Source organism: Aeromonas sp. 96A (assembly GCF_051919165.1).
In the GTDB taxonomy this organism is placed as follows: domain Bacteria; phylum Pseudomonadota; class Gammaproteobacteria; order Enterobacterales; family Aeromonadaceae; genus Aeromonas; species Aeromonas veronii.
The window spans coordinates 2,702,501-2,750,000 of the sequence record NZ_JBQBFE010000001.1 but is presented as its reverse complement, the minus strand read 5'-3'; the positions used below and the strand labels follow the sequence as shown (position 1 = coordinate 2,750,000).

Genomic DNA, 47,500 nt, shown 5'->3' with positions numbered 1-47,500 from the left:
GTCAGCGACTTACATTTTGTAGCGAGGTTAACCGTATAGGGGAGCCGTAGGGAAACCGAGTCTTAACTGGGCGTCTAGTTGCAAGGTGTAGACCCGAAACCGGGTGATCTAGCCATGGGCAGGTTGAAGGTTGAGTAACATCAACTGGAGGACCGAACCCACTAACGTTGCAAAGTTAGGGGATGACCTGTGGCTGGGGGTGAAAGGCCAATCAAACTCGGAGATAGCTGGTTCTCCCCGAAAGCTATTTAGGTAGCGCCTCGGACGAATACTACTGGGGGTAGAGCACTGTTTGGGCTAGGGGGTCATCCCGACTTACCAACCCCATGCAAACTCCGAATACCAGTAAGTAATATCCGGGAGACACACGGCGGGTGCTAACGTCCGTCGTGAAGAGGGAAACAACCCAGACCGCCGGCTAAGGTCCCAAAGTTCTGGTTAAGTGGGAAACGATGTGGGAAGGCTCAGACAGCTAGGATGTTGGCTTAGAAGCAGCCATCATTTAAAGAAAGCGTAATAGCTCACTAGTCGAGTCGGCCTGCGCGGAAGATGTAACGGGGCTCAAACCAGGCACCGAAGCCGCGGATTCACACTTATGTGTGAGTGGTAGGGGAGCGTTCTGTAAGTCTGCGAAGGTGTGTCGAGAGGCATGCTGGAGATATCAGAAGTGCGAATGCTGACGTAAGTAACGATAAAGGGGGTGAAAAGCCTCCTCGCCGGAAGACTAAGGGTTCCTGTCCAACGTTAATCGGGGCAGGGTGAGTCGACCCCTAAGGCGAGGCCGAAAGGCGTAGTCGATGGGAAGCAGGTTAATATTCCTGCACGACTTGTAATTGCGATGGGGGGACGGAGAAGGCTAGGTGGGCCAGGCGACGGTTGTCCTGGTGAAAGTGCGTAGGTGGTGTTTCTAGGCAAATCCGGAGACACAACACTGAGACACGAGACGAACGCACTACGGTGCGGAAGCCATTGATGCCCTGCTTCCAGGAAAAGCCTCTAAGCTTCAGATTACAAGTCATCGTACCCCAAACCGACACAGGTGGTCGGGTAGAGAATACCAAGGCGCTTGAGAGAACTCGGGTGAAGGAACTAGGCAAAATAGAACCGTAACTTCGGGAGAAGGTTCGCTCTTGACAGTGAAGTCCCTTGCGGATGGAGCAGTTGGGAGTCGCAGTGACCAGATGGCTGGGACTGTTTATCAAAAACACAGCACTCTGCAAACACGAAAGTGGACGTATAGGGTGTGACACCTGCCCGGTGCCGGAAGGTTAATTGATGGGGTTAGCGCAAGCGAAGCTCTTGATCGAAGCCCCGGTAAACGGCGGCCGTAACTATAACGGTCCTAAGGTAGCGAAATTCCTTGTCGGGTAAGTTCCGACCTGCACGAATGGTGTAACCATGGCCATGCTGTCTCCACCCGAGACTCAGTGAAATCGAATTCGCCGTGAAGATGCGGTGTACCCGCGGCTAGACGGAAAGACCCCGTGAACCTTTACTACAGCTTGGCACTGAACATTGAACCTACATGTGTAGGATAGGTGGGAGGCTTTGAAGGCGTGACGCCAGTTGCGCTGGAGCCGTCCTTGAAATACCACCCTTGTATGTTTGATGTTCTAACGCAGGGCCCTGAATCGGGCTCGCGGACAGTGCCTGGTGGGTAGTTTGACTGGGGCGGTCTCCTCCCAAAGAGTAACGGAGGAGCACGAAGGTTGGCTAATCCTGGTCGGACATCAGGAGGTTAGTGCAATGGCATAAGCCAGCTTAACTGCGAGACGGACAGGTCGAGCAGGTACGAAAGTAGGTCATAGTGATCCGGTGGTTCTGAATGGAAGGGCCATCGCTCAACGGATAAAAGGTACTCCGGGGATAACAGGCTGATACCGCCCAAGAGTTCATATCGACGGCGGTGTTTGGCACCTCGATGTCGGCTCATCACATCCTGGGGCTGAAGTCGGTCCCAAGGGTATGGCTGTTCGCCATTTAAAGTGGTACGCGAGCTGGGTTCAGAACGTCGTGAGACAGTTCGGTCCCTATCTGCCGTGGGCGTTGGATGATTGAAGGGAGTTGCTCCTAGTACGAGAGGACCGGAGTGAACGAACCTCTGGTGTTCGGGTTGTCACGCCAGTGGCACTGCCCGGTAGCTAAGTTCGGAATCGATAACCGCTGAAAGCATCTAAGCGGGAAGCGAGCCCTGAGATGAGTCATCCCTGACCCCTTGAGGGTCCTAAAGGGCCGTTGGAGACCACAACGTTGATAGGTGGGGTGTGTAAGCGCGGCGACGTGTTGAGCTAACCCATACTAATTACCCGTGAGGCTTAACCATACAACACCCAAGAAGTGTTCTGGGCCTTGTAACGAATACGAAACTACTTACATCAGCTTTCTCAGATTGAAGAATTTGCCTGGCGGCCATAGCGCCGTGGAACCACCTGATCCCATGCCGAACTCAGAAGTGAAACGCGGTAGCGCCGATGGTAGTGTGGCATTCGCCATGCGAGAGTAGGACACTGCCAGGCACCCAATTAAACAGCGATGTGAAGAATCATGTCACTGGCTGCGAGGATGACACCTCAGAAAATGCAGCAGAAGATTTAGCGAAAGCTAACCGAATGCGGAGCGGTAGTTCAGTCGGTTAGAATACCGGCCTGTCACGCCGGGGGTCGCGGGTTCGAGTCCCGTCCGCTCCGCCACTAATTTTAAGGCCTTCCCGAATGGGAAGGCCTTTTTGCTATGGGCGGTTTTGCCCATAAGACCCGCAGATTTACACACCAGAGCACGGTCTCTCGACTGGGCTTTGGTGCTTTTAGAGTGTTGAATAGACAATACTTGGCTTTTACCTGCCGGAAGAGAACTAAAAAGCCTGTTCTGCTCACCATTTTCTAGCTATATCAGAGCCTTATCAGCTTAATTTACAGCCATTCGAATGGTGCTATGGCCAACCAAATCAGGCTTTATCTGCCTGCTGGCTACAGGGCAGTTCCATATTGACCACCCCCTCTTCCATTTGCACATCGATCTTGAAGCCAAGTCGTTTGGCGAGGTTGACCATGCCTCGATTGCTGGGCATGGTCATGCCGGATAGCTGGCCAATCCCCTGTTCTTTGGCATAACGGATGATCTTCTCCATCATCAATTTGCCGAGGCCCACCCCTTTCAAGTCCGATCGCACCAGAATGGCAAACTCGGCATCGCTGAGATCCGGCGTCGAGATGGCGCGCACCACCCCGAGAATCTGATCTTTGCGTTCCCCATCCTGCCCTACGGCGACAAAGGCCATTTCACGGTCGTAATCGATCTGGGTCATGCGGGCCAGCTCTTCATGGCCCAGCTCACCCACGTCGGCGAAGAAGCGTTTGTACCTATCCTCATCGGAGACCCGCAGCACGAATTGTTTGTGGGCCGGCTCATCTTCCGGGCGAATGGGACGCAGCAGAACATGGCTCTGATCCTTGAGCCAGGCTCCCTCTTCCAGCTCGGTCGGGTAGGGGCGGATAGCCAGCCGACTGACGGGTGGAAGTGCTGGGTCGGCCAGCGTCACGCTGGCATCCAGCACCACCATCTCGGCACCGCACGCTTGCAGCGGATGAAGATCCAGCTCCTGAATTTGCGGGAAGGCGAGCAGCAGTTCGGATAGCTGGCAGAGCACCTGACCGAGGGCATCCATATCCAGCCGATCCGGAGTGGCATGTTCACGGATCTTGCGACTCTTGAGCGCACCGATGATCTGGTAACGGGCCAGTGCCTGATTGAGCGGCGGTAACGCTGCGACCATCTCCTGTGGCTCCGCGCCCGATTCACCGAGCAGGATGACGGGGCCAAAGATGGCGTCTTGCTGGATACGAACCCGCAGCTCAAGGCCACCGCTGCGCCGCGCCATGCGCTGTACCAGCAGCCCTTCAATACGGGCGCCGGGATCGTGCTGTTTCACCCTGTCCAGAATGGCATCGGCAGCTTGCGCCACCTCGGCCGAGGTACGCAGATTGAGCACCACACCGTGCACGGCAGATTTGTGCAGGATATCGGGCGAACGGAGTTTGACTGCCACCGGGTAGCCGATCTGCTCGGCAGTCAGGGTTGCCTCGATGGCATCGGTGACGATCCAGGTGGGCAGGGTCGCGAGCCCGGCTGCTTGCAAGATGGGGTGGGCGAGATGGGTATCCAGCCTCAGCTGTTTGCGCTCCTGAGCCTGGCGGATCAGCTGCTGGCAGAGCTCGATATTGAGCTGGTTGCCGTGCAGGGAGGCGGGGGTCTCCATCAGCTGCTTCTGGTTGCGGCGGTACTCCACCATATGCATGAAGGCGGCCATGGCGCTTTCCGGGGTACGGTAGGTCGGGATGCCCGCTTCGGTAAATAGCTTGCGCCCCTCCTGCGCCGAGTACTCGCCCGCCCAGTTGGTAAGAATATTGAAACGGCGTGCTCTTGGGTGCTGTTTCAGGTGAGCGATAAGGTGGCTGGCGAGCGGTGCACTGGGGGCCGTGAGCGAGGGGGCATGAATGATCAGGATGGCATCGATCCCCTCTTCCCCGAGCAGGTTGTCCAATGCCTCCTGATAGGTGGCGATGGTGGCATCGCTGCCGATATCGAGCGGTGGGCGTGCCAGTTTACCGCCCCGCTCCAGCAGCACATCCACCGCCATATTGGCCAGCCCGCGGCCATTGGAGATGATGGCGAGCCGCTCCCCCTTGAGGGTCATGGAGTGGCTGAGGGTTTCCACTGCGGCAAACAGCTCGTGGGTATCCCGCACCCGCAACATGCCGGCGCGGCGGATGGCGGCGTCATAGACATTGTCGAGGCCGTGAGCCGGATCGTGGCGTCCGCTTTTCAGCACCAGGATCGGCTTGTTGCGTGAGGCCGCTCGTGCCGCCGAGAGAAAATGGCGGGCATCGTGCAGCTTGTCCATGTAGAGCAGGATGGCGCGGGTGACGCTGTCGCGGGAGAGCTGGTCCAGCAGCTGGCCGAAGTCGATGTCACAGTGATCGCCAAGGGAGATGAAGGCAGAGAATCCCAGCTCATGCTGCTTGGCCCAGTCGAGAATGGTGGTGCTGACCGCGGCAGACTGGGAGAGAAAGGCGACCTGCCCGGGCTTGGCGGCAATCGGTGAAAAGCTGGCATTGAGCCCCTGACCGGGCAACAGCATCCCCATGCTGTTGGGGCCGAGCAGGCGGATACCGTATTGTTTGCAGAGCCGTTTCAGCTCCTGCCGCTCATCTTGTGAAAAATCGGCGGCGAGGATGATAGCGGCGCCCGCGCCCTTTTGGCCGAGCGCTTCCAGCAACGGCAAGACCCGCTCCCGCCTGGTGCAGATGATGGCGAGATCCGGGGTCAGCGGCAGGCTGGCGATGTCGGGATAGGCCAGCACGCCGGCGATGGACTTGTTGCGCGGGGTGACAGGGAGGATGGGCCCTTTGAACTGGCCTGCCAGCAGGTGGCGCACGATCACATGACCCGCCTTGAGCGGGTCGGTCGAGGCGCCGATCACGGCGATTGAGTGGGGTTTGAACAGCCGATCCAGACCGCTTGCTTTCATGGGCACTCCCGTCGAAAGGGGGAAGATACCAGTCTAATACGCCTTTGCTGCGGGTTCTGTGACCGGATCCTGATCACCGTTTGTTCAGGGCATTGGCACGCAGATAAAAGCGCAGTTCGCCCTGCACTCGGCGAATGGCTCCCAGGTGGCGTTCCTGCAGATAGATATCCTGCTCCCGATCGAGCGCCGTGCTGGGTACGCCCATGCTCTGCAGATACTCGTCAAACAGGGTTGAACCCTTGATCTCTACCAGATGCTGTTTCATGGCTCTCCTCCCTGTGCCTTGGCATTTGTTGATGAACGCCCAGTCTGCGATGACCTGTCGGGTTTGCCTATTGTCACTTTTGACACGAGATTTGACACGAGAGCGCTCACACATCTTTCAGGGAGAGCGTCGTTGAGGTGCTGGCTGGCGTTATAGTATGGCGAGGAGCATGAGGCACGGATGGTGCGCAGGATGATCAGAGTCTGGTGGTGGTGCATGGCACTGTGGACGGTTGGCGTATCGGCAACCGAGCAGCCTATCCGCGCCTGGAATCTGCTGCTGGATCACCCCAACCCCGCCGTCGTCCAGTTGCTGCGCCTCTCTCTCGATCTCACCGTGCCCGAATATGGCCCCTACCAGTTGGTTTCCAGCCCGCAGATGGAGCAGGGGCGGGCGGTGAAGGAGCTGCGCAGCGGCGAGCTGGTTCAGGTCGGTGTCTTTGCCCCGGATGGGGAGCGAGAACGGGAGTTGCTGGCAATCCACATTCCGCTGGCCAAGGGGCTGCTGGGATGGCGGGTGTGTCTGGTTCGGCAGGGGGATGAGGGGCGTTTTGCCGCGATCGGATCGTTGGCGGACTGGCATCGCGCCGGGCTCTCCATCGGTCAGCACAGATCCTGGCCAGACACCCAGTTGCTCAAGGCCAACGGCCTAAAGGTGACGGTGGGCAATCTTTATGAGGCGCTTTTCAACATGCTGCGCAAGAAGCGTTTTGACTGCTTCCTGCGCTCGGTCATCGAGATCGAGGATGAACTCAGGCAGCACCCGGATCTGGCCATCGAGCCTCGTCTGGTATTTCGCTATCCGCTAGCGCTGCTCTTCTTTGTCTCGCCCAACTATCCGGAGCTGGCGCAGCGTATCGAGCTCGGCCTGCAGCGGGCACGGCAATCGGGCGCTTTTGATCGGGTTTTTGAAGAGGGATTTGGCAGCACCATTCGGCGGCTAAAACTGGATGAGCGGGTGCGCCTCGAGCTGCACAATCCCGACCTGCCGTTGCCCAGTCGCGTCATGATGGCTGATCCGGCACTCATCTATAAACCGGTGTCAGCGCAGTGAACCCTGATTCTGCGCGGTATCCCAGAAGGCGCGGATCAATGGCTCCTCCAGCCGCTTCTTGAGTACCCCGATCCCCACATCAAATGGCTTGAAGGCGGGCTTGAGGTCGATGATCCGTACCTTGTCGCCGAGCGGGCTGTGGTCGATCACCGCTGCCGGCACCAGCCCCACGCCACAGCCGAGCGCCACCATGGCGACAATCCCCTCGTTCCCCGCCACTTCGGCATAGATGTTGGGGGCTATCCCCTTGTTGCGAAACCACTGATCGCTGCGTTTGCGGGCCAGTCCCTGCTCGGAGAGGATGACTGGCAGCTGCTCCCAATCCGGCTCCCCTTGACGGAACCACTGGTTCAGTTGCGGTGCGTTGCGCGGCGCGATAAAGACCAGCGGCACCAGCTGAAGGCTGGCGAACTCCAGCTTGGCAGGCAGGGCATCGGGACGGGCGGCGATGGCGAGATCGGCCTCATCGGCCAGGATCTTGTCCACCGCCAGCGCCGGGTCGCCAGTCTCCAGCTTGATCTCCAGCTGGGGGTAGCGGCGGCGAAAGCGCTCCAGTACCTCGGGCAGCAGAAAGTAACTGGCGGTGACCGAACAGAAGACCCGCAGCCGCCCCTGCAGCGGTTCATCGCTGCGTTTGAGTTCCTGCTTGAGCTGACGCCACTCCTGCAACAGGCCGCCGCCAAATTCGCGCAGCTTCTCGCCCGCCGGGGTGAGCCGTACCGAGCGGTTATCTCGCTCGAACAGGATGCAGCCGGTCTCCTGCTCCAGTCGCTGGATGGCGCGACTCAGGGTGGAAGGGCTGACCGCCATGGCATCGGCACTCTTGCCGAAGTGGAGGGAGTCGGCGAGGTGGAGAAACAGCTCGAGATTGCGAAGGTCCATCTTTCAGCTCCTGGCGCGGCTTGTGTGCCCGATATCCAGCGGTTGGCTGCTTGTTTCTGCCATCTCGCGGTACATTCAGCAGGCAATTATGAAGGGTGATCGTTTCAGTTATTGCAACGTACTGTTTCGAATATATCAGTTCAGGCAATAAGTGTCCCGCGCTATAGTGGTTCAGACAACGCCGCTATCCGGCATGGAATCAATCGAACGGAGCAATCACCATGGCTAACTATTTCAACACCTTGAACCTGCGTCAGCAGTTGGCCCAACTGGGCAAGTGTCGTTTCATGCAGCGCGAAGAGTTCGCGGACGGCTGCAACGTGCTGAAGGGCAAGAAGGTGGTGATTGTGGGCTGTGGTGCCCAGGGTCTGAACCAGGGGCTGAACATGCGCGACTCCGGGCTGGATATCTCCTACGCCCTGCGCAAGGCCGCCATCACCGAGAAGCGCGCCTCCTGGCAGAAGGCTACCGACAACGGCTTCGCGGTCGGTACCTATGAAGAGCTGATCCCGACCGCCGATCTGGTGCTGAACCTGACCCCGGACAAACAGCACTCCGACGTGGTGAAGACCGTGATGCCGCTGATGAAGCAGGGTGCTGCGCTGGGCTACTCCCACGGCTTCAACGTGGTTGAAGAGGGTCAGCAGATCCGTTCCGACATCACCGTCGTGATGGTTGCGCCCAAGTGCCCGGGCACCGAGGTGCGTGAAGAGTACAAGCGCGGTTTCGGCGTACCGACTCTGATCGCTGTTCACCCGGAAAATGACCCGAAAGGTGAAGGTATGGCCATCGCCAAGGCGTGGGCCTCTGCCACCGGCGGCGACCGTGCCGGGGTGCTGGAATCCTCCTTCGTGGCGGAAGTGAAATCCGACCTGATGGGCGAGCAGACCATCCTCTGCGGCATGCTGCAGGCCGGTTCTCTGCTCTGCTACGACAAGCTGGTTGCCGAGGGCACAGACCCGGCCTACGCCGGCAAGCTGATCCAGTTCGGCTGGGAGACCATCACCGAAGCCCTGAAACAGGGTGGCATCAGCCTGATGATGGACCGCTTGTCCAACCCGGCCAAGCTGCGCGCCTTCGAACTCTCCGAGCAGCTCAAGACCCTGATGCGCCCGCTGTTCGAGAAGCACATGGACGACATCATCGCCGGTGAGTTCTCCCGCGGCATGATGGCCGACTGGGCCGAAGATGACGTCAAACTGTTCACCTGGCGTGAAGAGACCGGCAAGTCTGCCTTCGAAAATGCCCCGGCGTTCGCTGGCAAGATTGCCGAGCAGGAGTACTTCGACCATGGCGTGGTGATGGTGGCCATGGTCAAGGCGGGTGTCGAGCTGGCGTTCGAGACCATGGTGGCTTCCGGTATATACGAGGAGTCTGCCTACTACGAATCCCTGCACGAGTTGCCGCTGATCGCCAACACCGTTGCTCGCAAGCGTCTGTACGAGATGAACGTGGTCATCTCCGATACCGCCGAGTACGGCAACTACCTGTTCGCCAACGCTGCTGTGCCGTTGCTGCGTGAACACTTCATGCCGACCCTGAAAGCGGGCGATCTGGGTGCCAGCAAGGCGGAAGGGCAGAACGTGGATAACCTGGCGCTGCTGGCGGCCAACGAAGCGACCCGCAACCACCCGATCGAGAAAATCGGCCAGGTACTGCGTGGCTACATGAAAGACATGAAACGCATCGCCGTTGGCGGTTAAGCCCGCATCGGGCTGGAGGATGAAGGGGCGGGGATGACGATCCCCGTCGCCGGTCGGACTGGACACCCGCTCGGCCAGCCAGAAAACTCAGCCTGACCGTCATAAAAAAGCCCCGCTCATCGAGCGGGGCTTTTGCATTCAGAAAGGCTGGATAAATCAGGCTTTCCACGCTTTCCAGGTGTTGATCAGACCGTTGGTGGAGCAGTCGTGGCTGGTGACAGCCTCGTTGTTGCCCAGCTCCGGCAGGATCTTGTTGGCCAGCTGTTTGCCCAGCTCCACGCCCCACTGGTCGAAGGAGAAAATGTTCCAGATTGCGCCCTGTACGAAGATCTTGTGCTCGTACATGGCGATCAGGGCACCCAGGGTTTTCGGGGTCAGGCTCTTGAACAGGATGGAGTTGGTCGGGCGGTTGCCTTCGAACACCTTGAACGGCACCAGATCCTTGACCTGCTCCAGGGTTTTGCCAGCCGCCAGGAACTCGGCTTCAACCTCTTCCTTGCTCTTGCCGAAGGCCAGCGCCTCGGTCTGGGCGAAGAAGTTGGCCAGCAGTTTCGGATGGTGGTCACCGATCGGGTTGTGGCTGATGGCCGGCGCCAGGAAGTCACAGGGGATCAGCTTGGTGCCCTGATGGATCAGCTGGTAGAAGGCGTGCTGGCCGTTGGTGCCCGGCTCACCCCAGATGATGGGGCCGGTCTGGTAGTCAACCGGCTTGCCGTTGCGATCCACGTACTTGCCGTTGGATTCCATGTTGCCCTGCTGGAAGTAGGCAGGGAAGCGGTGCATGTACTGGTCGTACGGCAGAATGGCTTCGGACTCGGCACCGTAGAAGTTGTTGTACCACAGGCCGATCAGCGCCAGCAGCACCGGCACGTTCTGCTCATAGGAGGCAGTGGCGAAGTGCATGTCCATCTCGAAAGCGCCTTGCAGCAGGGCTTCGAAGTGCTCGAAACCGACAGACAGGGCGATGGGCATGCCGATGGCAGACCAGGAGGAGTAGCGGCCGCCAACCCAGTCCCAGAACTCGAACATGTTGTTGGTGTCGATGCCAAACTCGGCCACGGCTTTGCCGTTGGTGGAGAGCGCGGCGAAGTGCTTGGCAACGTGGGCCTTGTCACCGGCGATGTTGATGAACCAGTCGCGGGCGGTCAGGGCGTTGGTCATGGTCTCCTGGGTGGTGAAGGTCTTGGAGGCCACCAGGAACAGTGTGGTTTCCGGATCGATCTTCTTCAGGGTCTCGGCGATGTGGGTACCATCGACGTTGGAGACGAAGTGCATCTGCAGGTGGTTTTTGTAGGGACGCAGAGCCTCGGTGATCATCACCGGGCCCAGATCAGAGCCACCGATACCGATGTTGACCACATGCTGGATCGCTTTGCCGGTGTAGCCTTTCCACTCGCCGGAGATGATCTTCTCGCAGAAGCCTTTCATCTTGGCCAGTACGGCGTTCACTTCCGGCATCACGTCCTTGCCGTCGCACTCGATGGGGCGGTCGGAGCGGTTGCGCAGGGCCACGTGCAGTACGGAGCGGCCTTCGGTCATGTTGATCTTGTCGCCATTGAACATGGCATCGATCGCGCTGCGAAGATCGGTCTCTTTGGCCAGATCAACCAGCAACTTGAGGGTTTCTTCGGTGATCAGGTTCTTCGAGTAATCAACCAGGATGTCGCCGCCGAAGGTAAGGGAAAACTTGTCAAAGCGCTTCGGGTCCTGCGCGAACAGATCCTTGAGTCTGGTCTCTTTGTTTGCTGCAAAGTGGGCTTCCAGTGCCTGCCAGGCCTGGGTTTGGGTTGGATTGATATTTTTCATAGGATTCCTGAAATGCCAAGTTGTGTTTGAACCTTGCAGGCAAGGTCCCGCCAAACCTTATTATCCGAGCATTATAGCGAGCCGATCGGGCGGCCCGTGTAACAGATTTTTACCGATTGTCTTTTACCGCAATGGGTCACTGTCGGGAGCATACAACCAGAACATTGGGATTATGTGTCACGAAAGCAAGGCGGATCTTGCGCTTGCTCATGATTGGGGCCACCCCGATAGCCTGAAATTGTTTTCATCCGGTTGGCGTGGTTATGCACCGACATGGCCATGGGCTGGGGCCAGAAACGACAATGCCAGCCCGAAGGCTGGCATTGTCTGTTGCAGCAGAACCGCGATCACGCCTGCGGTTTTTGCATGTGCATCACCATCTGCGGGAAGGGAATTTCGATCCCTTCGGCATCAAAGGTGAGTTTCACCTTCTCGTGGAAGTCGAACCAGACACCCCAGTAGTCGCCAGTCTTGACCCACGGGCGCACCACGATATTGACCGAGGAGTCGGCCAGCGCGGCGACGGCGATGGTGGCGGCCGGATCTTTCAGGATGCGCGGCTCTTCGTTCACCAGACGCTCCAGGATCTGCTTGGCCTTGCGCAGGTCGGAGCCGTAGCCGATACCGAAGGTCATGTCGACGCGGCGGGTATCCATGCGCGAGTAGTTGACGATGGTGCCGTTAAGGATGGCGGAGTTCGGTACTACCACCATCTTGTTGTCACCGGAGGTGAGGGTGGTGGTGAACAGCTGAACGGATTGCACCACGCCAGACGTGCCTGCCACTTCGATAAACTCGCCAGCCTTGATGGGGCGGAAGATGATCAGCAGAAAGCCGGCGGCGAAGTTGGAGAGCGAGCCTTGCAACGCCAGACCGATGGCCAGACCGGCGGCACCGATAATGGCGACGAAGGAGGCGGTCTGCACGCCGACACGGCCCAGCGCGGCGATCACCACGAACACCAGAATGGCGTATTTGAGGATGCTGCCGACGAAGTGGGTGACTGTGGTGTCCAGCTTGCGGGCCTGCATCACCTTGACCACGCCACCGCTGATGAGGTTGGCGGCGATATAGCCGACCAGCAGGGTCAGCAGGGCGGCGGCGATATTGACGCCGTATTCGATCAGCAGTCCCTGATTATTGACCAGCCAGGTCTGCGCTTCGGTAATGATTTCGGGTTCCATAGGATGTCCTGTCAGGTTCTAAAAGGTTTATGGTGGATAAATCTAACACCGCAGCGCGACAGTACGGGTCGCATCTGGTACTTCTTTTCTGCCATAAAAACCTGACACAAAAAAGAAGGGAGGCCAAAGCCTCCCTTCTTTTTGCTGAATGATGCGAAAAACCATCAGCTCTGCAGCAGTTGGCTGCGGATAAATTGCCACTGATCTTCGAAACCGGCGGTCGGCTTGAGCTTGAACTCGGAGCGCACGAACTGGCTGATGCGGCCTTCGGTGTAGGCCAGCAGCAGATTGGCCAGCATGGTCTCGTCGAGCTGGAAGCCTTGCCCCTCGCGCAGCCGCTTTTCGCGCAGCACCTGCTTGATCTGGGTCTCCAGCTTGTCGAACAGGATGCTGATGCGATCCCGCAGTCGATCGTGTTCACCCAGCAGGGCGTCGCCGTTGAGGATGCGGGTGATGCCGGGATTGCGCTCGGCGAACACCAGCAGCAGCTGCAGGATATGGTGACAGCGCGCCATGGTGTCCTTCTCTTCCGCCATGATCAGATTGACCCGTGACAGCAGGGAATCCTCGATAAAGTCGATCAGCCCCTCGAACATCCGCGCCTTGCTGGGAAAATGTCGATAGAGGGCTGCTTCAGAGACGCCGACCTCGGCCGCCAGACGGGCCGTGGTGATGCGCTGGCCGGGACTGGTTTCCAGCATATGGGCGAGCGCCTGCAGGATCTGATCGCGCCGACTCTGTTTCTGATTACTGCTTGCCATGGATTCCCCTAAAAAAAACAATGGCTTGATTCTGTTATTAAGCACCGCCCATCGGGCTGGTGTGGTCTGTTATTGGCGACCAGAAGAACCAAAACCGCCTTCACCCCGTTCGCTCTGATTGAACTCATCGACCAGTTGGAAGCTGGCCTGAACTACCGGCATGATCACCAGCTGGGCGATGCGCTCGCCGGGTTGCATGGTGAACTCATCTTTGCCGCGGTTCCAGACCGAGACCATCAGCTGACCCTGGTAATCGGAATCGATCAGACCGACCAGGTTGCCCAGCACGATGCCGTGCTTATGGCCGAGGCCGGAGCGGGGCAGGATGGTGGCACACAGACCCGGATCCTGGATGTGAATGGCCAGACCGGTCGGCACCAGGGTGGTATCACCCGGAGCCAGAGTCAGCGGCGCATCCAGCAGTGCGCGCAGATCCATGCCGGCAGAGCCCGGTGTGGCGTAGGCGGGCAGTGGGTACTCGGTACCGATACGGGCATCCAGAATCTTCAGTTCAATTTGTGTAGTCATGAATCGCTTTTTCAGTTGGATCTTGTATTGGCGTCCCTCTTGGCAGGCGGGGCGCCGTGAGTCTTGTTCTTTCGGGACGCTCAGTGCCGGTAGTGGCGTGCAATCAGGGCGATCAGGTGACGGGCCAGCGTCAGCTTGTCGGCCAGCGGCAGCGGGGCCTGGCCCCCTTGCCAGAACACGGTCAGGGCGTTGTCATCGGCGTTGAAGCCTTGCCCCTCGCGGGACACATCGTTGGCGGCGATCATGTCCAGCCGCTTACGCTGCAACTTGTCGAGGGCGTATTGTTCCACATCCACGGTTTCGGCGGCAAATCCGACGGTGAAGGGTTTGTCTGAAAGGGCACCAACGGCCGCGATGATGTCGGGGTTTTTCACCAGCTTCACCACCATCTGGTCGTTGTCGCCGGTTTTCTTGATCTTCTGGCTGGCCACCTGCTCAGGACGATAGTCGGCTACCGCCGCGCAGCCGATGAAGAGGTCGCACTCGCCGACCCGGCTCATCACCGCCTGATGCATCTGCTCGGCGCTCTCGACATCGATGCGGGTGACTCCAGCAGGTGTAGCCAGCGTCACCGGGCCGCTCACCAGCGTCACTTCGGCGCCCGCTTCACGGGCAGCTCGGGCGATGGCGTAGCCCATCTTGCCGGAGCTGTGGTTGCTGATGTAGCGCACCGGATCGAGCGCCTCGCGGGTTGGCCCTGCGGTGAGCAGCAGCTTGACGCCTGCCAGCAAGGGCTCGGCGGCCAGCTGCTGACAGCAGCGATCCACCAGTTCGAGGGGGTCCAGCATCCGGCCCGGGCCCACATCGCCACAAGCCTGGCTGCCGGCATCCGGCCCCCACAGCAGAATGCCGCGGCTGGCCAGGGTCTTGAGGTTGGCCTGGGTCGCGGCGTTGAGATACATCTGCTGGTTCATGGCAGGTGCCAGCGCGATGGGCGCCGGAGTGGCCAGACAGAGGGTGGTCAGCAGTTCGTCGGCCATGCCAGCAGCCATCCGCGCCATCAGGTTGGCGCTGGCGGGGGCAATCAGTACCAGATCGGCCCACTTGGCCAGCTCGATATGACCCATGCCTGCCTCGGCAGAGGGATCTAGCAGGCTGTAGGCCACCGGATGACCGGAGACCGCCTGCAGGGTCAGCGGGGTGATGAACTCCTTGGCGGAGCGGGTCATTACCACCCGCACTTCGGCGCCCTGATCTTTCAGGCGGCGTACCAGCTCGGCACTCTTGTAGGCGGCGATCCCGCCGCTGACACCCAACAGGATGCGTTTATCGGCCAATCTCATCTGCTGTTTCTCTATCCGGCTCATTCTGACTGGTCGGCTAAGATACCACAGGCAATGGATGACGACAGGGGTTGGCATCAAGGGGTGTGGTCGGGCGCGCGCAATTTTTTGCTATGTTTTTTCTCAACAGGGATGAGGGAGAGACAAATGAGCATCAAAGAGTGGCCGGAAGATGAACGCCCCAGAGAGAAGCTGCTGTGTCAGGGGCCCGCGGCGCTCTCCGATGCCGAGCTGCTCGCCATCTTTCTGCGCACTGGCGTCAATGGCCTGAGTGCAGTGGATCTTTCACGTAATCTATTGAATCAATTCGGCTCTTTGCGCAGCTTGCTGGGGGCGGATCAACGGGCATTCTGCGAGGCGCACGGCCTTGGCCCGGCCAAATATGCCCAGTTGCAGGCGGTGCTGGAGATGGCCAGACGCCATCTGGCCGAGCAGCTGCAACGGGGCGATGCGCTCACCTCTCCCCAGCTGACCCGGGACTATCTGCAGGCCCAGCTGCGGGATCGGCCGAGGGAAGTGTTTGCCCTGCTGTTGCTCGATAATCAGCACAGAGTCATTCAATTTGTTGAGCTTTTTTTCGGCACCATCGATTCGGCGAGCGTCTGGCCAAGAGAAATCGTGCAGATCGCGCTCAAACATAATGCAGCCGCGGTGATTCTGGCGCATAATCACCCGTCCGGCGTCGCCGAGCCCAGCAGGGCCGACCGCCAGATCACGGATCGGATCACGGCCGCTTTGGCCCTGATCGATATCAGAGTGCTGGATCACTTGGTGATCGGTGATGGCATCACGGTTTCTTTTGCCGAGCGCGGTTGGCTATAACTGTGCTCTGGCACCGTATTAGTTGATCTTTGATCACAGATGCTGTATAAAATGCCGCCTTCTGTTTGCCCCGCAATCGAAGGCCAGCGGGGCAGATATTTGCTCGAGCAATGAAGTAAGATTTGGAGAGACTGACATGTCTAGAGTATGCCAAGTAACCGGCAAGCGCCCGGCAGTTGGTAACAACCGTTCGCACGCTAACAACGCCACCAAGCGTCGTTTCCTGCCGAACCTGCACACTCACCGTTTCTGGGTTGAGAGTGAAAAACGCTTCGTAAGCCTGCGCGTATCCGCAAAAGGCATGCGTATCATCGACAAGCGTGGCGTTGAAGTGGTTCTGGCTGAACTGCGCGCCAGCGGTGTTAAGGTATAAGGAATTAGATCATGGCTAAAGGTATTCGCGAGAAAATTCGCCTGAACTCCAGCGCCGGTACTGGTCACTTCTATACCACTACCAAAAACAAGCGCACCATGCCCGAAAAAATGGAGATCAAAAAGTTTGATCCCGTTGTTCGTCAGCATGTGATCTACAAGGAAGGCAAAATCAAGTAATTACTTGATGCTGCATTCCCAAAAACCCGGCTTCGTGCCGGGTTTTTTTATGCGCCGAATTCAGTACACTGCCGGTTCAAAGGGAGGCTTGCCATGTTCAAATTGAGCCGCAAAGGCTGGAATAACGTGATCATTGTGGTGGTGCTGATCGTGATCACCCTGTTGCATCGTATGGAGACTGCCCAGCAGGAGAACAGCGCCAAGCGGGCTCGCCCCTTGTTGCCGAATGCGTCCGTAGTGCTCACTTGGCAGGGGCCGAGCTGGCAGATTGAGCGGATCGGTCAGGGCTGGCGCAGCGTGCCGGATCTGGGGCTCGACACGGCTCAGCTGGATGCCCGTCTGGCGCGCTGGCAGAGCTGGTTGCTGCCCCCCGGCGAGGTGGTGCGCGGTACCCCGGTGACCATCAAGGTATGGATTGCCGGCCAGAGCGATCCGGTCGAGATCGGCCTCTATCAGAACAGCGGCCAATATGGCGCCCAGCTGCCCTCCGGTCTCTGGCTCGCCCTCACTGCCGAACAGTATCGCGATCTGCTGCGTCCTGCCCCCTGAGTTCCTTTTCCTTGCGAGGTGCCAATGCCCGAATTGCCAGAAGTTGAAGTCAGTCGTCAGGGGATCTCCCCCTGGCTTACCGGTATCAAGGTGACGCGCGTGGTGGTGCGGGATGGCCGCCTGCGCTGGCCGATCCCCGGTGAGATTCAGGAGCTGGTGGACCTCACCATCCATCGGGTGCGTCGCCGTGCCAAATACCTGCTGCTGGAGACCGATTTCGGCACCGCCATCCTTCATCTGGGGATGTCCGGCAGCCTGCGGGTACTGGATATCGGCACGCCAGCCGAGAAGCACGACCACGTGGATATCGAGCTGGAGAATGGCAAGCTGCTGCGGTTCAACGATCCGCGCCGCTTCGGCGCCCTGCTCTGGACTCGCGAACCGGCCGAAGCCCACGCGCTGCTCGCCAAGCTGGGGCCAGAGCCGCTCACCGATGCCTTCAGTGCTGATTACCTGCAGGGGCGCGCCAAGGGGCGCAGCACCGCCATCAAACAGTTCCTGATGGACAATCAGGTGGTGGTCGGGGTGGGCAACATCTACGCAAACGAGGCGCTCTATGCCGCCGGCATTCACCCCAAACGGGCGGCGGGCAATATCAGCGCCGAGCGGCTGCGAACCCTGGTGGCCGAGATCAAGCGGGTGTTGGCCGAGGCAATTCGCCAGGGCGGAACCACTCTCAAGGATTTCACCAGTGCCGATGGCAAGCCGGGCTATTTCGTGCAGCAGTTGCAGGTTTATGGCCGTGGCGGTCAGCCCTGTTTCCACTGTCACACCCTGCTGACCGAGACAAGAATGGGCCAGCGCACCACGGTTTTTTGCAGTCATTGCCAGCGCTGAGCGCACTTTTTGCCCCGATCCGGGGGAAGTTGTAACAGCGTATTTCCACTCTGTTGAAGATTTGCACAGCTGTCACTAGTATCCCGACCGTTCAGGCGGTTTGAGAATATAAAAATGACAGTTAAATCAATAGACTGGGAATATTTATCCCGGCAGGAGCGCTATTGCGCAAAATCCATGGCCCGCTTCCTCTACCCCGAGGGATGTGACCGGAAAACCTTCAATCGCGGCAAGTTCGTGCTGCGCAGCCTGCTCTATCGCAAGTCGCTGAGCCGGGTCTTCAGCCTGTTCCAGTGCGACTCGCTCAAGGCGCTGCCAGCTGTCTATCCCGAGCTGCTCGACAAGCCGATGCGTCCCTATCGCTTCGCCTGTGCCAGCGCCCGTGAGCGGGCCGAGATGCTGGAAAATCACTATCGGTTGCTGCTGGAGTGCTACCCGCAGCTGATCGACCCCCTCTATCTGGGCGAGGGGATCGCGCTGGGGCACTATCCCCAGAGCGGCTGCCGCATTCTGATGCGCCACGATGGCACCTTCCGCCGCGAGGCCGAGCTGGCGCTCTCCATCGTCAACGGCGAGGGGCAGCGCCTCTACAGCTGCGCCTTTTCGCTGGCGGGCAGCGTGGATCGTTTGATTCTGATGATCGGCTCCATGCAGGGGCCGGAGCCTGCGGTCGACAATGCCCAGGATCGGGTGCGCGAGCTGACCAAAGAGGGGCACGGCCTGCGGCCCAAATCCCTGCTGGTGCAGCTGGTGCTGCAACTGGCGCAGGCCATGGGGGCGGCAGAGGTGCTGGCGGTGCGCAAGCGGGCCCACGTGTTTCAGGCCAAGCGCTACAGCAGCAAGCAGAAAGCCAATTTGCAGGCCGATTATGACGAGCTGTGGCAGGAGTTCGACGCCCGGGATGTGAATGCCAACTTCGTCGCCCTGCAAGCCCAGCCGCGCAAGCCGCTGGAGGAGATCGCCTCCAAGAAGCGGGCCATGTATCGGCGCCGCTACGAGTGGCTCGATCTGCTGGTGAAGGAGATGAATGAGCGGTTTGCCCGTCAGTAACCGGCAAGCAGGCTGACCTCTCTATAACGAGAGAGATACAACAAGGGCTACCCGTGGGTAGCCCTTGTTCGTTTCTGCCAATCAGGGGAGGGATTAGCGCTGCTGCTGTTTGGCTGCGATGGCCTGGGCCACCACGGGATCGACAAACTGACGAATGTCGCCACCGTGCAGCGCCACCTCTTTCACCAGAGTGGAGGAGATAAAGGAGTTCTCCTCCGCCGGGGTGAGGAAGACGCTTTCCAGCTCAGGCATCAGGCGGCGGTTCATGTTGGCCAGCTGGAACTCGTACTCGAAGTCGGAGACGGCGCGCAGGCCGCGGATCAGCACGTTGGCCTGATGCTCTTTGGCGAAATCGACCAGCAGACCGGAGAAGCCCACCACCTTGACGTTGGGAAGCGTGCTGGTCACTTGCTGGACAAGCTGGACACGTTCTGCCAGATCGAACAGCGGGCGCTTGCTCGGGCTGTTGGCGACCCCGACCACCACCTCGTCAAACAGCTTGGCGGCGCGGCCGATGAGATCGGCGTGGCCATTGGTAACGGGATCAAAAGTCCCGGGATAAATTACCCTGGTAGTCATCTTTGCGGTCCTGCAACCTGGAAATTTGGTCGCATTATAAGGTCGTCGCTTGAGAATAGCAGTGCATCAGGCAAGAATACGCCATCGCGCATCAAGCCTCCTTGCATTGGTGACAGGGAGCAAAGGGATTTTTTATGAAACGTATTCTGGTCGTTCGCAATGACAAGATTGGTGACTTCATGCTGGCGTGGCCTAGCTTCGCCATGCTCAAAGGCTCCATGGAGTGTCATGTGACTGCCCTGGTTCCGGCCTACACGGCGCCGCTGGCCCGGCTCTGCCCCTGGATTGACGAGGTGATCATCGATCCGGGCGTGCGAGCCGACAAGGAGCAACAGCGAGCGCTGCTGGCGCGGATCAAGGCGGCGGCGTTCGACGCGTCCATCTGCCTCTTCTCCAACTCCCGCAACGCCATGCTGGTGTGGAAGGCGCACATCCCTTACCGGCTGGCCCCGGCGACCAAGCTGGCGCAGGTGCTCTACAACCAGCGACTGGTGCAACGCCGCTCCCGTTCCCAGAAGCCGGAGTCCGAGTACAACCTGGAGCTGATCCGCCGCTTCCTGGCCGATCAACAGGTGGCCGTGGTGGAGCCCCAGACCCCCTTCCTGCGGTTCGATGACGAGACCCTGCTACAGGTGCGCGAACAACTGGCACTCAAGCTCAAGCTCGATGCCAGCCGCCCCTGGCTGATGGTGCATGCCGGTAGCGGCGGTTCGGCCAACAACCTCTCCATCGAGCAGTACGCCCGCATCATCATCAAGCTCAATCAGGCCTGCCCCGAGCTGCAGTGTGTGCTGACCGCAGGCCCTGGCGAGGAGAAGATGGCCGAACAGCTGGCGGCCGAGCTGCTCGCCCACGGCGGCAACGGCTGGATCTACCGCTCCAGCGATGGTCTGCCGATGTTCTGTCAGGTGTTGGCCAACGCCGCCCTGTTCGTTGCAGGCAGCACCGGCCCGCTCCATATCGCCGGCGCGCTCGATGTGCCGACCATCGGTTTCTTCCCGATGCGCCGCTCCGCTACTCCGCTGCGCTGGAAGCCCCTCAACAGCGAAGGGCGCCACCTTGCCTTCAGCCCGCCGGAGGATAGCGACCATCCTGAGGATATGAGCCAGCTCGATCCCAAGACCATGGTGCCGGTGATGGCCCGCTGGGCGGCGCCTTTCTGGCGCAAGTAACGTATGCAGCAATGCAAACAGGGCCCCGCGGGGCCCTGTTTCGTATGACGGTTATTCCGGCTGCTGCGGCTGCTGGCGCACCCAGAGGTCGGCGTATTTAACGAAGGTGGAGTGGGCGGAGAGGATCGCCAGCAGCAACCCTTGCTTGCCATCGAGGAAGCCCGCTTTGAGCAGGTACATCTTGAGGAAGCAGCCGACGGCGTGGATCAGTCCCTGACTGAGAGAGCCCTTCTTGCCGCGGGCGGTGCGCTGATCGGCCCAGGCGCGGGCATAACCGGCGGATTTCACCAGATAGTGCTCCAGATCCCGATAGGTGAAGTGGAGCAGGTCACCATGAATGTTGACGATCTTCATGTTGGCCCGTACTTCCACCTTTTCGTGCACCAGCGCCTCGTTGTAGCTGGTGAGCGCCTTGGGATAGAGGCGCAGCACCCGATCCGGATACCAGCCGCTGTGGCGGATAAAGCGGCCAAACACCCAGGAGAGGCGCGGGATCGAGTAGATGGTATCGCTGGCCGGATTGGCCATCACGTTGGCGATGGCGGTTTTTAGCTCGGGGGTGAGCCGCTCGTCGGCATCCAGCCACAGCACCCAGTCGGATTGCACGTGGGACTGGGCCAGCCGGCGCTGCTTGCCAAAGCCGGGCCACTTGGCGTTGACGAAGAAACGGGCCCCAAATTCGGCGGCGATGGCCGGGGTCTCGTCCTGACTGCCGGAGTCCAGAATGACGATCTCGTCCACCAGTCCGTCGAGGGAGGCGAGGCACTTGCGCAGGTTGTCGGCTTCATTCTTGACGATCAGAACGGCAGCCAGAGTCGGTTTTTTCACGAATGTGGGCTCACGGTTATTGCCCGGCTGGCGGGTCGAATGCGTATTGATGGGCCATTCTAACGGAAAAACGGGCCAAAGAGAGAGCCGCCATTGCCCGTTTCTATCAGCTGTTTGCCTGCTCGGCTGGCGTTGCATCTCTTCAGAAGACCTGTGGAAAAATGAGACGGCAGGGGGGATTGCCAAGGATCTTCTGTTATTTATCCAGTCATTCTTGGGGCATAATCTCGCCCAGTGATGATTAACCGCCGGGCCAGTCCCGAGAGAAGACGCGTGATGAAAATATTGGTGATCGGCCCCTCCTGGGTCGGCGATATGGTGATGTCCCAGAGCCTCTACAAGGCGATCAAAGCCAACCATCCGGAGAGCGAACTGCACGTGATGGCCCCCGCCTGGTGCTGCGCCCTGCTGGAGCGGATGCCGGAGGTGGACAAGGCGATCACCATGCCCCTTGGCCACGGTGACTTCAAGCTGGTGGCGCGCCGCCGCCTCGGCAAGCAGCTGGCCGCCGAAAAATACGATCAGGCCATCGTCCAGCCCAACTCCATGAAGTCGGCGCTGATCCCCTGGTTTGCCCGCATTCCGGTGCGTACCGGCTGGAAGGGCGAGAGCCGCTACGGCCTGCTCAACGACCTGCGCAGCAACAAGTCCGCCTTCCCGCTGATGGTGGAGGGCTATCTGGCGCTCGCTTATCCCAAAGCGCAGATGAAGAGTCGGGCCGATATCCCGACCATTCCGCATCCGGCGCTCCACGTCGATCTGATAAACCAGAGCAAGGCGCTGGAGCGACTGGGGCTGGATCGCGCCCGCCCGGTGCTGGTGCTCTGTCCCGGTGCTGAGTTTGGCCCGGCCAAGCGCTGGCCTGAGGGGCACTACGCCGTGGTGGCCCAACAGCATCTGGACGAGGGGTGGCAGGTGTGGATCTTCGGCTCCAACAAGGATGTACCGGTAGCCAATACCATCCGGGATCGGGTCAATCTGCTGACTCGCCCCAACTGCCACGTGCTGGCGGGCAAGACCAGCCTGCACGAGGCGATCGATCTGATGGCGCTGGCCAGCCGGGTCATCTCCAACGACTCCGGCCTGATGCACATCGCCGCCGCCCTCAACCGGCCGCTGGTGGGCGTCTATGGCTCCACCTCGCCGCTCTATACTCCGCCGCTGGCGGATCGGGTCGAGATCGTTCACACCGACATCGAGTGTCGCCCCTGCTTCAAGCGCACCTGCAAGTTCGGCCATCTCAAGTGTTTGATCGACCTGGCGCCGGAGCAGGTGGTCGATGCCTGCAAGAAGCTGGAGCAGAGTCAGTAAGATGCCCTACCGTCTGCTCTACAACCTGCTGATCCATCTGGGATTGCCGCTGGCGCTGCTGGCCCTCTACAAGCCTAAGAAAGGCAAGCCCGGCTTTGGCGAGCGCTGGGCTGAACATCTCGGCCGACTGCCCGCCACCGGACAGGAGGCGCCGCTCTGGATCCATGCGGTGAGCGTGGGGGAGACGCTGGCCATCACGCCGCTCATTCGCGCCCTCAAGGCGGAGCGGCCCGATCTGCCGATCCTGCTCACCACCACCACCCGCACCGGCGCCGATCAGGCTGCCAGGCTGGGGGATCTGGTGATCCATCGCTACGCGCCGCTCGACTACCCCTGGGCCATTGCCGCCTTTCTCGACACCTTCAAGCCGCGCGCGCTCTGGGTTATGGAGACCGAGCTGTGGCCCAACTGGCTGGCCGCCTGTGAGGCGCGCCACCTGCCGGTGACCATCATCAACGCCCGCCTCTCCGAGCGTTCCTGCCAGCGTTATGCCCGTTTCCACGGCGCCTTCGACGCCCTGAGCCGGCCACTGACCCATCTGCTCTGCCAGCATCAGGATGATGCCGACCGCTTCGCCCGCCTCGGCATCGAGCGTTCGCGGCTGGCGGTGACCGGCTCCATCAAGTTCGATATCCAGTTTGGCGACGAGGTGCAGGCCAAGGGGCGCGCCCTGCGCCAGCTGCTGGGCGCCGAGCGGCCGGTCTGGATCGCCGCCAGTACCCATCTGGGTGAGGACGAGCAGGTGCTGGCCGCCTTCGATCTGCTGCTCAAACGCCAGCCCGACGCGCTGCTCATTCTGGTGCCGCGCCACCCCGAGCGGTTCGACCGGGTGGCCGAACAGTGTGCCCCTTACGGCTGCGTGCGGCGCACTGATGGTGCTGCGGTGAGTGCCGGGGATAAGGTCTATCTCGGCGATACCATGGGCGAGCTGCCGCTGATGCTGGCGGCGGCCGATGTGGCCTTCGTCGGCGGCAGTCTGGTGAAGATCGGCGGTCACAACCTGCTGGAACCGGCAGCCCTCGGCAAGCCCTGCCTTACCGGCCCCGCCTATTTCAACTTCAGCGACATCACCCGCCAGCTGGTGGCTCAGGGGGGCGCCGCCATCGTGGCCGATGCCGCCGAGCTGGGCGAGCAGGTGAGCCAGCTGTTTGCTGATGCAAGTGCCCGCCGCGAGATGGGGGAGCAGGCCCGCGCCGTGGTGCTGCGCAATCAGGGTGCGCTGGCGCGCACTCTCTCGCACTGCCTCACTGCGCTGGAGAACGACTGAGTGTCAGCCTTTCATACAGCCCGGCCATAAAAAAACGGAGCGCGATGCGCTCCGTTTTGTTTTTGGCGGTGGCCGGAATTAGCGAACGATCAGCCCCAGCAGGATGCCGACCACACCGAAGTCGGAGTCGCTGAAGGTGGTGTTGGCGAAGCCGAGGTCGCCCAGCACCGGCAGCAGGAACACCGGCAGAATGGTGAGCAGCAGCAGGCCGTTGGCGAAGGAGCCCAAAATTGCGCCGCGACGACCACCGGTGGCGTTGCCGAAGACCCCGGCAGCGGCGCCGACGAAGAAGTGCGGTACCACGCCCGGGATGATGACGGTCAGGCCCATGGCGTAGAGCAGCGCCATCCCCACCAGACCGGCGGCAAAGCTCGACAGGAAGCCGATCAGCACGGCGTTGGGGGCGTAGGGGAAGACGATGGGGCAGTCGAGTGCCGGCTTGGCGTTCGGTACCAGCTTGTCGGAGATACCCTTGAAGGCCGGTACGATCTCGGCGATGACCATCCGCACACCCTGCAGGATCACGTAGACGCCCGCCGCGAAGGTGATGGACTGCATCAGGGAGAACATGAACCAGTGCTTGCCCTTGGCGACGCTGGAGACAAACTCTGGGCCGGCGAAGGCGGAGGTCACCAGGAAGATGATGCCCATGGTGAAGGAGATGGCCACCGGGGTATCGCGCAGGAACAGCAGGCTCTTGGGCACCTGCACATCTTCGCAGCTGTGGGCCTTGTTGCCGAACTTGGCGCCGATCAGGGCGGAGAGCACGTAGGAGCAGGTGGAGAAGTGGCCCAGCGCTACGTCATCGGAGCCGGTGATCTGCTTCATGAAGGGGTGGGCGATGGCCGGGAAGAAGACCATGGCGACGCCGACCACCAGACTGCCGACCGCGATCAGCGGCACACCGCTCATGCCACCGGCAGAGAGGATCACTGCCACCATCATCGACATGAACAGGGTGTGGTGACCGGTCAGGAAGATGAATTTCCACGGCGTCAGACGGGCGATCAGGATGTTCACCAGCATGGCGAAGAACATGATCATCGCCATCTCCTTGCCAAACGAGGTCTGGGCGATGGAGACGATGGCTTCGTTGTTGGGGACGACCCCCTTGATGCCGAAGGCGTGCTGGAAGATGACGGCAAAGTCACCCAGCGAGTTGATCACCAGGGTGGCACCGGCCCCCAGAATGACGAAACCCATGATGGTCTTGACCGTGCCCTTGATGCACTCGGTCACCGGTTTCTTCTGGGCAATCAGGCCGATAAGCGCGATCAGTCCGACCAGCACGGCGGGCTCGGACAGCACGTCAAACATCAGAAAGTTGAAAAATTCCATGGTCAGCTCCTGGCAATGGAAGATGCGGCCCGCAGGCCGCATGGAGGATCCTTAGAGGGCGCCCAGTTCGCGCAGGGCGGTGGCGAGCTTCTCTTTCATCGCGACCTTGTCGACCATGTTGTCGAGGGCCACCAGACGGCCGTTGACCCCCATGGATTGGAGCTGCTCGGCGATGTCGCGGGTGGCGACAAAGATCTCGGCGGTTTCGCTGCCGGCGGAGGCCAGATCGCGGTGATCCACCTCGGCGGTGACCGCCAGCTCTTTCAGGATGCTCTTGATGCTCATCTCCATCATCAGGCTGGTGCCCAGACCGTGACCGCATACAACCAGAATTTTCATTGTCTCTTCCTCTGTCAGGTGCGCAGTGGCGCAGATCAGTAGCGCGCCAGAATGCGCAGGATGTCGTCTTTGGTGTCGGCCGCAATGATGGCCGCCACGTCCTCTTCATTCATAAACAGCTCGGCCAGCTGGGCGATGGTCTCCACATGGGAGTTGCTGTCGCTGGCGGCCAGGGTGATCAGCAGCCGGATCGGGTCGTTGCCCTCGGAGTCGAAATTGACACCCTGCTTGATGACGGTCAGCCCCAGACCCAGTCGGTTGACACCGTCCTCGGGGCGGGCATGGGGCATCGCCAGACCGGGGCCCAGTACGTAGTAGGGGCCGAGCTCTTCATGAGAGCGAAACAGTGCCGCCACGTAGGAGGGCTCGATGGTGCCATTGGCCAGCAGGGGCGCCGTGGCCAGTTCGATGGCATGGCGCCAGTCGCGGGCTGCGGGTTCGATGCGGATGACATCCTCGGTCAGCAGTTGAGTCAGCATGGTGGTGATCCGGCTAGTTATGATGGCGCCAATCTATAGATCTTGCGGTGGTGAAACTGTGAGGGTGATCGCGAAAGTTAGCGCTATCAGATAGCGCTAACATCAAACTGTGATAGCGCTATCAATTCACCCATTAACGGGAGTCATCCTGCCCTCATTGTGGGGGAAAGAGAGTAGAATCGGCCTTGAGCAAATGGTCAGTGGCGCTCTTTTGCCTTAAAGTGAGCAGCCGCAAGTCGAGGATGGGATGGATGTCAGAAGCAAAGAAGCGCCGTAGCACGGGTCGGGTGACCCTCAACGATGTGGCCCAGCTGGCTGGTGTGGGGGCCATGACGGTTTCCCGTGCCCTGCGCACGCCGGAGATGGTCTCCGACAGGATGCGTGAGCGCATCGAAGCTGCGGTGGAAGAGCTCGGCTATATCCCCAATCGGGCCGCCGGGGCATTGGCCTCTGCGACTTCCCAGACCATCGTAGTGATCGTCCCGAGTCTGGCGGAAGCGGGCTGTGGCGAGATGATCGCTGGCCTGCAACAGACCCTGCTCGAGGAGGGTTACCAGATCATGCTGGGGGATGCCCAGCATCTGAAACAGCAGGAAGAGAGCCTGCTGACCAGCTTTTTGCAGCACAATCCGGCGGCGGTGGTGCTGTTTGGTGGCGATCCCGGCGAGACGATCCGTACCCGCCTGAAAGCCTCCCGCCTGCCGGTGGTGGAAGTGGGTGCCATGGCCCGCAGCCCCATCGACATGAATGTGGGGGTCTCCAACTTCGATGCCGGTTATCAGCTCACCCGCCACCTGATCGAGCGGGGCTACCGCAATATCGGTTTTCTCTGTGCCCGTCAGGAGCAGTGGATGCTGCAACAGCGGATGCAGGGCTGGCAGAAGGCGTTGCTCGACAACTACCTCTCCCCCGATGCCATCATCAACACCTCTGAGCGGCCCAGCTTCAGCACTGGCGCCACCATGCTGGGTGAATTTCTGCTGCGCTGGCCCGAGCTGGACGCGCTGATCTGCGTTAACGACGAACTGGCGGCCGGGGTACTGTTCGAGTGCCAGCGTCGCCATTTGAATGTGCCGGGCAAACTCGCCATCGCCGGATTTGACGATCTGGATGTGGCGCGCGCCTGTTATCCGACCCTTACTTCGGTCAGGATCCCCTATCGCAAAATGGGGCAGGAGGCTGCCGAGCTGATCCTGCGCCAACTGGCCGGGGAGCCCGTGATGGGCACCGCGCTGGCTCTCGATTTTCAACTGCAAAAGCGCCAAAGCAGCTGATCCCCGTTTCACACGTCATCAAAGAGGCAACCATGTTCAAGGCTCTGTTACTGGAAAACCAAGACGGCAAGACTGTACCGACTCTGACCCGGCTGGCCGAGAGCCAGTTGCCGGAAGGTGAAGTGCGGGTGGCGGTCGCTTACAGCTCCATCAACTACAAGGACGGGCTGGCCATTACCGGCAAGGGCAAGATAGTGCGTCAGTGGCCGCTGGTGCCCGGCATCGACTTCGCCGGCACCGTGCTTGAGTCTGCCGACAGCCGCTATCAGCCCGGCGACAAGGTGGTGCTGACCGGTTGGGGTGTGGGCGAAGGGCACTGGGGCGGCATGGCCGAACAGGCGCGGGTCAAGGGGGACTGGCTGGTGCCGTTGCCCGCCGGGCTGGATGAACGGCAGGCCATGTGCATCGGTACCGCCGGTCTCACCGCCATGCTCTGCGTGCTGGCACTGGAAGAGGCGGGCATTACTCCCGAAAGCGGCGAGGTGCTGGTCACCGGCGCGGCTGGCGGCGTGGGCTCCACCTCGGTTGCCCTGCTGGCAGCCCTTGGCTATCAGGTGGCTGCGCTGACCGGTCGTCCGGAAGAGCAGGGTGCCATGCTCACTGCGTTGGGTGCCAGCCGCATCGTGCCGCGCAGCGAGCTGCTGGTGCCTGCCAAACCGCTGGAAAAACAGCTGTGGGCCGCTGCCATCGACACCGTCGGCAGTCAGGTGCTGGCCAAACTTTTGACCCAGATGAACTATGGCGGCGCCGTGGCGGCCTGCGGGCTGGCGGGCGGTTTTGATCTGCCGACCAGTGTGATGCCCTTCATCCTGCGCAACGTGCGGTTGCAGGGGGTCGATTCGGTGATGTGCCCGTTTGAACGTCGTCAACTGACGTGGCAGCGACTGGCACGGGATCTTCCTGCCAGCTTCTTCGCTCAGGCGGTCACCGAGATTGGGCTGGAGCAGGTAGTGGAGGCCGCCGAGGCCATCACGCAAGGCCAGATCGCCGGCCGGACTCTGGTCAAACTTTGAACTCTTTCTGACTGGCGAGCCCGATAATTCCGGATAAAATTGGAGTGCGGGTGAACTATCCAAGGAGAGTGAAGATGGGTGGACACAAGCCGGATTACGACTCCTCTGATGATGACTGGGAGCCGGATTCCTGGGAAGAAGAGCTGGATCAGTGGGAAGATGAAAGCTGGCAGGATGATGACACTTTCGATGACCAGTGAACCACGGCATTGAACGAACAGGCGGGCTTTGGGCCCGCCTGATTTTTTTGCCGCGCTCACATGGCTGAGTGTTCGCCCTTGGTCAGGGGCGGGGCGCTGGGTAGAATGAACAGCCCAAATGACGCTCAAGGATGACTATGCGACTCTCCATCATATTGTTGGCTGCCCTGCTGGGTGGCTGTGTCTCCAACGATGATCCCTGCGAGAAGGTATGGAGTGAGGTGGGGGAGGCGGATGGCAAGCTGGGCTTCACCACCGAGCGGATCGAGTTCCATCAGGGGCAATGTGGCAAGAAGGTGGATCCTGAACTGTGGAAGCAGGGACATCAGAAGGGATTGGCATGGTATTGCCGCCCCGAGCACCTCTATCTGGCTGGCCGCTCAGGCGAGGAGTATCGCGGCGTTTGCCCGAATGATACCCAGGCGCGCAGATTGTTCGAACAGGGGCGTCAGGGGTGGACCGATCAATAACACCCTGACAGGGAGGGGCGTTACTCCTCTTTCAAGCGCAGCGGCTGGCAGAGGTAACCCTTGTCATTGGCACTGCGGGCGCACTTGCTGCAGACAAACTTGGGTTTGCGGACTATCTTGCGCAACGCCTTGAGATCGGTGGGGATCTCGTGACGGCGCCATTCACACAGGGTTTTGCTGCCCATAACGACTACCTCTACGACTTGACGGCCGTATTGTAATCGATTTTCATTTCGAATAAACCGGCAAAGCTCGCTTATTGGCCGATATGCCAATAAGCGATTGTTTCGGGAGGGATTACTGGTAGAGGAACTTGGTGAAGATAAGCTCGCGTACCGCTTTCTTGCCGGTCTCTTTCACCAGCAGTTCGTTGACGGTTGTCTCGCACTCCTTGCGCAGCTCTTCTCGGTTGGTCAGGGACTTCACTTGATCGGCATTTTTGCTGCCAATCAGGCGGATGATGGCATCGCGGATCAGCGGGTCATGCTGCTCCAGCAGTTTGAGGTCGGCTTCGTTTTCCGCCATCAGCTCTACCGTGACCCGGATATAACCGAGGGTTTTGCTATCACTCAGGTAGTTGGTGATGATGTCGGGATCGAGCGCGTGGTAGGAGAAACCGGGCTTGGCAGCCCCCTCTGCGCCCTCGGCGGGCGGCTCATCTTCAGCCAGAGCTTGCTGCTGCAGGGCGCCACAGCTCAGTAACAACACCAGCAGAATTTTGAAGATCTTCATATAGATGGCTCATCAGCAAGAGATAACCCATTTTTGATGTTGCCATCGGGGCCGTCAAGCACGGATGTTCTTACATTTCGCTATTGATTTACGGATAATAAACCGGATTTTAACCTGAACACGGAAATCTCTGGATGGTGAAGCTGTGAAGTCCGAGTTGACTGTTCCCCTCACGCCGTTAAGCGGGTGGCTGGCCCCCGAATGTTGCGAATTGCCCGCCAGCTTGCGCCCCTGGCTGCTGGAGCCCGGCTCCATGACCCGGCGTCTGCGTCAGCACAATCGCCACTTTTCGGTGGAGTGGCTGGGCAATCACCCGGTCGCCCTTACTGCCGATGAGCAGTGGCTGGTGGATTCGGCCTCGCCGGCCGGTACCTGCCGCGAGGTGATCCTGCATGGGGATCGTGGGCCCGCCGTGCTGGGCTGGACCCTGTTTGCCGATGACGCATTGCAAGGGAGCGGCATTGCCGAGCTTGGCGAGCAGCCGCTGGGTGAGCGGGTATTTGGCCATGAGCCTGCCCGCCGCGATCACCTGCAGCTGGCCCGTTTCGATATTGCCGCCAATCCCCGTTGCCCGGCCGCCACTGTCTGGGGGCGTCGTTCCCGTCTGTTTCTGGGGCAGTGGCCACTGCTGGTGCACGAGCTGTTTCTGCCCTCTCTCGTCTGTGACAAGGAGCTGGAGTGAATCTGTTAACCAAGGAGCGGGGACTTGCCTACATGCAGTTGGCCCGCGTCGACAAACCCATAGGCACTCTGCTGCTGCTGTGGCCAACCCTGTGGGCGCTTTGGCTGGCCGCTGGTGGCCTGCCCAATCTCTGGGTGCTGACCGTGTTTGTGGTCGGGGTCTTTCTGATGCGCTCGGCAGGATGCGTGATCAACGACTATGCGGATCGCAACTTCGACGGCCATGTCAAACGCACCGCTGGTCGCCCCTTGCCCACGGGTAGAGTCAAGCCGTGGGAGGTGCTGGCGCTCTTCTTCGTGCTGGCGCTCATTTCGTTTGGTCTGGTGCTGACCATGAATCCGCTCACCATCGGCCTGTCGTTTGTCGCCCTGCTGCTGGCGGTGAGTTACCCCTTCATGAAGCGCTTTATCTCGAATCCCCAGCTGGTGCTCGGGATGGCCTTCTCCTGGTCGATCCCGATGGCCTATGCGGCGCAGGCGGATGCCCTGCCGCTGGTGGCCTGGCTGCTCTTCTTCGCCAACCTGCTCTGGACGGTGGCTTACGACACCCAGTACGCCATGGTGGATCGAGATGATGACCTCAAGATCGGCCTCAAATCCAGCGCCATCCTGTTTGGCCGTTACGACAAGCGGATCATCGGCGCACTGCAACTCTCGACACTGCTGCTGTTGCTGGCGGTCGGGCAGCTGATGACGCTGGGGGGCTGGTATTACTGGGGATTGCTGGGGGCGGCGGTGCTGTTTGTCTATCAGCAGCGGCTTATTCGTGAGCGGCAGCGGGAAGCCTGCTTCCAGGCGTTTCTCAACAACAACTATGTGGGGGCGCTGGTGTTTGCCGGTCTGGTGCTCGATTACCTGCTGGCGTGACATGTTCCCGCGCAGACTCCGATAAAAAAGAAGGCCGCATCATGCGGCCTTCTTTGTTTGCGTTGCAGGTCAGAGCTGATTGCCTGCCTGAATGGTGCGGCGGATCTTGTTGCTCAGCAGCGGCACTATGTTGTCGGCCAGCGCCTGGAAGCGGCCGAGATCCGGCTTGCACTCGGGAGAGAGGTAACCCTCTTTGCGCAGCGTGTGGATCAGGGTGCTGAACAGCTTCTGGTCGAAGAACTCGGGGGCGTTGATGCCGTGCAGGGTGCCGAGGCGCTCTGCCATCATCAGGCCGTCCGCCTCCAGCTGCTCCGCCTCGATATGAGGCTGTGCCAGCACCCGGGTAAGCACGATGGCGTAGCGTTGCAGGGTCTCCTGAATGCTCTCAGCCAGCAGCAGCAGGCGCATCTGGTTGGCCGGATTGACCCAGTAGCCGTCATCGCGGGTCTCGATCAGTTGCTGGGTCTGCAGCGTGTCGAGCAGGCTGTCAACCAGCGCCGGTAGCTCATCCTCTTCATAACGCAGGAACAGCTCGGTCTTGAGCAGCGGATAGATGTCGATGCAACGAGCCATGATCTCGCTGCGGGAGATCCCCTCGCAGCGTTCGATTAGTGCCGCCACCAGAGAGGGCATGGCAAACAGGTGGAGGATGTTGTTGCGGTAGTAGGTCAGCAGGATCGCCTGATAGCGGTCGAGACTGATGATCTGCCCCAGTTTGTCCTCGCTCACCTCGAACTTGTTGAGCTCCATCGCCTGATCCAGCAGGGTCTTGGCATCCTCATCAGGAATGGTGCTCTGCGGGCTGTAGGGCACCGCCTTGAGCAGATCCAGATAGGTGTTGAGCTGGGCCTGCAATTCGTCGCGGGTCAGGGCGTGGCGCTCGGCGGCCAGCAGCGCCAGTGCGCTCAGGGTCAGGCCGTTGACCGCGGCAGCGCCGTTGATGCGGGTCATCAGCAGTTCGGCCAGATTGTTGACAGTGCCCGCCATCCACTCCGGACGCTCCTCTTCCCCGATGTGCTTTTTCCAGTCGGGAATATGTTCGCTCAGGTAGCTGTTGAGGGTCAGCGGCTCGCCGAAGTTGACGAAACCACGGCCGTAGTTGCGCAGCTTGCGCAGGATGCCGAGCACCTGCAGGAAGCTCTCTTTCTCCTTGCGACTCCCCTTGAGCTCGTTGTGGTAGGTGTTCACCTCCATCACGTGCTCGTAACCCAGATAGACCGGCACCAGAGTGACCGGCCTGTCCAGCCCGCGCATCATTGCCTGCAGGGTCATCGCCAGCATGCCGGTCTTGGGCGGTAGCAGACGGCCGGTACGGGAGCGACCGCCTTCGGTGAAGAACTCTACCGAGTAACCCTTGGCAAACAGCAGGTTGAGGTATTCCCGGAATACCGTGCTGTAGAGCGGGTTGCCCTTGAAGGTGCGGCGAATGAAGAAGGCGCCGCCGTGGCGGAAGATGGGGCCCGCCGGCCAGAAATTGAGGTTGATGCCTGCCGCGATATGGGGCGGCACCATCCCCTGGTGGTAGATGACGTAGGAGAGCAGCAGGTAGTCCATGTGGCTGCGGTGGCAGGGAACGTAGACGATCTCGTGCCCTTCCTGCGCCAACTGGCGTACTTTCTCGGCGCCATTGACCGACAAACCGCGGTAGAGCTTGTTCCACAGCCAGCCGAGGAAGCTCTCGCCCAAGCGGATCAGCCGGTAGGAGAAGTTGGAGGCGATCTCGTCCATGTAGCCATGGGCACGCTTCTGCGCCTTCTCGAGACTGATCCCTTCGCGCTGGGCCTCCTCTTCAATCGCCTGCTGGATCACCGCGGAGTCGAGCAGCTGCTTGAACAGCAGGTTGCGGTTCGGCAGTTTCGGGCCGGTGGCGGCCAGCTGCTGGCGGCTGAAGTGGGTACGGGCCACTCGCGCCAGCTTGTGGGCGATCGCCTCGTCGGTGCCGTGTTTGTCCGCCATATAGCGCAGGGAAAGCGGCGGCGAAAAGCGCACCAGATTCTCGCGACCCTTGAGGATCACGATGAGCGCTTTCTTCAGCCGGTTCGGCGCCAGGCTGCTGATGATGTTGAGGCCGGAGGCTTCTTCCCCTTCCCGACCCGGAGCGCGGCCCCAGAACAGGGTGACGGGCACCACCTGGATATCCAGCTCGGGATCCTGCTTGTGCAGATCCAGCAGCTGGTGGAACTCCTGCAGGAAGGGGAGCGGTTTGCTGCGTTTGCCAAACAGGGGAGGCGGACGGTCCAGACAGACATAGCGCGGCAGCAGCTGGCCGTTCAGTTCCAGCGGCGTGAAGGGGCCGGGCAGACCGAGATCCTCGCAGCACTGCTGCAGGGTCATCAGGTCGGTGATCGAACTGGTTTTCAGGGCATAGACGATGGGTCTGGCCGGATCCAGATTGAGTTCTGTGATGGGATTTTCCGGCAGGCTCTTGTGATTGACCAAGCCGCTGACCGGCCATTGCAAGATGGCTCTGGAAATCTTCTGTCCTAGGGACATGTGCGTCTGCTCTCCAAAAAAATGCGGCGTGAGCATAGCAAATCGACAGCCCCTTGTCGCCGAGAGGTACGATGAGTCGGCTGCGCAGGATCAAAACAGCAGTAAATGAGGGGTTGGTTGCGACAAATGTCAGCTGCGCCTTGCCTTGGCCACTGCACTGTATATACTGCCAGTGTGCTGTATAAAAAGACAGGTGCCAATTCTATGAAACCCCTTACCCCCCGCCAGGCCGAAGTGCTGGAGCTGATCAAGGTGAACATGAGCGAGACCGGCATGCCGCCGACTCGTGCCGAGATTGCCCAGAAGCTTGGTTTCAAGTCGGCCAATGCGGCCGAAGAACATCTGAAGGCCCTGGCCAAAAAAGGGGTCATCGAGATCATGCCGGGCACGTCCCGCGGCATTCGCCTGTTGCTCGAAGAGGAAGAGGTGCTGGAAGAGAGCGGCCTGCCGCTCATCGGCAAGGTGGCTGCCGGTGAACCCATTCTGGCTCAGGAGCATATCGAGAGCCACTATCAGGTTGATCCCGCCCTGTTCCACCCGCGCGCAGATTTTCTGCTGCGGGTGCAGGGGATGAGCATGAAGAATATCGGCATTCTGGATGGCGATCTGCTGGCGGTACACAAGACCCAGGAGGTGCGCAACGGTCAGGTGGTGGTTGCCCGTCTCGATGAGGATGTCACCGTCAAGCGCTTCCAGCGCAAGGGTAGTCAGGTATGGCTGCTGCCGGAGAATGAAGAGCTCTCTCCCATCGAGGTAGATCTATCCTGCCAGCAGCTCACCATCGAAGGGCTGGCGGTCGGGGTGATCCGCAACGCCGACTGGATGTAATCATCCCCGCCAACTGCTTTTGCCACACGGCCTCCTTCGGGAGGCCGTGCTGTTTCTGGCGCACTTTCCTTGTCATATCAAACAGATCATCGGTGGCGGCATTTTTGTCCTGCGCGACCGGCTACCAATCATCCATTTCAGATATATGCTCAGATCAGTGCCCTGTCGCCGAGACTGGGCTTGGCGCCTCCCTCTGACCATCGCAATGCGCAGGACGGGAGGGCCGGTAACAACGAGAATCGGGCAGTACACCTTCACGGGATATGAAGGGGGAGTGGGGAGATCCCGAGCCTTGTCGGGCAAAGGGGACCACTCGTAATGGTTGCAGATAGTCGTGACGGGCCTGTTCCCAGTTCAGGCCGACGAAGCAACATGACCTGTCGGTCAAGGAGGACTGGTATGGCATCAAGATCGCCATGGGATTCAGAGGCTGGGGCTGCGCCAGCGGAATCGTCAATCACCCGTTTCGTCAAAGGTAGCCGGATTACCTGGTTTTACGGTCTCTGGCTGCACCATCGTGGTTCGCACTGGACGCTCTGGCTGGGATGCCCGAAAGAGAAGGTGGTGCGTCTGGTGCTGCTGTTCAAACGTGGTCATGGCGATCGCCAGGGGGAAGAGGGCTGGCTGGCCCCCGTGATTCCCATCGGCGTGCGGGCCATCGGCAAGATGTTGCAGCAGGGGCGTAACGCTCGCCCCTGAGCAGAAGAGACCAACAAATCCATCCATAACCGGCACCCAAGGGGGCCGGTTTTTTTATGGCCGCAACTGGCGATTAATTATGCCAAATGGTCGACTCCTGACAGGGCGTTGCACAAGGTTGAACCACCTTGGCGGCTCGCTGGGGTACAATGCCCCCTCTTGTCCGGTCACTGCTGGCCATCTGCCTCGAACTGAAAGGGTCTCTTGTTATGATGAAGCTCCGCTATCCCCTGCTCTTTCTGCTGCTGACAGCCTGCCTGATCCTGGTGTTCTACGCCACGCAGCCAGAGCAGCCGGAACAGGCCGACTACTATCCGGCGGGGCGGGACATCAACGATTTTGCCTTTACCGATGCGGACAACCAGCCGTTCACTCCTGCCAACCTGAAGGGGCACTGGACCTTCCTGTTCGTCGGCTACACCTTCTGCCCCGATATCTGCCCCACCACCCTGGCAGATATGCGTTCCGTCTATGACCAGCTGAAGAAGATGGCGCCCGACAGTCAGGTGGTGTTTATCTCGGCGGATCCCCAGCGTGACGATATTCCACGCCTCAAGACCTATACCGCCTTCTTCAATCCCGAGTTCAAGGCGGCCACCGCCCCCCACGACAAGCTGTTTCCGTTCGTGCGCAATCTGGGGCTCATCTACTCCATCGCTAATCAGGGGGAGAAGGATTACCTGATCGATCACTCCGCCTCCATCGTGCTCATCAATCCCAAGGGCAAGCTGCAGGCGGTATTCCGCCCGCAGGTGGCGCCGGGTCAGGTGCCCCGGGTGCAGATGGCCACCATGCTCTCTGACTTCGCCCGCATTCTGAAGCTGGCAGGCCACTGAGCGTGACCCCAGCTGTTGCCCCCTGGTGGCGAGATCCCTCTAGCCACCGCGCCGTCTTTGCGCTCGCCCTGCCCATGGTTTTCTCCAATATCACCACCCCCTTGCTGGGGCTGGTGGACACCTGGGTGATCGGTCATCTCGGTCAGGCCTGGTTTCTGGGGGGCGTCTCGGTCGGTGCGACCCTGATCAACCTCATCTTCTGGTTGCTCGGTTTTTTGCGGATGTCGACCACCGGCCTGACGGCGCAGGCGCACGGCGCCGCCGACGGTCGTGCCCAGCTCGATACCCTGATGCGGGCGCTGGGGCTGGCCATTGCTCTCGGCCTGGCGCTGCTGTTGTTGCTTTTTCCCCTGTTGCCACGACTGATCGCCCTGAGTGGCGGCTCGCCCGAGGTGCAGCTCTATGCGGGCCAATATGTGGCGGTGCGGATCTGGAGCGCCCCGGCGGCGCTCTGCAATCTGGTGGTCATGGGCTGGCTGTTGGGGATGCAGGATGCCCGCAGCCCCATGGTGATGTTGATCCTCACCAATCTGGTCAATATGGCGCTCGATGCCCTGTTTGTGCTGGGACTCGGCTGGCAGGTGCGGGGTGTGGCGGCGGCCTCGGTCATGGCGGACTACTGCGCGCTGGCAGTCGGAATCTGGCTGGTACGCCGTCAGCTGCGGCAACTGGCGCCGACGGTGTGGCAGGATGGTTGGCAGCGCTGGCGGCAGCTTGCGCCCATGGTGCGGTTGCTCGGCCTCAACCGCGATATCTTCCTGCGCTCCCTCTGTTTGCAGCTCTGTTTCGCCTTCATGACTCTGCAAGGGGCACGACTGGGGGATGTGGCGGTGGCCGCCAATGCGGTGCTGCTCAACTTCCTGATGCTCATCTCCTACGGACTCGATGGTTTTGCCTATGCGGTGGAGGCCATGGTAGGACGAGCCATCGGTCAGCGGGATCGGCAGAAACTGCGGGAGGCCATCGTGCTCAATCTGGGCTGGGCCGCCCTCATTGCCAGTGGTTTTACCCTGGTGTTTGCCCTCTTCGGTGCCCACCTTATCGGCTATATCACCGACATTCCGGCCGTGGTGGCGGAGGCAAATCGTCAGCTTCCCTGGCTGATCGCCATGCCCTTGCTGGCGGTCTGGTGCTTCCTGCTGGATGGCGTATTTATCGGGGCGACCCGGGCCCGGGTGATGCGCAACAGCATGTTGCTGGCCGCGTTTGGCGGCTTCTTCCCGATCTGGTGGCTCTGTCAGTCGTGGGGCGTGGCCGCGCTATGGGCGGCGATGGCGGCGCTGATGGTGGGGCGCGGTCTGTCGCTGGGGGTCACTTGCTGGCGGCTGGAGCGCAGCGGGCATCTGCTCGACGCCCGCCACTGATCATCGGTGGCGCTTACATGGCACCGTCGTAGCCGAGCTGGCGCCAGCTCTCGTAGACAAAGACAGACACCGCGTTGGATAGGTTCATGCTGCGGCTCTGGGGCACCATAGGGATGCGCAGCCGCTGCTCGAATGGCAGACTCTCGATGATCTCGATGGGCAGGCCGCGACTCTCCGGGCCAAACAGCAGGGCATCGCCAAGGGCATATTGTGCTGCCGAGTGCGCGGTGAGGCCCTTGGTGGTGCAGGCAAACACCCGCTTGGGCGCCACGGCGGCCAGAAAGGCCTCATAGCTCGGCCAGCGCTTCACCTCGGCAAACTCGTGATAGTCGAGTCCCGCCCGTTTTACCCGCTTGTCATCCCACTCAAATCCCAGCGGCTCGATCAGATGGAGCCGGTAACCGGTATTGGCGCAAAGCCGGATGATATTGCCGGTGTTGGGCGGAATTTCCGGCTGGTAGAGGACGATATCGAGCATGACGAGCTCCTGCAAAGAGATGTAAAGCCAAGAAGGGGCGCCAGCATACCCAGCGCCCGTCCGGATGAAAAGGATCAGGCGATGGGCAAGTGGATGGTGATGGTCAGCCCGGTCGGGTGATTGTTGCTGGCCGCAATGGTGCCGCCGTGGCGCTGGATCGCCTCCGAGGCGATGGCCAGCCCCAGCCCGGTGCCGCCAGTCTTGGCGTTGCGGGCATCATCGACCCGGAAGAAGGGCTGGAACAGCAGCGCCTGTTGCTCGTCAGGCACCCCGGGGCCGTCATCCCGAATGGTCATCACCCACTCCTGCCCCTCCCGATACCAGTCCACCTTGATGAACTCGCGGGCATATTTGAGGGCGTTGCGCAGGGGATTCTCCACCGCCCGGGCTAGCAGCTCGGGCCACATCTGGATCGACTCTGCGGGCAGTGGCGGTAGTCTGAGCTGTTTGCCGCTCTGGTTTGCCTCGAACATGGCATCTTCGAGGATGGGTTCCAGCAGGTCGGCCAGCGGGTGCACCACCGGCGCCTCTACATGCTGCTGCACTCGCGACAGATCCAGCAGATCGCCGATCAGCTTGTCCAGCCGCCCGATCTCCGATTCGATCCGCGCCAGCTCGGCGCTGTCACCCTGCTTGCGGCGGATCAGCGCCTGTGCCAGCTGCATCCGGGTGAGGGGGCTGCGCAGCTCGTGGGAGATATCGGAAAGCAGCTGCTTCTGCTTCTGGATCATGCTCTTGAGCGTCTCCACCATGCGGCTGACGTTATCCGCCAGCTGGCCGATCTCGTCGCCCCGTCCCAGGTTGGGGATTTGTACCTCCAGATTGCCGGCCGCCAGTTGGGAGACCGATTTCTGCAACTGCAGGATGGGGCGGGTCAGCCGCCAGGCGAGCAGCAGGCAGAGCGGGGTGCTGACCAGCATCGAGATGCCCAGAATGCGGATCGGGTGATCCAGCACCTGAATAAACAGGAACAGGTAGGGATTCTCGGCATTGAGGCCGAAATAGACGTGATAGCGATGACCGTGGTGCTCCATCAGGAAGGGGCCGGCGATCGCCTTGCGATCCTCGTTGCCCAGCATGGGATTGGCCGGGTCATCGGCGTCCACCATAAAGCGCACCACGAACTTGCGTGGATGGGTGGTGGACTGGATCTGCCCCTTCTCGTCGCGCAGGTAGACGTTGTCCACCGGCAGCATGGCGATCTTGTCCATCGCCTTGGCCAGATCAAAATCCTGATCCGGCTCGGCGGCGTTGAGCAGGGCCTGCACGTTGTTCTGCATCCGCGCGACTTCGTGGGTCGGCAGCGGGATCTGGTTACGGGGATCCAGGGTCGGCAGGCTGATCACGGCGGCCAGCATCACCAGCAGCATGAACCAGAACCAGAGGAAGATATGGGTCGAGATCCCGTTGAGGGAGTTGATGCGCTCTATTCTTGCTCTAGCCACAGGTACCCGCGCCCCCGTACGGTTTTGAAGCGTGGCTGGCCATCGGTGCGGTCCGGCAGCTTCTTGCGCAGGTTGCTCAGGTGCATGTCGATGGCCCGATCGAAGGGTTCCAGCTTCTTGCCCAGCACCTGCTCGGAGAGGTGGCTCTTGCTGACGATCTGGCCGGGATTACGCAGCAGGCACTCCAGCAGCCCGAATTCGGTGGCGGTCAGCTCCAGCAGCTGTTCGCCGCAGCGGGCCTGCTGCAGGCCGGGTTGCAGCACGATATCCATGAAGTGCACTTCGTCGGAGGAGTTGCCGCGCTGGGGCGGGGCGCTCTGGGTACGGCGCAGGATGGCGCGCACGCGGGCGAGCAGCTCCCTGTCATCGAATGGCTTGGCCAGATAGTCGTCGGCGCCCGCTTCCAGACCGTTGACCCGATCCTGGCTGTCACCGCGGGCGGTCAGCATCAGCACCGGGGTGTCGTGGGTCTTGCGCAGCTTGGTCAGCATGGCAAAGCCGTTGAGCTTGGGCATCATCACATCCAGCAACACCAGATCGAAGCTCTGCTCCGCCAGCCGTTGCAGCCCCTCTTCACCATCCTCGGCGACCGTGACCTGAAATCCCTCCAAGGTCAGAATTTCGGTGAGCAGTTGGGTCAATTCAAGATCGTCGTCGACCAGGAGTATTCTGTTCATCTGGTGTTATTCCGCAGATTTTCGCGCCAAACTGACGCCGGGGTCAGGGTATAATAAGTTTTTCATCGCCAGAGGAAAGCCGGTTTTGAGCCATCAACAATATTACCGTTGGGTGACCTTTGCCAGCATAGCGGCGGTCACCACCGCTACCTTGCTGATCATCGGCAAACTGATCGCCTGGCTGATGACCGACTCGTCGACTCTGCTGGCGTCGCTCACCGACTCCTTCATGGATGTGAGTGCCTCCATCATCAACCTGCTGGCCATTCGCTATGCGCTGGCCCCCGCCGATGACGAACACCGTTTCGGTCACGGCAAGGCGGAGTCGCTGGCTGGCCTCATCCAGTCGGCCTTTATCTCCGGCTCCGCCCTGCTGCTGGTGATGCACGGAATTTCATCCCTGCTCAATCAGGCGCCTATCCTGCGGCTGGAGGCGGGTCTCTGGGTCAGCGGTGGCTCCATCGTGCTGACCCTGCTGCTGGTCAGCTTCCAGAGCTTTGTCATTCGCAAGACCAACAGTGTGGCCATCAAGGCCGACATGCTGCACTACCGTTCCGATCTGCTGCTCAATGCCGGTGTCTTGCTGGCGCTGGTGCTGGCGGGGCAGGGGTGGTACTGGGCCGACGGCCTGTTTGCCATCCTGATCGGGCTATTCCTGCTGTGGGGGGCGGGACACATCGGCTACGAGTCGGTGCAGGCGCTGCTCGATCGTCAGTTGCCAGCGGAAGAACAAGCGAGAATAATGGCGCTCTGCTGTGCCGTAGAAGGTGTACACGGCGTACATGACCTGCGCACCCGTCAATCCGGGCCGACCCGATTCGTACAGTTGCATCTTGAACTGGATGATCAGATCCCCCTGGTCAAGGCCCATCAGATCGCCGATGAAGCCGAGCTGGCGGTACGCCAGGCATTCGAGCGGATGGATGTCATCATCCACATGGACCCCATCTCGGTGCTGACAAAAGAACAACAGAGCCCTCACCCAGAACAACAGTAGGCTGCAACATGGATGAACTGGTTGCCAAAACCTGGCACAAAATTCAGCAAGAAGCGGAGTGCATGGCGGCCCAGGAGCCGATGCTGGCCAGCTTCTTCCACTCCACCATTCTAAATCACAAGAATCTGCGTTCGGCCCTCAGCTTCCAGCTGGCCAACAAACTCGACAGCGCCACCATGCCCGCCATCGCTCTGCGCGAGGTGATCGAGCTGGCCCTGCGCAGCGAGCCCGAGCTGCTGACGGTAGTAGCGGCCGACATCTGCGCCGTGCAGGAGCGCGATCCTGCGGTCGATCTCTTCTCCACCCCGCTGCTCTATCTCAAGGGGTTCCATGCCCTGCAGGGTTATCGGGTCGCCAACTGGCTGTGGCGTCAGGGGCGCCGCTCGCTGGCCCTCTATCTGCAAAACCAGATCTCGGTGGTGTTCGGGGTGGATGTGCACCCGGCCGCCCGCATCGGCAAGGGAATCATGTTCGACCACGCCACCGGCATAGTGGTGGGCGAGACGGCGGTGATTGAGGATGATGTCTCCATTCTGCAGAGCGTGACCCTCGGCGGTACCGGCAAGGAGAGTGGCGATCGCCATCCCAAGATCCGCGAAGGGGTGATGATAGGGGCGGGCGCCAAGGTGCTCGGCAATATCGAAGTGGGCGTGGGCGCCAAAATTGGCGCGGGCAGCGTGGTGATCAACCCGGTGCCGCCTCATACCACGGTCGCTGGCGTACCCGCCAAGATCGTCGGCCGTCCGGAGTGCGACAAGCCTTCACTGGATATGGATCAGTGTCTCTGATCTCCCGGCCGGAGTAGTCGATGGCCAAACGTTGGTCGGGTTATCTGATTTTGGGGATGTGGCTGCTCAACCTGCTCCATCTCTATCTGGGACTCTCCCCCTGGCCAGCGGCCATGGCGGCCTGGGGGGCGTCACTGCTCACCTGGCCCTGGCTGGTGGGGGCCGCCAAGCGGCAGGCGCTGGCCTTGTATGGTGCGGCGCTCTTGCTGCTCTTCTTCTCCTGGTGGCAGGGAGCGACCCTCACCGCCGGTGACTGGCTGCTGCCCAACATCAATATGCTCACCATGTTTGCCGCGGTGAGCACCCTCAATCTCGCCACCTCGGGTCTCTTGACCGGCACCACCTCCTGGACCGGGCGCAAGGGGCTGTGGAGCACCATGGCCAGCCTCAATCTGCTGGGGGCCGTCATCAACCTCTCGGTGCTGTTTATCATCGGCGATCGGCTGGAGCGTAATGGCACCCTGGAGCGGCGTCAGGTGATGGTGCTGAGCCGGGTCTTCTGTGCCGCCGCCTTCTGGTCACCTTTCTTTGTCGCCATGGCGGTAGCGCTCACCTATGCGCCGGGCTTGCAGCTCTCCCATATTCTGCCGTTCGGGATCCTCGCCGCTTTGCTGGCGATGGGGCTGACTGCCTGGCAGGTGGAGCGGATCGGAGTGGCCGACTTTGCCGGTTATCCGCTGCGGCTGCAGACTCTGGGGTTGCCGGTCACGCTGGCGCTGCTGGTGCTGCTCATCAAGCAGATTTGGCCCCAGCTCGGCATTCTGGCGGTGATCGCGCTGGTGTCCCCGCTGCTGGCGCTGCTCTTTATGCCGAGGGTTGGGCGCAAGGCGGCCCTCAAGCGGCAGGTGGTGGAGCGCTTCCCCGCCATCGGTGGTCAGCTGGTGCTGTTTCTGGGGGCCGGTTTGCTGGCGGCAGGCATCAACAGTGCGTTGTCGGTCATCGATCTCGGTGCCGGTCACGGCCTGTCGCTGTTCAACCACTTTGGCTGGCTTGAGGCATCCCTCACTCTGCTATTGATTTTGCTGGTGGCCATCGTCGGGGTGCATCCGCTTATCAGTATCTCCGGGTTGGCGCCGCTGCTCTGGCCGCTGGCGCCGGATCCCAGCCTGCTCGGCATGTGTTTCCTGCTGGGGTGGGGGCTTGCCACCGGCACCAGTCCGCTCTCCGGCTCCAATCTGGCGCTGGCTTCCCGCTACAACCTCAGTGCCGGGCTGATCCTGCGCTGGAACCTGCTCTACGGCCTGCTGATGTATGTGGTCGCCTGTCTGTTGCTGGGGGCTTATATCGCCTTGCATGGATAACGGCGGCGCCGTCAGGAGGGTGCCAATGATGCCCGGGTGGCGGGGCTTTTTACACACGGTTCAGTGTGTTGTCGCGGCTCGGGCGCAGGATGCGAGAAAAATAGACGCATATTTAGACAATACATCTATGGAAGGCGCATTTTACAGCGCACTGGCTTGTTTGTGCCGATGCGCTCGGGGTATGCTGGCTTCACGCGCTTGAATCGCCCTCTGTGGGGCATCGCAATTGAACAAACAGGTATGCATATGTCACTAGAAGTCCTTGAGCAACTCGAATCCAAAGTACAATCCGCCGTCGACAACATCTCCCTGCTGAAGATGGAGCTGGACGAGCTGAAAGAGCAGAACAGCAAGCTGCAAGACGAGAATCATCAGCTGCGCAACGAGCACACTGCATGGCAGGAACGTCTGCGTGCCCTGTTGGGCAAAATGGATCAGATGGGCGAAACCATCTAATTCATCGCCTTCAGGCAGAATTGAAAACGGGCCGCTCCATGAGCGGCCCGTCTGTTTTTGGCAGGGCGGGGATTACAGCGCCAGCAGCTGCTTGACTGTCTTCTCGATGCCGTCTGCCGCTTCGACTATGTTGTTGGCCAGCATGTAGGCGGGGGTGGAGATCACCTTGCGCTCCTGATCCACCACGAATTCGTTGACCGGGCAGTTGAGATGGCTGCCACCCATCGCCTCGATGGCGTTGGCGGTACCCTCGTCATGGCCGATGGTCGCCAGCGTCCCGGCACCATAGATGAGCGGGATCATGGCGGGTGCGATGCAGATATAGGCGGCCGGTTTGTTGGCTTTGGCAAAGCTCTGGCACGCTTTCAGCACATCGGGCTGGATCTGGCACTCGGCTCCTTTGATAGCGAAGTCACACAGGTTTTTGGCCGCGCCAAAGCCGCCGGGCACCAGCAGCGCGTCGTAATCGGCCGCATCCAGCTCGGCCACATCCTTTATCTGGCCACGACAGATGCGGGCCGCTTCGACCAGCACATTGCGGCTCTCTCCCTCGCTCACTTCACCGGTCAGGTGGTTGATGACATGGAGCTGCGCCACGTTCGGAGCGAAGCACTGGACGGCGGCTCCCTGACGGGCCAACGCCAGCAGGCTGATGACGGCCTCGTGGATTTCGGCCCCGTCAAAGACACCGCAGCCACTCAAAATCACGGCCACTTTTTTCATGGCAAACTCCTCGTTGTTGAAAATGTGAGCCAGGATGGATTGTGTACTTTTGTATGGTTATCGCTCGCCCTCCGCTGGTCAAGTCATCTTGCTGTGCTAGGATTGTTTCGTTTTGGATCCTGCCGTACCTACTCCCTTAAATCTTTTTCCACATTGATCGAGATCATTCTAACTGTCTCACGATCGGTTTTTACGATCTCAATTCATTGTTTTTAATGACTTTTTATATTCTTATGCACAGTTTTATCACTGTGCGCCATGATGCGCCCCATTTTTGAACACAGAGTTATCCACAGGTTGAGTCCCTTTATCAGGCGCTGTGTGCTGTTGCTGCGCCCCTTGGTGTGAGGGGGGCCCTGTGGCATCCTAGCGGCTGTTTATCTCTGGCAGGACGATTTCATGGCCCCTAGCAACCCCCTTATTCTGGTCGACGGCTCCTCTTATCTTTACCGCGCCTTCTTCGCCTCCCAGCAGGCTGATCTGCGCACATCGACCGGTTTGCCGAGCGGCGCCGTCCGTGTCATGGCCAACATGATGCGCAGCCTGCGCAAGCAATATCCTGACTGTCATGTGGCCGTGGTGTTTGATGCCAAGGGCAAGACCTTCCGCGATGACATCTATCCCGAGTACAAGGCGACCCGTGCCAGCATGCCGGACGATCTGCGCAGCCAGGTTGCCCCGATCCACCAGATGATCAAGGCGATGGGTTTCCCCTTCCTGATGGTGGAAGGGGTTGAAGCCGACGACGTGATCGGCACCCTGGCCCGCCAGGCGACCGAGAAGCAGCTGCCGGTGCTGATCAGCACCGGTGACAAGGATATGGCACAGCTGGTCTCCGACCATGTCACCCTGATCGACACCATGAAAGATGTGAAGACCGATCGGGAAGGGGTGATCGAGAAGTTTGGCGTACCGCCCGAGCTCATCATCGACTATCTGGCCCTGATGGGTGACAAGGTCGACAACATTCCCGGCATGACCGGTGTCGGCGAGAAGACCGCGCTGGCCCTGCTGCAGGGGATCGGCAGCATCGACGAGATTGCCGCCAACCTCGACAAGGTCGCCGCCCTCGGCTTCCGTGGCTCCAAGGCGTTCGCCGACAAGTTCCGCGAGCAGGAGGAGCAGGTTCGTCTCTCCTATCGACTGGCGACCATCAAGACCGATGTCGAGCTGGAACAGAGTCTGGAAGAGCTGTTGCTCAAGCCGGTCGACAAGGAGTCCCTGCTGGCGGTCTATCGCGAATACGAGCTGCGCAACCTGATCAAGGAGCTGGAATCCGGTGGTGAAGAGGGGAGCGAGAGCGCCGGACAGGGCGACGCTGGCGATGAGAGCGCCGCTCCGGTTGCCGCCATCGAAACCGACTACCGCTGCATTCTGGACGAAGCCGAGTTTGACGGTTGGCTGGAACAGTTGAAAGCGGCACCGCTGTTTGCCTTCGATACCGAAACCACCAGTCTCGACTATATGGAGGCGCGGATCGTCGGGGTCTCCTTCGCCGTCGAACCGGGCAAGGCTGCTTATGTGCCGTTTGGCCACGACTATCTGGGGGCACCGGTACAGCTGAGCGAGGCCGTGGTGTTGGGCAAGCTCAAACCGCTGCTGGAAGATCCGACCCGTCTCAAGGTGGGGCAGAATCTCAAGTACGATCGCAACGTGCTGCTCAACCACGACATCGACCTGCAGGGCATCGCCTACGACACCATGCTGGAATCCTACGTGCTCAACTCCACCGCCAGTCGTCACGATATGGATTCGCTGGCCAAGCGTTATCTCGGAGTCGAGACCACCTCCTTTGAAGATATCGCGGGCAAAGGGGTGAAACAGCTCACCTTTAACCAGATCGAGCTGGAGCAGGCCGCTCCCTATGCGGCGGAAGATGCCGATATCACCCTGCGTCTGCACCAGACCCTGTGGGGTCAGCTGGAGGCCGTGCCGGGTCTCGCCAAGGTATTCAGTGAGATCGAGCTGCCGCTGCTGCCGGTATTGGCGCGGATGGAGTTGCTCGGCACCACCATCGATCCCAAGCTGCTGCACCAGCAGAGCCAGGAGATCGAGCTGCGCTTGGCGGAGCTGGAGAAGCAGGCCCATGAGCTGGCCGGGCAGGAGTTCAACCTCTCCTCGCCCAAGCAGCTGGGGGAGATCCTCTTCACCAAGCTGGGCCTGCCGATCATCAAAAAGACGCCGAAGGGGGCACCGTCCACCGCAGAAGAGGTGCTGGCCGAGCTGGCGGAGACCTACGAGCTGCCGCAACTGCTGATGGAGCACCGTGGGCTGGCCAAGCTCAAGTCCACCTACACCGACAAGTTGCCGCTGATGATTAAGCCGCAGACCGGGCGGGTACACACCTCCTATCATCAGGCGGTAGCGGCTACGGGCCGTTTGTCATCATCTGATCCCAACCTGCAGAACATCCCGGTGCGCAACGAGCAGGGGCGCCGGATCCGTCAGGCCTTTATTCCGAGCGCCGGTTACAAGCTGGTGGCGGCGGACTACTCCCAGATCGAACTGCGCATCATGGCGCACCTCTCCGGTGATAAGGGGCTGCTGACCGCCTTTGCCGAGGGCAAGGACATCCACAAGGCGACCGCCGCCGAGGTGTTCGGCGTGGCGCTCGATGCGGTCACCACCGATATGCGCCGCAGTGCCAAGGCGATCAACTTCGGCCTCATCTATGGCATGAGTGCCTTCGGTCTGGCCAAGCAGTTGGGGATTGGCCGCGCCGAAGCGCAGAAGTACATGGACCTCTACTTCGAACGCTACCCGGGCGTGCTGGAGTATATGGAGCGTACCCGTCAGCAGGCGGAAGCCCAGGGCTATGTCGAGACCCTGTTTGGTCGTCGCCTCTATCTGCCGGATATCAAGTCACGCAACGCCGGTCTGCGCAAGGCTGCCGAGCGGGCCGCCATTAACGCCCCCATGCAGGGCACGGCTGCCGATATCATCAAGCGTGCCATGATCAATGTGGACAGCTGGATCCGCGGTATCGAGGATGAGTCGATCCGCATGCTGATGCAGGTACACGATGAACTGGTGTTCGAGATCCGCGAAGAGAAGCTGGAGGAG

At 60.4% G+C, this 47,500-nt stretch carries 46 protein-coding genes, 1 tRNA gene and 2 rRNA genes (2 of these 49 cut by a window edge); 29 read left to right on the top strand and 20 right to left on the bottom strand.

Annotated features, from left to right (window positions below):
- From ACTG2W_RS12640 to ACTG2W_RS12630, 3 genes are all read left to right on the top strand, one after another.
- Positions 1–2,323: ribosomal RNA gene (locus ACTG2W_RS12640) — 23S ribosomal RNA — on the top strand; it begins 567 nt to the left of the window's first position.
- Positions 2,324–2,401: 78 nt separating this feature from the next.
- Positions 2,402–2,516, top strand: a 5S ribosomal RNA gene (rrf, locus tag ACTG2W_RS12635).
- Positions 2,517–2,613: 97 nt separating this feature from the next.
- A tRNA-Asp gene (locus tag ACTG2W_RS12630) sits at positions 2,614–2,690 on the top strand.
- A gap of 254 nt (positions 2,691–2,944) precedes the next feature.
- Here ACTG2W_RS12630 and ACTG2W_RS12625 read toward each other — a convergent pair.
- Positions 2,945–5,527: a bifunctional acetate--CoA ligase family protein/GNAT family N-acetyltransferase gene (locus ACTG2W_RS12625; RefSeq protein WP_440016254.1), complete on the bottom strand. Its 2,583-nt coding sequence runs from the start codon at positions 5,525–5,527 to the stop codon at positions 2,945–2,947.
- A gap of 73 nt (positions 5,528–5,600) precedes the next feature.
- Positions 5,601–5,792 carry a hypothetical protein gene (locus ACTG2W_RS12620; protein WP_005339486.1) on the bottom strand — a complete coding sequence of 64 codons (192 nt, stop codon included), beginning with the start codon at positions 5,790–5,792 and terminating at the stop codon, positions 5,601–5,603.
- 192 nt (positions 5,793–5,984) lie between these two features.
- Here ACTG2W_RS12620 and ACTG2W_RS12615 point away from each other — a divergent pair, with 192 nt between their 5' ends.
- Positions 5,985–6,845 (top strand): hypothetical protein, encoded by an 861-nt coding sequence (locus tag ACTG2W_RS12615; RefSeq protein WP_440016253.1) that lies wholly within the window; start codon positions 5,985–5,987, stop codon positions 6,843–6,845.
- Here ACTG2W_RS12615 and ilvY read toward each other — a convergent pair.
- A complete protein-coding gene (ilvY, locus tag ACTG2W_RS12610; RefSeq protein ID WP_005342097.1) occupies positions 6,834–7,727 on the bottom strand; it encodes an HTH-type transcriptional activator IlvY in 894 nt (297 codons plus the stop codon). The genes ACTG2W_RS12615 and ilvY overlap by 12 nt on opposite strands.
- 221 nt (positions 7,728–7,948) lie before the next feature.
- Between ilvY and ilvC the strand changes: the two genes are divergently transcribed.
- The gene (gene ilvC, locus ACTG2W_RS12605) at positions 7,949–9,430 is read left to right on the top strand and encodes a ketol-acid reductoisomerase (protein ID WP_440016251.1); all 1,482 of its coding nucleotides are present in this window, start codon (positions 7,949–7,951) and stop codon (positions 9,428–9,430) included.
- 156 nt (positions 9,431–9,586) lie between these two features.
- Here the strand turns inward: ilvC and pgi are convergent, their stop codons facing one another.
- The 5 genes from pgi to coaBC all read right to left on the bottom strand — a co-directional run bounded on the left by pgi (position 9,587) and on the right by coaBC (position 14,992).
- Positions 9,587–11,236 (bottom strand): glucose-6-phosphate isomerase, encoded by a 1,650-nt coding sequence (pgi, locus tag ACTG2W_RS12600; RefSeq protein ID WP_307895815.1) that lies wholly within the window; start codon positions 11,234–11,236, stop codon positions 9,587–9,589.
- A 347-nt stretch (positions 11,237–11,583) separates the two neighbouring features.
- On the bottom strand, positions 11,584–12,420 hold the full coding sequence (locus ACTG2W_RS12595; protein WP_440016249.1) for a mechanosensitive ion channel domain-containing protein: 837 nt from the start codon (positions 12,418–12,420) through the stop codon (positions 11,584–11,586).
- Positions 12,421–12,584: 164 nt separating this feature from the next.
- On the bottom strand, positions 12,585–13,181 hold the full coding sequence (gene slmA / locus ACTG2W_RS12590) for a nucleoid occlusion factor SlmA (RefSeq protein ID WP_005339495.1): 597 nt from the start codon (positions 13,179–13,181) through the stop codon (positions 12,585–12,587).
- A 69-nt stretch (positions 13,182–13,250) separates the two neighbouring features.
- Positions 13,251–13,709 carry a dUTP diphosphatase gene (gene dut, locus ACTG2W_RS12585; protein WP_005339498.1) on the bottom strand — a complete coding sequence of 153 codons (459 nt, stop codon included), beginning with the start codon at positions 13,707–13,709 and terminating at the stop codon, positions 13,251–13,253.
- 80 nt (positions 13,710–13,789) lie between these two features.
- A complete protein-coding gene (coaBC, locus tag ACTG2W_RS12580; RefSeq protein WP_124930445.1) occupies positions 13,790–14,992 on the bottom strand; it encodes a bifunctional phosphopantothenoylcysteine decarboxylase/phosphopantothenate--cysteine ligase CoaBC in 1,203 nt (400 codons plus the stop codon).
- 147 nt (positions 14,993–15,139) lie between these two features.
- On the opposite strand from coaBC, the gene radC reads away from it, so the two are divergent.
- The 6 genes from radC to ACTG2W_RS12550 all read left to right on the top strand — a co-directional run bounded on the left by radC (position 15,140) and on the right by ACTG2W_RS12550 (position 18,802).
- Positions 15,140–15,814 (top strand): RadC family protein, encoded by a 675-nt coding sequence (gene radC, locus ACTG2W_RS12575; protein WP_440016248.1) that lies wholly within the window; start codon positions 15,140–15,142, stop codon positions 15,812–15,814.
- 136 nt (positions 15,815–15,950) lie between these two features.
- Complete coding sequence (rpmB, locus tag ACTG2W_RS12570) at positions 15,951–16,187, top strand: 50S ribosomal protein L28 (protein ID WP_005307492.1); 237 nt, start codon at positions 15,951–15,953, stop codon at positions 16,185–16,187.
- A gap of 11 nt (positions 16,188–16,198) precedes the next feature.
- Positions 16,199–16,366, top strand: a complete 168-nt coding sequence (gene rpmG, locus ACTG2W_RS12565; protein ID WP_005307500.1) for a 50S ribosomal protein L33 — start codon at positions 16,199–16,201, stop codon at positions 16,364–16,366.
- 93 nt (positions 16,367–16,459) lie between these two features.
- Positions 16,460–16,915: a hypothetical protein gene (locus ACTG2W_RS12560; protein WP_307895813.1), complete on the top strand. Its 456-nt coding sequence runs from the start codon at positions 16,460–16,462 to the stop codon at positions 16,913–16,915.
- 24 nt (positions 16,916–16,939) lie between these two features.
- Positions 16,940–17,752, top strand: a complete 813-nt coding sequence (mutM, locus tag ACTG2W_RS12555; protein ID WP_307895811.1) for a bifunctional DNA-formamidopyrimidine glycosylase/DNA-(apurinic or apyrimidinic site) lyase — start codon at positions 16,940–16,942, stop codon at positions 17,750–17,752.
- Positions 17,753–17,866: 114 nt separating this feature from the next.
- A complete protein-coding gene (locus ACTG2W_RS12550) occupies positions 17,867–18,802 on the top strand; it encodes a VirK/YbjX family protein (protein WP_307895810.1) in 936 nt (311 codons plus the stop codon).
- A gap of 93 nt (positions 18,803–18,895) precedes the next feature.
- On the opposite strand, the gene coaD is transcribed toward ACTG2W_RS12550, so the two are convergent.
- The gene (gene coaD, locus ACTG2W_RS12545) at positions 18,896–19,381 is read right to left on the bottom strand and encodes a pantetheine-phosphate adenylyltransferase (protein WP_111901322.1); all 486 of its coding nucleotides are present in this window, start codon (positions 19,379–19,381) and stop codon (positions 18,896–18,898) included.
- Positions 19,382–19,515: 134 nt separating this feature from the next.
- Between coaD and ACTG2W_RS12540 the strand changes: the two genes are divergently transcribed.
- Positions 19,516–20,553 carry a glycosyltransferase family 9 protein gene (locus ACTG2W_RS12540; protein WP_106844576.1) on the top strand — a complete coding sequence of 346 codons (1,038 nt, stop codon included), beginning with the start codon at positions 19,516–19,518 and terminating at the stop codon, positions 20,551–20,553.
- Positions 20,554–20,604: 51 nt separating this feature from the next.
- On the opposite strand, the gene ACTG2W_RS12535 is transcribed toward ACTG2W_RS12540, so the two are convergent.
- Positions 20,605–21,381: a glycosyltransferase family 2 protein gene (locus tag ACTG2W_RS12535; RefSeq protein WP_005339515.1), complete on the bottom strand. Its 777-nt coding sequence runs from the start codon at positions 21,379–21,381 to the stop codon at positions 20,605–20,607.
- A 276-nt stretch (positions 21,382–21,657) separates the two neighbouring features.
- On the opposite strand from ACTG2W_RS12535, the gene waaF reads away from it, so the two are divergent.
- Both waaF and waaA read left to right on the top strand, forming a co-directional pair.
- Positions 21,658–22,692: a lipopolysaccharide heptosyltransferase II gene (waaF, locus tag ACTG2W_RS12530; RefSeq protein WP_106844577.1), complete on the top strand. Its 1,035-nt coding sequence runs from the start codon at positions 21,658–21,660 to the stop codon at positions 22,690–22,692.
- A gap of 1 nt (position 22,693) precedes the next feature.
- The gene (gene waaA, locus ACTG2W_RS12525) at positions 22,694–23,959 is read left to right on the top strand and encodes a lipid IV(A) 3-deoxy-D-manno-octulosonic acid transferase (protein ID WP_106844578.1); all 1,266 of its coding nucleotides are present in this window, start codon (positions 22,694–22,696) and stop codon (positions 23,957–23,959) included.
- Positions 23,960–24,037: 78 nt separating this feature from the next.
- Here waaA and ACTG2W_RS12520 read toward each other — a convergent pair whose 3' ends face one another.
- From ACTG2W_RS12520 to ACTG2W_RS12510, 3 genes are read right to left on the bottom strand one after another with little or no spacing between them, the layout of a single operon-like run.
- The gene (locus tag ACTG2W_RS12520) at positions 24,038–25,297 is read right to left on the bottom strand and encodes a PTS ascorbate transporter subunit IIC (protein WP_005357405.1); all 1,260 of its coding nucleotides are present in this window, start codon (positions 25,295–25,297) and stop codon (positions 24,038–24,040) included.
- A gap of 51 nt (positions 25,298–25,348) precedes the next feature.
- Positions 25,349–25,636, bottom strand: coding sequence for a PTS sugar transporter subunit IIB (locus ACTG2W_RS12515; protein WP_104016837.1), 288 nt, complete (start codon positions 25,634–25,636; stop codon positions 25,349–25,351).
- Between the two features lie 35 nt (positions 25,637–25,671).
- On the bottom strand, positions 25,672–26,115 hold the full coding sequence (locus tag ACTG2W_RS12510; protein ID WP_005356016.1) for a PTS sugar transporter subunit IIA: 444 nt from the start codon (positions 26,113–26,115) through the stop codon (positions 25,672–25,674).
- 251 nt (positions 26,116–26,366) lie between these two features.
- Between ACTG2W_RS12510 and ACTG2W_RS12505 the strand changes: the two genes are divergently transcribed.
- The 4 genes from ACTG2W_RS12505 (at position 26,367) to ACTG2W_RS12490 (ending at position 29,072) form a co-directional block, all read left to right on the top strand.
- On the top strand, positions 26,367–27,389 hold the full coding sequence (locus tag ACTG2W_RS12505) for a LacI family DNA-binding transcriptional regulator (protein ID WP_047434109.1): 1,023 nt from the start codon (positions 26,367–26,369) through the stop codon (positions 27,387–27,389).
- 32 nt (positions 27,390–27,421) lie between these two features.
- Positions 27,422–28,402: an acrylyl-CoA reductase (NADPH) gene (acuI, locus tag ACTG2W_RS12500; RefSeq protein ID WP_201906719.1), complete on the top strand. Its 981-nt coding sequence runs from the start codon at positions 27,422–27,424 to the stop codon at positions 28,400–28,402.
- Between the two features lie 74 nt (positions 28,403–28,476).
- A complete protein-coding gene (locus ACTG2W_RS12495) occupies positions 28,477–28,602 on the top strand; it encodes a hypothetical protein (protein WP_005339521.1) in 126 nt (41 codons plus the stop codon).
- Positions 28,603–28,739: 137 nt separating this feature from the next.
- Positions 28,740–29,072, top strand: a complete 333-nt coding sequence (locus tag ACTG2W_RS12490) for a DUF2799 domain-containing protein (RefSeq protein WP_042054791.1) — start codon at positions 28,740–28,742, stop codon at positions 29,070–29,072.
- 20 nt (positions 29,073–29,092) lie between these two features.
- Here ACTG2W_RS12490 and ACTG2W_RS12485 read toward each other — a convergent pair whose 3' ends face one another.
- Positions 29,093–29,257, bottom strand: coding sequence for a hypothetical protein (locus ACTG2W_RS12485; protein WP_005339525.1), 165 nt, complete (start codon positions 29,255–29,257; stop codon positions 29,093–29,095).
- A 112-nt stretch (positions 29,258–29,369) separates the two neighbouring features.
- A complete protein-coding gene (locus ACTG2W_RS12480) occupies positions 29,370–29,804 on the bottom strand; it encodes a flagellar basal body-associated protein FliL (protein ID WP_005339527.1) in 435 nt (144 codons plus the stop codon).
- Positions 29,805–29,949: 145 nt separating this feature from the next.
- Between ACTG2W_RS12480 and ACTG2W_RS12475 the strand changes: the two genes are divergently transcribed.
- Positions 29,950–30,486, top strand: coding sequence for a chorismate--pyruvate lyase family protein (locus tag ACTG2W_RS12475; RefSeq protein WP_005339534.1), 537 nt, complete (start codon positions 29,950–29,952; stop codon positions 30,484–30,486).
- Entirely contained in the window at positions 30,483–31,352 is an 870-nt protein-coding gene (gene ubiA / locus ACTG2W_RS12470; RefSeq protein ID WP_005339536.1) for a 4-hydroxybenzoate octaprenyltransferase, read from the top strand. Before ACTG2W_RS12475 ends, ubiA begins: the two co-directional genes overlap by 4 nt.
- 69 nt (positions 31,353–31,421) lie before the next feature.
- On the opposite strand, the gene plsB is transcribed toward ubiA, so the two are convergent.
- Entirely contained in the window at positions 31,422–33,845 is a 2,424-nt protein-coding gene (gene plsB, locus ACTG2W_RS12465; protein WP_106844582.1) for a glycerol-3-phosphate 1-O-acyltransferase PlsB, read from the bottom strand.
- 204 nt (positions 33,846–34,049) lie between these two features.
- Between plsB and lexA the strand changes: the two genes are divergently transcribed.
- From lexA to dinF, 4 genes are all read left to right on the top strand, one after another.
- A complete protein-coding gene (gene lexA / locus ACTG2W_RS12460; RefSeq protein ID WP_005339540.1) occupies positions 34,050–34,673 on the top strand; it encodes a transcriptional repressor LexA in 624 nt (207 codons plus the stop codon).
- Positions 34,674–35,072: 399 nt separating this feature from the next.
- Positions 35,073–35,372, top strand: a complete 300-nt coding sequence (locus ACTG2W_RS12455; protein ID WP_106844583.1) for a hypothetical protein — start codon at positions 35,073–35,075, stop codon at positions 35,370–35,372.
- A 209-nt stretch (positions 35,373–35,581) separates the two neighbouring features.
- Positions 35,582–36,208, top strand: a complete 627-nt coding sequence (locus tag ACTG2W_RS12450) for an SCO family protein (RefSeq protein ID WP_005339543.1) — start codon at positions 35,582–35,584, stop codon at positions 36,206–36,208.
- Between the two features lie 2 nt (positions 36,209–36,210).
- On the top strand, positions 36,211–37,572 hold the full coding sequence (gene dinF / locus ACTG2W_RS12445) for an MATE family efflux transporter DinF (RefSeq protein WP_106844584.1): 1,362 nt from the start codon (positions 36,211–36,213) through the stop codon (positions 37,570–37,572).
- Between the two features lie 13 nt (positions 37,573–37,585).
- Here dinF and trmL read toward each other — a convergent pair whose 3' ends face one another.
- The 3 genes from trmL to ACTG2W_RS12430 form a co-directional block, all read right to left on the bottom strand.
- A complete protein-coding gene (trmL, locus tag ACTG2W_RS12440) occupies positions 37,586–38,050 on the bottom strand; it encodes a tRNA (uridine(34)/cytosine(34)/5-carboxymethylaminomethyluridine(34)-2'-O)-methyltransferase TrmL (RefSeq protein ID WP_106844585.1) in 465 nt (154 codons plus the stop codon).
- Between the two features lie 74 nt (positions 38,051–38,124).
- Positions 38,125–39,495 carry an ATP-binding protein gene (locus ACTG2W_RS12435; protein ID WP_440016246.1) on the bottom strand — a complete coding sequence of 457 codons (1,371 nt, stop codon included), beginning with the start codon at positions 39,493–39,495 and terminating at the stop codon, positions 38,125–38,127.
- Positions 39,477–40,172, bottom strand: a complete 696-nt coding sequence (locus tag ACTG2W_RS12430; RefSeq protein WP_005339549.1) for a response regulator — start codon at positions 40,170–40,172, stop codon at positions 39,477–39,479. Before ACTG2W_RS12430 ends, ACTG2W_RS12435 begins: the two co-directional genes overlap by 19 nt.
- Positions 40,173–40,257: 85 nt before the next feature.
- Between ACTG2W_RS12430 and fieF the strand changes: the two genes are divergently transcribed.
- From fieF to ACTG2W_RS12410, 4 genes are all read left to right on the top strand, one after another.
- On the top strand, positions 40,258–41,169 hold the full coding sequence (gene fieF / locus ACTG2W_RS12425; RefSeq protein WP_440016244.1) for a cation efflux pump FieF: 912 nt from the start codon (positions 40,258–40,260) through the stop codon (positions 41,167–41,169).
- A gap of 8 nt (positions 41,170–41,177) precedes the next feature.
- Positions 41,178–41,957, top strand: a complete 780-nt coding sequence (gene cysE, locus ACTG2W_RS12420; protein WP_005339552.1) for a serine O-acetyltransferase — start codon at positions 41,178–41,180, stop codon at positions 41,955–41,957.
- A gap of 20 nt (positions 41,958–41,977) precedes the next feature.
- Positions 41,978–43,258: a hypothetical protein gene (locus ACTG2W_RS12415; protein ID WP_440016243.1), complete on the top strand. Its 1,281-nt coding sequence runs from the start codon at positions 41,978–41,980 to the stop codon at positions 43,256–43,258.
- 246 nt (positions 43,259–43,504) lie between these two features.
- Positions 43,505–43,714: a cell division protein ZapB gene (locus tag ACTG2W_RS12410; RefSeq protein ID WP_005339554.1), complete on the top strand. Its 210-nt coding sequence runs from the start codon at positions 43,505–43,507 to the stop codon at positions 43,712–43,714.
- A gap of 72 nt (positions 43,715–43,786) precedes the next feature.
- Here the strand turns inward: ACTG2W_RS12410 and elbB are convergent, their stop codons facing one another.
- Positions 43,787–44,437, bottom strand: a complete 651-nt coding sequence (gene elbB / locus ACTG2W_RS12405) for an isoprenoid biosynthesis glyoxalase ElbB (protein ID WP_005339556.1) — start codon at positions 44,435–44,437, stop codon at positions 43,787–43,789.
- Positions 44,438–44,836: 399 nt separating this feature from the next.
- On the opposite strand from elbB, the gene polA reads away from it, so the two are divergent.
- Positions 44,837–47,500 carry the 5' portion of a DNA polymerase I gene (polA, locus tag ACTG2W_RS12400; RefSeq protein WP_440016242.1) on the top strand. 102 nt of this gene lie beyond the right edge of the window, so the window shows 2,664 of its 2,766 coding nt (coding positions 1–2,664); it begins with the start codon at positions 44,837–44,839; its stop codon lies beyond the right edge, outside the window.

Bases quoted from the DNA above. Each gene is read 5' to 3' on its own strand.
- ACTG2W_RS12625 (WP_440016254.1), bottom strand. From the start codon at position 5,527: ATGAAAGCAAGCGGTCTGGATCGGCTGTTCAAACCCCACTCAATCGCC.
- ACTG2W_RS12620 (WP_005339486.1), bottom strand. From the start codon at position 5,792: ATGAAACAGCATCTGGTAGAGATCAAGGGTTCAACCCTGTTTGACGAG.
- ACTG2W_RS12615 (WP_440016253.1), top strand. From the start codon at position 5,985: ATGATCAGAGTCTGGTGGTGGTGCATGGCACTGTGGACGGTTGGCGTA.
- ilvY (WP_005342097.1), bottom strand. From the start codon at position 7,727: ATGGACCTTCGCAATCTCGAGCTGTTTCTCCACCTCGCCGACTCCCTC.
- ilvC (WP_440016251.1), top strand. From the start codon at position 7,949: ATGGCTAACTATTTCAACACCTTGAACCTGCGTCAGCAGTTGGCCCAA.
- pgi (WP_307895815.1), bottom strand. From the start codon at position 11,236: ATGAAAAATATCAATCCAACCCAAACCCAGGCCTGGCAGGCACTGGAA.
- ACTG2W_RS12595 (WP_440016249.1), bottom strand. From the start codon at position 12,420: ATGGAACCCGAAATCATTACCGAAGCGCAGACCTGGCTGGTCAATAAT.
- slmA (WP_005339495.1), bottom strand. From the start codon at position 13,181: ATGGCAAGCAGTAATCAGAAACAGAGTCGGCGCGATCAGATCCTGCAG.
- dut (WP_005339498.1), bottom strand. From the start codon at position 13,709: ATGACTACACAAATTGAACTGAAGATTCTGGATGCCCGTATCGGTACC.
- coaBC (WP_124930445.1), bottom strand. From the start codon at position 14,992: ATGAGATTGGCCGATAAACGCATCCTGTTGGGTGTCAGCGGCGGGATC.
- radC (WP_440016248.1), top strand. From the start codon at position 15,140: ATGAGCATCAAAGAGTGGCCGGAAGATGAACGCCCCAGAGAGAAGCTG.
- rpmB (WP_005307492.1), top strand. From the start codon at position 15,951: ATGTCTAGAGTATGCCAAGTAACCGGCAAGCGCCCGGCAGTTGGTAAC.
- rpmG (WP_005307500.1), top strand. From the start codon at position 16,199: ATGGCTAAAGGTATTCGCGAGAAAATTCGCCTGAACTCCAGCGCCGGT.
- ACTG2W_RS12560 (WP_307895813.1), top strand. From the start codon at position 16,460: ATGTTCAAATTGAGCCGCAAAGGCTGGAATAACGTGATCATTGTGGTG.
- mutM (WP_307895811.1), top strand. From the start codon at position 16,940: ATGCCCGAATTGCCAGAAGTTGAAGTCAGTCGTCAGGGGATCTCCCCC.
- ACTG2W_RS12550 (WP_307895810.1), top strand. From the start codon at position 17,867: ATGACAGTTAAATCAATAGACTGGGAATATTTATCCCGGCAGGAGCGC.
- coaD (WP_111901322.1), bottom strand. From the start codon at position 19,381: ATGACTACCAGGGTAATTTATCCCGGGACTTTTGATCCCGTTACCAAT.
- ACTG2W_RS12540 (WP_106844576.1), top strand. From the start codon at position 19,516: ATGAAACGTATTCTGGTCGTTCGCAATGACAAGATTGGTGACTTCATG.
- waaF (WP_106844577.1), top strand. From the start codon at position 21,658: ATGAAAATATTGGTGATCGGCCCCTCCTGGGTCGGCGATATGGTGATG.
- waaA (WP_106844578.1), top strand. From the start codon at position 22,694: ATGCCCTACCGTCTGCTCTACAACCTGCTGATCCATCTGGGATTGCCG.
- ACTG2W_RS12520 (WP_005357405.1), bottom strand. From the start codon at position 25,297: ATGGAATTTTTCAACTTTCTGATGTTTGACGTGCTGTCCGAGCCCGCC.
- ACTG2W_RS12515 (WP_104016837.1), bottom strand. From the start codon at position 25,636: ATGAAAATTCTGGTTGTATGCGGTCACGGTCTGGGCACCAGCCTGATG.
- ACTG2W_RS12510 (WP_005356016.1), bottom strand. From the start codon at position 26,115: ATGCTGACTCAACTGCTGACCGAGGATGTCATCCGCATCGAACCCGCA.
- ACTG2W_RS12505 (WP_047434109.1), top strand. From the start codon at position 26,367: ATGTCAGAAGCAAAGAAGCGCCGTAGCACGGGTCGGGTGACCCTCAAC.
- acuI (WP_201906719.1), top strand. From the start codon at position 27,422: ATGTTCAAGGCTCTGTTACTGGAAAACCAAGACGGCAAGACTGTACCG.
- ACTG2W_RS12495 (WP_005339521.1), top strand. From the start codon at position 28,477: ATGGGTGGACACAAGCCGGATTACGACTCCTCTGATGATGACTGGGAG.
- ACTG2W_RS12490 (WP_042054791.1), top strand. From the start codon at position 28,740: ATGCGACTCTCCATCATATTGTTGGCTGCCCTGCTGGGTGGCTGTGTC.
- ACTG2W_RS12485 (WP_005339525.1), bottom strand. From the start codon at position 29,257: ATGGGCAGCAAAACCCTGTGTGAATGGCGCCGTCACGAGATCCCCACC.
- ACTG2W_RS12480 (WP_005339527.1), bottom strand. From the start codon at position 29,804: ATGAAGATCTTCAAAATTCTGCTGGTGTTGTTACTGAGCTGTGGCGCC.
- plsB (WP_106844582.1), bottom strand. From the start codon at position 33,845: ATGTCCCTAGGACAGAAGATTTCCAGAGCCATCTTGCAATGGCCGGTC.
- lexA (WP_005339540.1), top strand. From the start codon at position 34,050: ATGAAACCCCTTACCCCCCGCCAGGCCGAAGTGCTGGAGCTGATCAAG.
- ACTG2W_RS12455 (WP_106844583.1), top strand. From the start codon at position 35,073: ATGGCATCAAGATCGCCATGGGATTCAGAGGCTGGGGCTGCGCCAGCG.
- ACTG2W_RS12450 (WP_005339543.1), top strand. From the start codon at position 35,582: ATGATGAAGCTCCGCTATCCCCTGCTCTTTCTGCTGCTGACAGCCTGC.
- trmL (WP_106844585.1), bottom strand. From the start codon at position 38,050: ATGCTCGATATCGTCCTCTACCAGCCGGAAATTCCGCCCAACACCGGC.
- ACTG2W_RS12430 (WP_005339549.1), bottom strand. From the start codon at position 40,172: ATGAACAGAATACTCCTGGTCGACGACGATCTTGAATTGACCCAACTG.
- cysE (WP_005339552.1), top strand. From the start codon at position 41,178: ATGGATGAACTGGTTGCCAAAACCTGGCACAAAATTCAGCAAGAAGCG.
- ACTG2W_RS12415 (WP_440016243.1), top strand. From the start codon at position 41,978: ATGGCCAAACGTTGGTCGGGTTATCTGATTTTGGGGATGTGGCTGCTC.
- ACTG2W_RS12410 (WP_005339554.1), top strand. From the start codon at position 43,505: ATGTCACTAGAAGTCCTTGAGCAACTCGAATCCAAAGTACAATCCGCC.
- elbB (WP_005339556.1), bottom strand. From the start codon at position 44,437: ATGAAAAAAGTGGCCGTGATTTTGAGTGGCTGCGGTGTCTTTGACGGG.